At 38.5% G+C, this 57,671-nt stretch carries 47 protein-coding genes, 2 tRNA genes and 1 pseudogene; 17 read left to right on the top strand and 33 right to left on the bottom strand.

The genetic code is table 11. From position 1 onward, the window contains the following. Positions 1-65: 65 nt before the first annotated feature. From HDE68_RS21855 to HDE68_RS21825, 7 genes are all read right to left on the bottom strand, one after another. On the bottom strand, positions 66-287 hold the full coding sequence (locus HDE68_RS21855) for a hypothetical protein (RefSeq protein ID WP_183884363.1): 222 nt from the start codon (positions 285-287) through the stop codon (positions 66-68). Positions 288-399: 112 nt separating this feature from the next. Continuing rightward, complete coding sequence (gene nhaA, locus HDE68_RS21850) at positions 400-1,716, bottom strand: Na+/H+ antiporter NhaA (protein WP_183884362.1); 1,317 nt, start codon at positions 1,714-1,716, stop codon at positions 400-402. Between the two features lie 36 nt (positions 1,717-1,752). After that, positions 1,753-2,226, bottom strand: a complete 474-nt coding sequence (locus HDE68_RS21845; protein WP_183884361.1) for a VOC family protein — start codon at positions 2,224-2,226, stop codon at positions 1,753-1,755. A 296-nt stretch (positions 2,227-2,522) separates the two neighbouring features. After that, positions 2,523-3,029 carry a hypothetical protein gene (locus HDE68_RS21840; protein WP_183884360.1) on the bottom strand — a complete coding sequence of 169 codons (507 nt, stop codon included), beginning with the start codon at positions 3,027-3,029 and terminating at the stop codon, positions 2,523-2,525. 105 nt (positions 3,030-3,134) lie between these two features. Continuing rightward, positions 3,135-4,856 carry a PAS domain-containing sensor histidine kinase gene (locus HDE68_RS21835; RefSeq protein WP_183884359.1) on the bottom strand — a complete coding sequence of 574 codons (1,722 nt, stop codon included), beginning with the start codon at positions 4,854-4,856 and terminating at the stop codon, positions 3,135-3,137. 88 nt (positions 4,857-4,944) lie between these two features. Further along, positions 4,945-5,139: a hypothetical protein gene (locus HDE68_RS21830; protein WP_183884358.1), complete on the bottom strand. Its 195-nt coding sequence runs from the start codon at positions 5,137-5,139 to the stop codon at positions 4,945-4,947. A 212-nt stretch (positions 5,140-5,351) separates the two neighbouring features. Then, the gene (locus HDE68_RS21825) at positions 5,352-5,537 is read right to left on the bottom strand and encodes a hypothetical protein (protein ID WP_183884357.1); all 186 of its coding nucleotides are present in this window, start codon (positions 5,535-5,537) and stop codon (positions 5,352-5,354) included. A 261-nt stretch (positions 5,538-5,798) separates the two neighbouring features. Between HDE68_RS21825 and HDE68_RS21820 the strand changes: the two genes are divergently transcribed. Then, complete coding sequence (locus HDE68_RS21820; protein ID WP_183884356.1) at positions 5,799-6,458, top strand: metal-dependent transcriptional regulator; 660 nt, start codon at positions 5,799-5,801, stop codon at positions 6,456-6,458. Positions 6,459-6,499: 41 nt separating this feature from the next. Here HDE68_RS21820 and HDE68_RS21815 read toward each other — a convergent pair. The 9 genes and pseudogenes from HDE68_RS21815 to serC form a co-directional block, all read right to left on the bottom strand. Next, a pseudogene (locus tag HDE68_RS21815) lies at positions 6,500-7,837 on the bottom strand (M28 family metallopeptidase). A 397-nt stretch (positions 7,838-8,234) separates the two neighbouring features. Beyond that, positions 8,235-8,885 (bottom strand): HD domain-containing protein, encoded by a 651-nt coding sequence (locus tag HDE68_RS21810; protein WP_183884355.1) that lies wholly within the window; start codon positions 8,883-8,885, stop codon positions 8,235-8,237. Positions 8,886-8,953: 68 nt separating this feature from the next. Then, positions 8,954-9,817: a helix-turn-helix domain-containing protein gene (locus tag HDE68_RS21805; RefSeq protein ID WP_183884354.1), complete on the bottom strand. Its 864-nt coding sequence runs from the start codon at positions 9,815-9,817 to the stop codon at positions 8,954-8,956. A gap of 21 nt (positions 9,818-9,838) precedes the next feature. Then, complete coding sequence (locus HDE68_RS21800) at positions 9,839-10,672, bottom strand: amidohydrolase family protein (RefSeq protein WP_183884353.1); 834 nt, start codon at positions 10,670-10,672, stop codon at positions 9,839-9,841. A gap of 11 nt (positions 10,673-10,683) precedes the next feature. Further along, positions 10,684-11,928 (bottom strand): L-fucose:H+ symporter permease, encoded by a 1,245-nt coding sequence (gene fucP / locus HDE68_RS21795; protein WP_183884352.1) that lies wholly within the window; start codon positions 11,926-11,928, stop codon positions 10,684-10,686. A gap of 227 nt (positions 11,929-12,155) precedes the next feature. Beyond that, positions 12,156-13,286, bottom strand: a complete 1,131-nt coding sequence (locus HDE68_RS21790) for a M20 family metallo-hydrolase (RefSeq protein ID WP_183884351.1) — start codon at positions 13,284-13,286, stop codon at positions 12,156-12,158. 15 nt (positions 13,287-13,301) lie between these two features. After that, the gene (locus tag HDE68_RS21785) at positions 13,302-13,907 is read right to left on the bottom strand and encodes a GNAT family N-acetyltransferase (RefSeq protein WP_183884350.1); all 606 of its coding nucleotides are present in this window, start codon (positions 13,905-13,907) and stop codon (positions 13,302-13,304) included. A 172-nt stretch (positions 13,908-14,079) separates the two neighbouring features. Beyond that, positions 14,080-15,249 carry a DUF1015 family protein gene (locus HDE68_RS21780; RefSeq protein ID WP_183884349.1) on the bottom strand — a complete coding sequence of 390 codons (1,170 nt, stop codon included), beginning with the start codon at positions 15,247-15,249 and terminating at the stop codon, positions 14,080-14,082. Continuing rightward, positions 15,236-16,333, bottom strand: coding sequence for a 3-phosphoserine/phosphohydroxythreonine transaminase (gene serC, locus HDE68_RS21775; protein WP_221300896.1), 1,098 nt, complete (start codon positions 16,331-16,333; stop codon positions 15,236-15,238). Before serC ends, HDE68_RS21780 begins: the two co-directional genes overlap by 14 nt. Positions 16,334-16,690: 357 nt before the next feature. Here serC and HDE68_RS21770 point away from each other — a divergent pair, with 357 nt between their 5' ends. The 5 genes from HDE68_RS21770 (at position 16,691) to HDE68_RS21750 (ending at position 24,962) form a co-directional block, all read left to right on the top strand. Then, positions 16,691-17,269: an RNA polymerase sigma-70 factor gene (locus tag HDE68_RS21770; protein ID WP_183884348.1), complete on the top strand. Its 579-nt coding sequence runs from the start codon at positions 16,691-16,693 to the stop codon at positions 17,267-17,269. 78 nt (positions 17,270-17,347) lie between these two features. Beyond that, positions 17,348-18,493, top strand: a complete 1,146-nt coding sequence (locus tag HDE68_RS21765; protein WP_183884347.1) for a FecR family protein — start codon at positions 17,348-17,350, stop codon at positions 18,491-18,493. A gap of 260 nt (positions 18,494-18,753) precedes the next feature. Then, positions 18,754-22,167, top strand: a complete 3,414-nt coding sequence (locus HDE68_RS21760) for a TonB-dependent receptor (RefSeq protein WP_221300889.1) — start codon at positions 18,754-18,756, stop codon at positions 22,165-22,167. A gap of 4 nt (positions 22,168-22,171) precedes the next feature. Next, positions 22,172-23,971: a RagB/SusD family nutrient uptake outer membrane protein gene (locus HDE68_RS21755; protein WP_183884346.1), complete on the top strand. Its 1,800-nt coding sequence runs from the start codon at positions 22,172-22,174 to the stop codon at positions 23,969-23,971. Positions 23,972-24,047: 76 nt separating this feature from the next. After that, positions 24,048-24,962 (top strand): metallophosphoesterase family protein, encoded by a 915-nt coding sequence (locus tag HDE68_RS21750; protein ID WP_183884345.1) that lies wholly within the window; start codon positions 24,048-24,050, stop codon positions 24,960-24,962. 20 nt (positions 24,963-24,982) lie between these two features. On the opposite strand, the gene HDE68_RS21745 is transcribed toward HDE68_RS21750, so the two are convergent. Together HDE68_RS21745 and HDE68_RS21740 are read right to left on the bottom strand one after the other, a co-directional pair. Further along, the gene (locus HDE68_RS21745) at positions 24,983-26,326 is read right to left on the bottom strand and encodes an outer membrane beta-barrel protein (RefSeq protein ID WP_183884344.1); all 1,344 of its coding nucleotides are present in this window, start codon (positions 26,324-26,326) and stop codon (positions 24,983-24,985) included. A 38-nt stretch (positions 26,327-26,364) separates the two neighbouring features. Then, on the bottom strand, positions 26,365-26,958 hold the full coding sequence (locus HDE68_RS21740; protein WP_183884343.1) for an RNA polymerase sigma factor: 594 nt from the start codon (positions 26,956-26,958) through the stop codon (positions 26,365-26,367). 222 nt (positions 26,959-27,180) lie between these two features. Between HDE68_RS21740 and HDE68_RS21735 the strand changes: the two genes are divergently transcribed. The 4 genes from HDE68_RS21735 (at position 27,181) to HDE68_RS21720 (ending at position 30,085) form a co-directional block, all read left to right on the top strand. Continuing rightward, positions 27,181-28,065, top strand: a complete 885-nt coding sequence (locus HDE68_RS21735; RefSeq protein WP_183884342.1) for a hypothetical protein — start codon at positions 27,181-27,183, stop codon at positions 28,063-28,065. Positions 28,066-28,074: 9 nt separating this feature from the next. Beyond that, positions 28,075-28,440: a c-type cytochrome gene (locus tag HDE68_RS21730; RefSeq protein WP_183884341.1), complete on the top strand. Its 366-nt coding sequence runs from the start codon at positions 28,075-28,077 to the stop codon at positions 28,438-28,440. Between the two features lie 66 nt (positions 28,441-28,506). Then, positions 28,507-29,067, top strand: a complete 561-nt coding sequence (locus HDE68_RS21725; protein WP_221300879.1) for a YceI family protein — start codon at positions 28,507-28,509, stop codon at positions 29,065-29,067. Positions 29,068-29,101: 34 nt separating this feature from the next. Continuing rightward, positions 29,102-30,085, top strand: coding sequence for a DUF5777 family beta-barrel protein (locus HDE68_RS21720; RefSeq protein ID WP_183884340.1), 984 nt, complete (start codon positions 29,102-29,104; stop codon positions 30,083-30,085). 7 nt (positions 30,086-30,092) lie between these two features. On the opposite strand, the gene HDE68_RS21715 is transcribed toward HDE68_RS21720, so the two are convergent. Together HDE68_RS21715 and HDE68_RS21710 are read right to left on the bottom strand one after the other, a co-directional pair. Then, positions 30,093-30,698, bottom strand: a complete 606-nt coding sequence (locus HDE68_RS21715) for a GNAT family N-acetyltransferase (RefSeq protein WP_183884339.1) — start codon at positions 30,696-30,698, stop codon at positions 30,093-30,095. A gap of 90 nt (positions 30,699-30,788) precedes the next feature. After that, complete coding sequence (locus tag HDE68_RS21710) at positions 30,789-34,394, bottom strand: metallophosphoesterase (RefSeq protein ID WP_183884338.1); 3,606 nt, start codon at positions 34,392-34,394, stop codon at positions 30,789-30,791. 178 nt (positions 34,395-34,572) lie between these two features. On the opposite strand from HDE68_RS21710, the gene HDE68_RS21705 reads away from it, so the two are divergent. The 3 genes from HDE68_RS21705 (at position 34,573) to HDE68_RS21695 (ending at position 38,390) form a co-directional block, all read left to right on the top strand. Further along, positions 34,573-35,544, top strand: coding sequence for an energy transducer TonB (locus HDE68_RS21705; protein WP_183884337.1), 972 nt, complete (start codon positions 34,573-34,575; stop codon positions 35,542-35,544). Positions 35,545-35,604: 60 nt separating this feature from the next. Next, positions 35,605-36,534 (top strand): alpha/beta hydrolase, encoded by a 930-nt coding sequence (locus tag HDE68_RS21700; RefSeq protein WP_183884336.1) that lies wholly within the window; start codon positions 35,605-35,607, stop codon positions 36,532-36,534. A gap of 71 nt (positions 36,535-36,605) precedes the next feature. Beyond that, positions 36,606-38,390 carry a patatin-like phospholipase family protein gene (locus HDE68_RS21695; RefSeq protein WP_183884335.1) on the top strand — a complete coding sequence of 595 codons (1,785 nt, stop codon included), beginning with the start codon at positions 36,606-36,608 and terminating at the stop codon, positions 38,388-38,390. 56 nt (positions 38,391-38,446) lie between these two features. Here the strand turns inward: HDE68_RS21695 and HDE68_RS21690 are convergent, their stop codons facing one another. The 8 genes from HDE68_RS21690 to HDE68_RS21655 all read right to left on the bottom strand — a co-directional run bounded on the left by HDE68_RS21690 (position 38,447) and on the right by HDE68_RS21655 (position 49,749). Further along, positions 38,447-38,797, bottom strand: a complete 351-nt coding sequence (locus HDE68_RS21690; protein ID WP_183884334.1) for a DoxX family protein — start codon at positions 38,795-38,797, stop codon at positions 38,447-38,449. A 63-nt stretch (positions 38,798-38,860) separates the two neighbouring features. Beyond that, positions 38,861-39,250 carry a helix-turn-helix domain-containing protein gene (locus HDE68_RS21685; protein ID WP_260171835.1) on the bottom strand — a complete coding sequence of 130 codons (390 nt, stop codon included), beginning with the start codon at positions 39,248-39,250 and terminating at the stop codon, positions 38,861-38,863. After that, a complete protein-coding gene (locus tag HDE68_RS21680; protein WP_183884333.1) occupies positions 39,240-39,992 on the bottom strand; it encodes a LytR/AlgR family response regulator transcription factor in 753 nt (250 codons plus the stop codon). The genes HDE68_RS21685 and HDE68_RS21680 overlap by 11 nt, the downstream gene beginning before the upstream one ends. Before the next feature lie 84 nt (positions 39,993-40,076). After that, positions 40,077-41,402 (bottom strand): RagB/SusD family nutrient uptake outer membrane protein, encoded by a 1,326-nt coding sequence (locus tag HDE68_RS21675; RefSeq protein ID WP_183884332.1) that lies wholly within the window; start codon positions 41,400-41,402, stop codon positions 40,077-40,079. 10 nt (positions 41,403-41,412) lie between these two features. Further along, on the bottom strand, positions 41,413-44,772 hold the full coding sequence (locus tag HDE68_RS21670) for a SusC/RagA family TonB-linked outer membrane protein (RefSeq protein WP_183884331.1): 3,360 nt from the start codon (positions 44,770-44,772) through the stop codon (positions 41,413-41,415). 91 nt (positions 44,773-44,863) lie between these two features. Then, a complete protein-coding gene (locus tag HDE68_RS21665) occupies positions 44,864-47,494 on the bottom strand; it encodes a zinc-dependent metalloprotease (protein WP_260171834.1) in 2,631 nt (876 codons plus the stop codon). 100 nt (positions 47,495-47,594) lie between these two features. Beyond that, positions 47,595-49,172 (bottom strand): sensor histidine kinase, encoded by a 1,578-nt coding sequence (locus HDE68_RS21660; protein WP_183884329.1) that lies wholly within the window; start codon positions 49,170-49,172, stop codon positions 47,595-47,597. 139 nt (positions 49,173-49,311) lie between these two features. Then, positions 49,312-49,749, bottom strand: a complete 438-nt coding sequence (locus HDE68_RS21655; RefSeq protein WP_183884328.1) for a hypothetical protein — start codon at positions 49,747-49,749, stop codon at positions 49,312-49,314. Positions 49,750-49,988: 239 nt separating this feature from the next. Here HDE68_RS21655 and HDE68_RS21650 point away from each other — a divergent pair, with 239 nt between their 5' ends. Continuing rightward, the gene (locus HDE68_RS21650; protein WP_183884327.1) at positions 49,989-51,050 is read left to right on the top strand and encodes an alpha/beta fold hydrolase; all 1,062 of its coding nucleotides are present in this window, start codon (positions 49,989-49,991) and stop codon (positions 51,048-51,050) included. A gap of 189 nt (positions 51,051-51,239) precedes the next feature. Here the strand turns inward: HDE68_RS21650 and HDE68_RS21645 are convergent, their stop codons facing one another. From HDE68_RS21645 to HDE68_RS21625, 5 genes are all read right to left on the bottom strand, one after another. Continuing rightward, positions 51,240-52,451, bottom strand: coding sequence for a DUF4105 domain-containing protein (locus HDE68_RS21645; protein ID WP_183884326.1), 1,212 nt, complete (start codon positions 52,449-52,451; stop codon positions 51,240-51,242). Between the two features lie 1,341 nt (positions 52,452-53,792). Further along, positions 53,793-54,164, bottom strand: a complete 372-nt coding sequence (locus HDE68_RS21640; protein WP_183884325.1) for a hypothetical protein — start codon at positions 54,162-54,164, stop codon at positions 53,793-53,795. 21 nt (positions 54,165-54,185) lie between these two features. After that, complete coding sequence (locus tag HDE68_RS21635) at positions 54,186-54,896, bottom strand: hypothetical protein (RefSeq protein WP_183884324.1); 711 nt, start codon at positions 54,894-54,896, stop codon at positions 54,186-54,188. A 93-nt stretch (positions 54,897-54,989) separates the two neighbouring features. After that, the gene (locus tag HDE68_RS21630; protein WP_183884323.1) at positions 54,990-55,628 is read right to left on the bottom strand and encodes a hypothetical protein; all 639 of its coding nucleotides are present in this window, start codon (positions 55,626-55,628) and stop codon (positions 54,990-54,992) included. Between the two features lie 80 nt (positions 55,629-55,708). Beyond that, positions 55,709-56,290 (bottom strand): Crp/Fnr family transcriptional regulator, encoded by a 582-nt coding sequence (locus HDE68_RS21625; RefSeq protein ID WP_183884322.1) that lies wholly within the window; start codon positions 56,288-56,290, stop codon positions 55,709-55,711. Positions 56,291-56,547: 257 nt separating this feature from the next. Here HDE68_RS21625 and HDE68_RS21620 point away from each other — a divergent pair. The 3 genes from HDE68_RS21620 (at position 56,548) to HDE68_RS26730 (ending at position 57,168) form a co-directional block, all read left to right on the top strand. Continuing rightward, positions 56,548-56,621, top strand: a tRNA-Ala gene (locus HDE68_RS21620). Positions 56,622-56,706: 85 nt separating this feature from the next. Beyond that, positions 56,707-56,789, top strand: a tRNA-Tyr gene (locus tag HDE68_RS21615). A 118-nt stretch (positions 56,790-56,907) separates the two neighbouring features. Next, complete coding sequence (locus tag HDE68_RS26730; RefSeq protein ID WP_411267958.1) at positions 56,908-57,168, top strand: Arm DNA-binding domain-containing protein; 261 nt, start codon at positions 56,908-56,910, stop codon at positions 57,166-57,168. The last annotated feature ends 503 nt before the right edge of the window (positions 57,169-57,671 follow it).

Raw genomic sequence — 57,671 nt, 5'->3', positions numbered from 1 at the left:
TCTTTTATGCCTGAAAAATAAAAGGCCGCCCGATCAGAGGCAGCCTGCTTTTGTTTTCTTAAAAATTATTCTTCTTCTTTCTTTGGCGCAAAACCTCTGTCCACATCTAAGGTATAAGAGGCTTCTGAAGATTTATCTGCTTGTTTTAAATTATCTATCTCTGCTGCCAGCGTATCTGCTTCAGAAGGCGGAATAGCATCGATTCCATCCGATTGAACATCTTGCTGACTTAACTGATCATCTTCTTCCTCGTTATTAAACGGTGTATTATTTTCTGTAATAATCATAATCTTCAGGTTTTATAATTGAAAACAAATTCCCGGCCAGCTTGTTTCAGCCTGGCATATTTAATCTTTTTGTCTCTAAAAAATTACGCTGTTATTATGATTTGATATCGATTCAGGCTTTCTTAAAAGATTTCAGCATAGTTATTCCTAATACCCCGGCAATCAATGAAGCAATCAGGATACCATATTTCGCCTGCTCAATAAATTCTGGCTTTTCGAAAGCCAGGTTACTGATAAATAAAGACATTGTAAAACCTACACCAGCCAATAGGGCAACACCAGTAATATGCTTCCAATTAGCCTGATCGGGTAATTGTGCAAGCCCAGTTTTTACCATGAGCCAGGTGAATAAAAGTACCCCCACAAACTTACCAATGATTAAGCCCGATATAACCCCGATGCTCACTGGATTTACAAGTGCAGAGAAAAAATCTGCACCTATCATTATTCCTGCATTAGCCAAAGCAAAAAGCGGCATAATCACAAAAGCAACCCAGGGGTGCAAAGCATATTCGATTTTCTGCAAAGGTGTTTCCGCAGCAAGTGTCAGGCTCTTGACCTGCTCTATAGTCCTGTGTTGTTCTGGAGTGGTTAATAAACCTGAGTTTGGAATTTCCTGTTCAAAGTCAAAAGATAACTTCCTCAGGTTCTCTGAAAAATTATTCTCATTAATTTTAGTCACCGCAGGGATTGTAAATGCGACTAATACCCCTGCAATTGTTGCATGCACGCCCGATAGCAAAAACCCTATCCAGACTGCTATTCCGATCACCAGGTAAAAAGCAGTACTTCTGATCCCTAATTTATTCCCGGCAATTAATAGCAGCAGAAAAACCGCTGCTATGCCCAGCGGAACAAAATTCAGATTACCCGTATAAAAAAATGCAATCACTAAAACAGCTCCAAGATCGTCTGCTACAGCAAGTGCTGATAGAAATACCTTGACAGATCCAGGAATATGTTTCCCGGCCATAGAAAGCAGTGCCAGTGCAAAAGCAATATCTGTTGCCATTGGAATGCCCCAGCCATGCTCAGAATCCAATCCTTTATTGATCACAAAGAAAATCACAGCAGGAACCAGCATACCTCCCAAAGCAGCCATCATGGGTAAAGAAGCTTTCTTTAAGGTTGATAATTCACCCTCCATAAACTCTCTTTTCAGCTCCAGTCCAATTACAAAGAAAAACAGGGCCATCAGACCATCATTAATCCAGATATGAAGTGGTTTATTCAATACATAAGAATCAAAACCTATAGAGAATTTAATATCCCACAAATGATGATACGATTCATGAAATGGTGAATTAGCCCATATAATTGCAACAAGCACACTTAAAAACAGGACTATACCACCCGTATATTCCAGATGTATAAACCGGCTTACCGGGGCAATAATTTTTTCAATGGGTGATTTTGGTGTTAGTTCCATAAATGTCTGATAAACTCAAAAATAAGATTTATAATCCTATTTTGACCTGAAATCGTCATTTACTTCAAGCCAGTGACCGTCCGGATCCTGGAAATAAATCTGTTTTATTCCATCAACTCTTAGCGTCGGTGCTTTAGCTGTCCCCGCCCAATTGGCGTAGTCAATTTTTTCCAGATCCAGCACTTTTATAAAATCAGCTATTGAAGCAACACTAAAACACAGATGCTCATTTTTATCGTGAACAGTAGTTTGTTTTGCGCCCTGGATTAAATGCAGTTGCCCCGCAGCACCCAGGCTAAACCAGACATGTTTACCATCTTTAAAAGGTTCTTCTATCTGATGAAGATGAAGCAGTTTTTCATAAAATGAAGTACTTCTGTTTAAATCTGTTACATAAACAGCAATATGATTAAGTACTGCAGTCTCTTTTCCGTCAGATATCTGCGCAGAAGACTGAGTTATAAAGCCCATCAAAAAACTTAGCGTAAGCAAAAAAGCATAACGTTTCATAGTATAATTAGTAAAATAAAGGTGTATAAAGCGGACAGACGACAATTAAAATATAAAAAGGCCGGGCATTGTTCAGTCTACCCGGCCCCGTGTCATCAATTCATATGAACTGGTGGTGTCATAAGGACAATACAAATATAAAAATATCTTTAGAATTAAACAACAAAAAAAAATCGTTAATTACTTAAATTTCAGCTAACTATATTTAATATAAAAGATATTAAGGTGTTTTATTCCCCTTTGATAAATTGTTTTATTGCTTATAAAAACTTAATATTTAACTCAAAGATCAGGGCTTATCCTTCTTTCTTTATATAAGTTTTATTCCCATTTTTATTGATATAATATTTTCCACCACGCGGACCAGTCAGGATTTGCTCTCCGTTCGGCCCGGACTGACTTCTGTCTACTGTTGGTTTATAGTCTTTTGCCACTGGCGCCTTTGCAGCTTTAGTTACTGTAGTTTTAGTCTCTTTTACAGCAGGGGCTGCAGCTGCAGTAGCAGCCTCAACCGGTTTAGTTGTCGTTGTAACCTTTGTTGTTTTTGCTGCTTTCGCTTTCTCTACTGTTTTTGCCGGTGGGGTTACTGATGTTGTTGTTTTTTCAGTTGTTGTATAACGTTTATCAGGCGTCCCGTCTTTCTTTAATTTTACAGTAGTTTTTGTCTGCTTTGCAGGTGTATAACGTTTATCAGGTGTGCCGTCTTTTTTAAGTTTAGCCCCTGTTGCAGGAGCAGCAGTTTGTGCCATTGTTAAGCTTACCCATAAACTTAATACAGCCACTAAAGAAAGTAATTTTTTCATAAGATTCTTATTTAATAAATTGATTTATAATACAATGTAAGAAATTGCGTATGGATTTTACAAAAAAATGTGAAGAAGAGCAATTTTTAATATAGAGCCCCGGGGCTATTGATCTGCCGTATCCAGCCAGAGTGCTGCGGATGTTTGATCATTAAAAAACTGGACCGTAATATTGCTCAGTACAAGATCTGCACTTTTATCAGCGGCGAGCTGACTAAAGATACTGGGAGAGTAAATCCAGGCAATATATTTTACCCCCGCCTCTGCCAGTGCCGGCAAACATTCTGCCGAAACCCAGTCAGATGCTTCTGACCAGTTTCCCATCACTTTTGAATTATCATTTAATACTTTAACTGCCTGACATTTTTTAACCAGGTCGAGCATGATCAGACAGCCATTCTGAACACTTATAAAATTCTGATAGCCTGTCCAGTTGACATCCATTCTGTTTTTCTGCGCATTGAACTGCAAATTAATTGTTTCATCCTGATAGTAGCTGAATTCATCTGTATTTACTTCTGCATGTATACGCTGATCTGTAAGTGGCAGAATAAAATAGAAAGTAGATCCTTTACCTAATTCACTCTCAATCCAAAAGCTTCCGTTATGTCTTTTGATAATCTCAGAAGAAATGAATAAACCCAGGCCCAGCCCATCAAATTTCATAACCGTATTATCGACTCTATAATACCTGTTAAAAATCTTAGAAAGGTTTTCTTTTTGTATCCCTATTCCAAAATCCTGCACAGAAACGATAATGTTCCTGTTGATGACCTCCGAGGAGATAATAATCTCTTTCCCTTCGGGTGAATATTTGATCGCATTGGACAAAAAATTAAAAATTACTTGTTCTAACCTGAACCTGTCACCGGTAAATTTTACCGCATCCGATCTCTTCACAATAAAATGATGATTTGGCGCAATATTCTGCATACTCAATATAGCTTCTGCCATCATCTCCTGAAAAGCAAATTCTGTATGCTCATAATTTAACTTTCCGGCATTAATTTTTGAGACATCCAGTAAGTCTGAGATCAATGTTTCAAGCCGTAGAATATTATTGTTTGCCCGCTCCAGAAAATGATAAACTTTATGATCAGGAGAGAGGTTTCTCTCAATTAATTGAAAAAGCGCTTTAATGCTTGTTAAAGGGGTTTTAAGTTCATGACTTGCAATACTTAAGAATTCATCTTTACGATCTGAAAGTTCCTGAATAGCGATTGTTGAATTTTCCTGTTCTGTAATATCAATAATGCTGCCTATATAGCCCATAAATACATGATCTATATGATAGGCATTGGCCTGTGCCAGTGCCCAGTGTAATTCTCCCGAAGCACTTCTGATCTGAAATTTAATCTCATAGGGCTGATGACCTTTGATCATTTTCCACCACTCTTGTCTTCTATGATGATTTTCCTGGATTGCCATGGTTTTGATAAAACCAAAACCGAGACTTTCCTGGTAACTTACACCTGTAAATTCTACCCATTTCCTATTCACATAAATACATCTTCCATCTTCATCCGAACGCCATACCATAAATGGGATCTGATCTGCAATAGTTGTAAAGCCAGTTTCATTGTCTTCGGGATAAGATTGCAAATGCGCTTTAACCTCTTTATATCTTAAGGGTTCTGACTTCTTTTTATCATTTGCAGAAGAAATAACAAACAACACCAGAACAGTTATTAAAAGGAGGATATGAAATATCAGAATGAGATGTGCAGAAAAGAAATTAAATACCCCCGAAAGAATAATCAATAAAAGAAGCAGGATAAGGAGATAAAAACACCTCTTAGCGGTAATATAGGCAGTAAATAATTTCATCGGCAGTATATCAAATGATATATTAGATAGCCTGAATATAAGGAAAAAATTAGTTTACCAAAAGAAAGGAGCGAATTGACAGCTAAAATTAGTCTGCAAGTTCTGCAGCAGGAAGGTCCAGCGTAATATCCCATCGTTCCGCGACATTAAATTCTGCCGTCCTTAATAGTCGTCGTCGTCTGACTATATCGTTTACATTCACAAAACCATCAAAGGGAGTTTGTATATAATCATCCTGATTTTGTAATAACTCCTCAGAGTTTTGATTGAATTCAGATTGCATGGGTAATAATAGTTTTTGGCTGGAAAATTTAAATATAAATATAGAACAATTATTAACCAAACATCTATAGATGAATAAAATAACTAAATATTTTTATTAACAAAAAGATATGGCTCCGGGAACCACTCCGAAGCCAAAATCAACCTAAACATACATATAAAAAATTCTTAAGTATTGTTACAGGAACAATGACTACCTCTTATCTGCTTTCTTTACAGACGGATTCTTTCTTTTCGCTGATGATGATCTTTTAATAATTTAACAGCTGTTTTAAGTTTAGAAATATCTTTCATCACTAAAGTGGCTTGTTTGATATCTTTTCTCATCAGGTCTTCTTTTTTCAGCAACATTGATTTTGTTCTGATTTCATTTTCGAGTACGGTAATTGCTACTTCCATAATTTTGTAATAGGATCATTAAATAGGATATATACCACAAAGTTTCTCCCGGCACGAACTCTTCAAGGCGAATTACATATCATTTCGATATTTAACGCAACTCCTTTTAAAATCGCATATACCTTTACCAGTTAATCATTACATGTATCAAATTAGATACACTTAAACCTTAAAAACGGTAAAACAAATATACATAATTAGTTTTACCTAATTTACAACTTAAGTAATTATTATTTACTTTTGTCCTGAAGAAGCTGTAAAATGAAGAAAACCTATTCTGAGGAAAACTATCTGAAAACGATTTACCATTTGGGTAAAAGCGAATCAAAGGTTAGCCTTAAAGCCATAGCCGATGCTCTGGAAAATAATCCAGCCTCAGTAATTGATATGCTGAGAAAACTTAAAGAAAAAGAACTGATCACTTATGATAAAACTCAGGGTGCAATTTTAACCTCACCAGGAGAAATTGCTGCGCTTGATATCATCAGGAAGCATAGATTATGGGAAGTTTTCTTAGTAGAAAAGCTTAATTATGATTGGGATGAGGTTCACCATATCGCCGAACAGCTGGAACATATCCACGATGAACAACTGGCAAAAAAACTCGATGACTTTCTGGGCAATCCTGAATTTGACCCGCATGGGGACCCTATCCCTGCGTCAAATGGAAAAATGCCTGTTTATGCCAATAAAAGATTAAGCGAATTTGAGATTAATCAAACTGGTACAGTAGGTAGTGTAAGAGACACCTCTACACCATTCTTAAAATATCTGAAACAGCTAAACCTGGGTTTAGGATCTAAAATTAAAGTACTGGATAAACTTGATTTTGATCAGTCAATGGTCATTACCATTGATGACAGCGAACCAAAAACAGTATCCAGCAAAATGACTGATAATATTCTTTTAATCACTGCATAGGTTATATCCTGCAGAATCAAATATTCTGCAGGATATAATTGTTATTTCTTTTCTCTTATAGCCTTAAATTCAGAGCCTTCTTTCCATTTCGGAAAAGATGTTTCCATGCTTAAACGATAGCCCATATCAAATAATAACCTGACATCTTCAACCATTCCGCTCCGGTCAGTAATCGCATCAAAGTTATCCTGAGGTGAATGGTAGCGCGATTTAGTATAATCAGCCACCTGTTTTAATCCCCAGGCTCTGCCATGCTGTATATTGTCAACGCCAGAACCTGTAAACAACGCGGGTATTCCTACCTTAGCGAAGTTAAAATGATCCGAACGGTAATACAGGCCGGATGAAGGTACAGGGTCTCTCACAATGACCCTCCCCTATTTTTTTGCAGAGACTTCTGCGTAATCTTCTAAATCAGACTGCCCGTATCCATAAACCACGATATCTCTGGTTCTCCCTGCAATACCCATCATATCCATATTGATATCTGCTACGGTCTGACCCACCGGATAAACCGGATGTTTGGCATAATACTCAGAGCCGATCAGTCCTTGTTCTTCGCCGGTAAAGGATACAAAAACAACAGAGCGCTCAGGCCGGTGGGCTGACTTTTGAAAAGCAGCAGCAAGTTCAAGTAAAGCGGCCACTCCTGTTGCATTGTCTACTGCCCCATTATAAATTGAATCGCCGTTTACTTTTTCACCGATCCCTAAATGGTCCCAGTGTGCAGAGTAAATGATATTTTCCTGAGGTCTTTTAGTTCCCGGAATGATAGCCACGACATTATTTGATATTGATTTCTTAATCGTATTTGTAATTTTCAATGAAGTATGCAGTTTCAGGTCCACCGCTTTGAAACCCGGTTTACGTGCCGCTGCAAAAATAGCTTCAGACTGACCACCAAGTTTGAGTAAAGACCTCGCAATATCCATACTGATCCATCCTTCAACAATAGCTCTGGACATATTATTATCCTTTTCTTCTGCCTGCAACTTCGATTTTGACCAGCCGCTGCGCACTACAGACCAGGGATAAGCCGCTGGTTCTGTATCGTGAATAATCAATATCCCGGCTGCACCCTGACGGGCAGCTTCTTCAAATTTATAGGTCCAGCGCCCATAATAAGTCATATTTTTTCCTCTGAACAGCGTTGAATCGGCAAATCCCGGATCATTGATCATCACCACTACCGTTTTTCCTTTCACATCTAACCCTGCATAGTCATTCCATTTAAATTCTGGCGCAACAATACCATAACCAGCAAATACCAGGTCAGAATTATTCAGGATCACAGCAGGCTGCACTCTTCTTGTACCTGCTACAAAATCAGTCAGATAATTCGCTGTAACTTCGCCGCCAGCTGCCCCTTTAAATATCATTTTACTTTCGGGTACAGATTTAAGCTCTACCATAGGTACTTCCTGAAAATAACTATCGCCATTTCCTGGTTTAAGACCAAGCCGGCTAAACTGTGCTCTCAGGTAATTGATAGACTTAGTTTCTCCGGCAGTAAATGGTTTACGCCCCTGAAACTCATCAGAAGCCAAAACCCTGATATGCTCAGCAAAGCTGGACTCATTAATCATTTTAATGGCTGCGGAATCCGGCGGGGCTATTGTTTTTGTTTCCCCGCCCTGTTTACAGGCCATCAAACAAAAACCAGCAGCGGCTAAATAAAGGATAGTTTTCTTCATGCTGATAAATTTTACTCAATGTATTATAAATTATTCAAAATCCTGAGCAGAAAGCTATCCATTATCAGCCTGCAGTTATTCATTATTCAGACCATGGCGAGCATAAAATACAATCACAGAAGTTTTTCCGCTGAAAGTTTGGAATCATATAAGCACAGACATCTGCCTTGATATTTCCAAAGGTAGTTTCTGTTTTATGTTCAAAACCAGAAAAGAAAGTCGGGATAATTTTCTTTTTGAATTCTGCTCTTGGAAAAACAGAAATAATCTCCTCCCTGTTTGCAGCTGTCAATTGCTCATATCCTTCTCCCATCACATCTAAACCCACACCAGAATACATCAAAGCTACTTCCGGCTCTTTATATTCAGCAATACCAATAGTCGTGTGAAAAGCTATAGTATCCCATACCAGCTGTAAAGATTCTTTAGGTAATCCATGACCCTGCAGAAAATCCCTTGCCGCATTGGCACCATCTACTTCAAAACGTTTATCCGGACTCGAATACTTTTTAGTCAGGCCCAGATCATGGAAAACTGAACTGACATATAACAATTCAGGATCATAGATAAACCTTTCGCGATTACCTTTCAATGCAGAAAAAATGAAAACCCTTAAAGAGTGGTTATAGATAAATTCCGTTCCATACTCACGAAGTAATTCTGTAGCCTGAGTGGCAATTTTACTGTCTGGAATAACAATTCCTGCAACAGATTTTGGTTGAATAACTGACATATTTTCTTTTTTTTATACCCTCAAAATTAGGGCTTGCACAAGGCATAGAAAATGTCAGAACCCGCGGTTTAAATGCCAAAACCGGTAACCTGTTTCCTATATTTTTCGGGTGGGAAAGAAGTGTTTTTCTTAAAAAAATGACTAAACTGATAAGGATTAGAGAAGTTCAGCATAGCGGCTATTTCTTTAATTGAACTGGAACTGAACTGCAAGAATCTTTTAGCCTCAGCAACCAGCTGAAGCTGAATAATATCTTTCGCACCTTTGCCAGCATGTTTTCTGCAAAGCTCTGTTAGCTTCCTGCTGGAGATATTCAGTTTCTCCGCAAAAAAAGTAACGTCATGTGAGACCTGATAATGCTCAGCCAGTAAATCAATAAACCGCTGGTAAATTTTGTGATCATTCTGATCGGTTATCTTAGCCAGTAAAGCGTGAAGATTAGCCACTTTAATGATCAGGATCTTAAGAAAGGCAGCCAGTACATCTCCTTTATTAGAATAATCTGCCGACTCAAACTCAGTCAGTATTTCCTGAAATAACCTATTGATTTCTGGTACATCTTCCTTTTGCAGCTTCAAATACTGATTCGCAGTGGCATCATTGAATAAAGCCGCTTTACAATTATTTGCACTTGCCGGTGTTTTTTCCCAGAAGCAATCCCCAAAACAAAGACTATAAGCTTCCAGTCCTTGGTTAGTTTTAAACGTGTAAACCTGGTTTTTAGCCAGTAAGATCAAAGTACCCGGAGAGACCGTATACACTGCTCCGTCAACCCCTATCCTGCCCTTACCTTTTTTAAAGAAAAGAAACTGGTTAAAGCTGATTCTATAACTCTGGTTTAGTTCAAAAGGCAATACAGACAAATAACCTGTCGAAAAAGAATCTGATAATGAAGTCTCTAAATCAATTGTAATTACGGCCAAATCTGTCATTTCTGAATCTCCCTGTTAATCTTAACCCTTTAAGCTGTAGAATGCTGTCGCATTTCCTCCAAAAAAAAGTTCCTGCTCAAAGGTAGAAAAAGAACTAAAATAAGATTCCACCAATTGTAAAACCCGGGTATAATTTCCCGCAGCCAGACATACGGGCCAGTCAGATCCATACATAATCCTATCCGTACCAAAAGCATGAACTACCACATCAAGATAAGGAATAAAATCACGATTTGTCCATGTATTTAAATCAGCCTCAGTGACAAGGCCTGATATTTTACAGGATACATTTTCATGCAAAGCGACTTTTTCTATGCCCCTTTTCCAATCTCCGATCTCCTTTTCTCTGATACCTGGTTTGGCTATATGGTCTATCACAAAACGCTGATCTGGAAAACGGGCAGCAAATTCCGGAATAAAGGGAAGCTGATCCTGATGAATCAGGATATCGTAAGTAAATCCATAGGGTGCTAATAAAGCAATTCCCCGCTGAAAAGAACTGTCAAGGCATAAATCCCGCTGCTTTTCGCCCTGCAGGATATGTCTGAAACCTTTCAGCAAATTATGCTGGCTGTAATTTTCCAGCTGTGCTTCGAGATCTGCTGCCCGAAGATCTACCCAGCCCACTACCCCTTTAATAAAATCATTTGACAGCGCTAAATTTAGCAGAAACTCAGTTTCTGTTACCGACTGATCTGCCTGAACAGCAACACATCCATCTACCTTATTTTCAATAAGTACCTCAGCAAGATGTTCAGGCAGAAAATCACGTCTGATCACAGCCATCTCATCTCCAATCCAGTGATGTCTTAACAAATCATATTTCCAAAAATGCTGGTGCGCATCTATCTTCATTTTATCAGGGTTTAATGTGCTGTGGTCAACTTGATTTTCTTTACTTTCAGGTTGGTCAGGGCAAAATAGAGAACAACTGCAAAACATAAAGCAGGTACAATATAAGCCGTATGTATATTAGTCATATCAGAAACTTTTCCCATCAGCACAGGAAATACGGCGCCGCCAACAATAGCCATAATCACCAGAGAAGATCCTTCTTTCATTCTTGAACCTAATCCACGGATACTCAGCGAAAATATAGTAGGGAACATAATAGACATAAAAAAAACAACCCCCATTAAAGCATAAACCGCAGCTATACCATTCATCATTACCGCAGCAAAAATCAGGGCAATATTAATCAGGCTATATATAGCCAGAAGTTTTGGTGGTGCAATATACTGCATTAAGAAAGTACCTATAAACCTGCCCGCCATAAAACCAAGTAAAGCACCAGACAGGTATAGTGCAGCCGATTTCTCAGCTATTCCAGCCACCTGAGCCGAAAAACGAATAAAAAAACTACCCACACAAACCTGGGCCCCGACATAAAAAAACTGGGCAATTACACCGAGCATCAGATTCTTCTCTCCAAATAAAGACCCTGTACCATCCGAATCCCCTTCATGGTCTTCAATTTCGGGTAATGGGGTCCTGATCAGAAAAACAGCCACCAGCAATACAACAGCGCCTATAATCAGAAAAGGGATTTTAACAGATGAAGCTTCGTGGTTCAGATAAACATTCAACTGTTCAGGACTCATTGCCGCTTCTGCACTGGCATCCAGCTTTTGCCCGGAAAGAATAAACATGCCACCCAGAAGCGGTGCCAGCGTTGCCGCAAGCCCATTAAATGACTGTGCAAAATTTAACCGCTGAGTAGCTCCCTTTTCATCTCCCAATACCGTAATATAAGGATTAGCAGCTGTTTCCAGAAAAGCCAGTCCACTGGCAATAATGAATAATGCCACCAGAAAGAATACATAAGACCTGGTCACTGCTGCCGGATAAAAAAGAAATGCACCTGTAGCAAACAACAATAAACCCAATACAATCCCTCCCTTATAACCAAATCTCTTCATAAACCTACCTGCAGGTATGGCCAGTAAAAAATAAGCGATATAAGAAGCCGAGTCAATAAATGCAGATTGTGTATCTGAAAGCTGACAGGCTTTTTTTAAGTGAGGGATCAGGATAGGATTTAGGTTGAGTGCAAAACCCCAAAGAAAAAACAGGGATATGATCAGCACTACAGCAAAATGATTCTTTCTCATTTTAATATCGTTTATACGTTTTTAGTTTATATTGGTTAGGATAAAGAAAGGATGTTTTAAGTAAAAAAAGCAATCCCTGTTTATCCAGTTATTAAGCTATTTTAACATCTCCGTCCACCGGGCTTAAATAAATATAAAAAGAAAGCCCCGGCATTCAGCGCCTGTTTAAAATATCAGATTAAACAGGTACTGAATACCGGGGCAAAAAAAAAGCAACAGGAAAGGTTTTATCCGGCCTTAGCCTCCGGATTATTAATCAGGTAAGGGAACAGGGATTCCAGTAACTGGACATAAATATCCATGCCGTCTTTAATTTCTTCCAGGTAAATAAACTCGTCGGCCGTATGCGAGCGGGCAGATTCTCCGGGGCCCATTTTTATAGAGGGCATATCCAGCCAGCCCTGATCAGAACTGGTAGGAGAAATATAAGCCGACCTCCCGATAGCAAGACCTGTTTTAACAATAGGATGCAATTCGTTGATACAGGAAGGTTTTAATACGCCGGGCCTTACCGTAAACTCACAGAAAGTATGATTTTGAATGATATGCAAAAGCTCTTTTTCTGTATAGGCATCTGTCAGCCGGACATCTACAGTGAAATTACACTCGGCCGGGATAATATTATGCTGTATCCCTGCATTCACCTCTGTAACAGTCATTTTAACAGGGCCCATTACCCTGGATTCAATAGGGAACACAAAAGAAGAGAACCATTGAATATCTTTTAATGCTCTGTAAATAGCGTTATCACCTTCTTCGCGTGCTGCATGTCCCGAACGGCCAAATGATTTACAATCCAGCACCATAGAACCTCTTTCGGCAATAGCCATCTGCATATTTGTTGGTTCACCAACAATGGCAAAAGCAATCGGAAGCAGGTCTCCCAGTATAGATTTAAGTCCTTTTTCACCAGATGTTTCCTCTTCGGCAGTTAATGCCAGGCAGATGTTAAAAGGCAGGTCCCTCCTTTTAAAGAAATGAAGAAAGGTTGCAATCAGCGATACCAGCGCCCCGCCAGCATCATTACTCCCCAAACCATATAATTTGCCGTCACAAACAACCGGCTCAAAAGGGTTTTTAGTATAGGCAGCTGTAGGGCGCACAGTATCATGGTGCGAATTCAGTAAAATGGTAGGCTTATTATGTTCGAAATGGAGATTATAACACCATATATTATTATGCTTTCTTAAAGTAAATACATAATTATCCTGCAGAAATGATTCAATTAAATTTGCGGTCTTTTCTTCCTGGCCGCTAAATGAAGGTGTCGAGATTAATTGTTTTAATAATTCAAAGGATTCTACCTGGTATGGGAAAAAAGAATCCTGATCAGTTTGATATTCAAAATCTGTTTTCATAAATAAAAAGATTAATTAGCTTCTGAAAAAATACATAGGAAAATGTCTTAAAACCTCCGAAGGGATAGTCTCTGCCTGATGTTTTTCCGGGTCAAATAACATAGCTGTACACAAACAGTTACATTTTTTCTTCCCTTCCAGAATATCGTAGTTTACACAATTTTTGCAGCCCTCCCAGAAGGATTCATCCTGGGTAATCTCCGAGAAAGTAACAGGTTCAAAACCCAGTGCAGTATTCATCTTCATAATGGCAGCACCCGAGGTAATACTTATGATTTTTGCTTCAGGATACAGCTTGCGTGCCATTTTGAAAACTCTGTCTTTAATTGCTTTTGCGACACCAGAGTTTCTGAATTCGGGAGACACGATCAGACCTGAATTAGAAACGAATTTATTGTTTTCATAGGGTTGAAAATAAGCGAAACCCACCCATTTTCCACTGCTGGTCACCGCAACAACAGCTTTACCGTCACGCATCTTTTGCGCGATAGATTCAGGAGTACGTTTGGCAATTCCTGATCCTCTGGCAATCGCCGAAGCTTCAGTTTCTTTAACTATTTCATCGGCATATCTGATATCATTTAATGTGGCAACACGCACAAATATCATTTGATTCTCCATTTTAGTCTAAATTTTTTAAAAACCTAAACCCAAATGATATGCCCGATGCCAGAAATCTTAATAAATAGCTTTTAGATAAGTATAGAGGCAGATTATATTTTAATTGGCCCGCACAAGACTAAGCTGACCCTTCCAAAACGGAAAGGTCTGTTTTCATTTCAACAGGATGATCCTATAATTTTCTTAACAGTAAACCAAAGGGGATCTTCGGTTCTACCCAGGTTGATTTTGGAGGGAGTTTAATTCCCTGATGAGCAATATCCATCAGCTGATCGGCATTAATAACTGCCAGTGTAAAAGCAATTGCAGCAGGGTTATCCGCTAAAATTTGCTGAATCTCATTTAAAGCACTGCCACCTCCTACAGAAATCACCTGTTCATCTGTTTCAGGATTCTCTATTTTAAATAAGGGTTCAAATACGGTTTGCTGTAAAAGACAGGCATCAGGCAGCCCTGCTTTATCTTTCATCTTATAAACCATTCTATACCATTTACCATCCATAAATAAGCCAAATTCACGCTCCTGAACAGGTATTACAGGCTCATTGCGCTGCGACTTAGTCACAGAAAAAATTCGCTTCATGGTTCTAAAAACCTGATCCAGGAAAATTTCTCCTGCCGGAATAATAACCCTGTAAGATTCCTTTATTCTCAACTGGTCGCTGGACAAATAGAAAGAAGAAATAAAATTCCCCGATTCCAATATCGTTTTTGAGTCCATATTTCTGTACTTCGCCGCTGCCAGCAGGCGGTGATGTCCGTCTGCAAGATAAACATGCTGCAATTCAGAAAAATACAAACTGAGTTCACGGATCGTTTTAAGATCATAAACTGTCCATATTCTGTGAAAAATCTTATCTGCATAATACACAGAATTAGCCTCTGCCTTTTTGATCTGGTTTAAAATGGAGCTGATTGCCCGGTTTGGCCGGTAAGTAATCAATAAGGGGCCTCCTTCCAGCCCCACCTCATCCCGGTAGTCAATTAAGCCAGAAGAATTACAATCAGCTGTAGATTCATGCGTTTTGATATGTCCCCTGTCAAAATCGTCCAGGTCAGTCACAGCCCATACCCCTGTTTGCACATGATTGCCCTGAGTGATTTCATAAATAAAGATACAGGGATGCTCTTCCTGATAAAAATCACCAGACCTGATCATCCTTTTGAGGTTCGCCAGAATATTTGCATTGGTCAGCCCCTGATCACCAGAATGTCCTTTATCCAGCATCCTGGCAATAAAACCATTCCCCCTTCCATTACAGGAGGGGGCTTTGAGTGATAACATTTTGTCTAAATAAACTTCCTGAGGCCTTAAGGCCACGAAAGGTCTAATTGTTGCCATATGATAATAAACTGTGTTTCTCATATTCCTGCATACAAGCCACCAGAGCTATTACAGAACTGATCTGCAATGCATTGTAAAGCGAAGCTCTGAAACCACCAGCTGTACGATAACCTTTAATCCCAACCATACCCCTTTCTGCAGCAAAGGATAAAAACTCATCTTCTTTAGCCGGATCATGCATTTTAAAACAAACATTTACCCTGGAACGATGTGCTTTATCGGCCATGCCGTAAAACAAAGGATTTCTATCTATCTCCGCATATAATAAGGCTGCTTTGGCGATATTTTCCTTCTCGATCTGTGCAACCCCACCCTGCGCTTTCAACCATTGAAGATTTAGCATGGCTACATAAATAGAATATACCGGCGGTGTATTGAACATACTTTGATTATCCCGGTAAATCCGGTAATCAGACATAGATGGAACAGGATGTTTAACAGTTTCCAGCAATTCATTTTTCACTAAGACCAATGTCATTCCCGCAGGGCCCATATTTTTTTGCGCACCTGCATATACAAGATCAAACTGGCCGATCGGAATTACTCTGCTGAAAATATCCGAAGACATATCACAGATTAGCGGCACGCCTAAATCAGGAAAGCCGAACATTTCTGTCCCTTCAATGGTATTATTGGAAGTGCAATGAAAATAGGCCGTATCTTTAGTCACCGTTCCTATCTCTGGTACGCTGGAATAGCTCGCACCTGCCGAAGAACCAACGATGTCTACCTCACCAAAATACTTTGCTTCTTTAATAGATTTATGGCCAAATAACCCGGCATCCAGGTAAGCTGCTTTTTGATGTTTCTGTAAGAAATTTTGTGGGATCATTGAAAATTGTGTACTCGCACCACCTTGTAAAAAGAGTACTGCATAATCTTCTGGCACTTCCAGAAGTTCTCTTACCAATTGTTCCGTTTTCTGCATTACCTCTTCGAATTTTGGAGAGCGGTGAGAAACCTCAAGGATAGAAAGGCCACTATTATCCCAGTTTTTTACTGCTTCAGCAGCTTGTTCCAATACACTGGCAGGAAGGATACAGGGTCCCGCCCCAAAATTATGTTTAATCTGGATCGTCATCTTTAATTTATATTTGGTTAAGCAAAAAGCTAAAGATGCAATAAAGATCGCTTGATCTTATTCGGGTAACTGATTAAAGATAAATAAACTGATTCCCATATCATTTTCAAAATAAACCATTGTCTATCAGTAAAATTCGGGCTTAAAAACAGAATTATGTTTCCTATGCAACTGTTTCAAAGATTATTAGCCGGCTCAGGCAATCGTTTAGTATTTCTGCAATATGTTCAACAATACTTAACATTAATTAAAAATCAGGAACATAATTACCGGTAACATTTAACAAAATAATAATAAACAAAGAATCGTATATTCAGGAATTAACGGTTGTTTTGTTCCAAATATAAGAATGGGTTAATGGTCACTTATGATTCGCTTTCAGATGATGATTTACTGGTGCTTTTAAAAGAGCATGATCATCACGCCTATGCTGAAATTTATAAAAGGTACTGGAGTATCCTGTATCGCTATTCCCGTAAAATTCTGCAAAATGAAGAAGAATCAAGAGACGTCATTCAGGATGTCTTTGTGATGGTCTGGGCTAAATCAGGCACTTTAGACTTACACACTTCCTTATCATCTTTTCTCTACGCAGCTGTCAGAAACAGCATCCTTAAATTATTTGAACGTGGTAAAGTGAAAGAGAAGTACATGAATTCACTGGAAAAGTTTATCGATGAAGGAACTGACATCACAGATCACCTGGTGCGTAACCGGGAACTTGCTACCCGTATTGAAAGTGAAATTGCCAAACTGCCGGCCAAAATGCGTGAAGTATTTGAGCTGAGCCGTAAGGTCAATTTATCTCATAAAGAGATCGCCTTCAAAATGGAAATCTCTGATAAAACCGTAAAAAAACAAATGAGTAACGCCATTAAAATACTGCGTTTAAGATTAGGGCCATTAGCTGCAATCCTGTTATTCTTCCATAGCTAAATTATTTTTTCATTTCCTCTACTACCTTACTTTGAGCAAACGTTCTTAACCATATAAGCCGTTAAAACCGGTGATACCATGGAAAACGAAAGAGCGAAAAAATTAATAGCGAAATACCTTGAAGGCAATTGTACAGCAGAAGAAAAATCTATTGTAGAAAGCTGGTATCTAAAAGAAACTGCCAATATACCAGATGAAAACCAGGAGCCCGACTACACTGGAGCAGAGCAGGAAATCTGGGCTGGTATCCTGGCAGAAAACAATAAAAAAGTCCCTGCTAAAAAAAGAACATACTGGTATGCCGCGGCGGCAATTTTAATAATCAGTACCGGGCTGTACTTTGGAACGTCCTCCATTCATACAGGCAGACAAAATCAGCCAGCAGATTTCACAAAGACAGATATACGTCCGGGTGGTAATAAAGCACTGCTGACCTTAGCGGACAGCACTAAAATAGCACTCGATGATGCCTCAAATGGCGAAATAGCTCAACAAGCCGGCTGCCTGATTACCAAGACCAGTACCGGTCAGTTAGTTTATACCGTACAACCCGCCTCAGCAGGAGCTGATCTCAAAGCACAGACTGCGCTGAACAGCATTGAAACCCCAAGAGGCGGTCAATACCAGGTCAATCTGCCTGACGGCACTAAAGTATGGCTTAACGCGGCTTCTTCTTTAAGTTTTCCTGCCAGGTTTAGCGGTACCCAGCGCCAGGTTACGCTGAAAGGTGAAGCTTATTTTGAAGTGGCAAAAAATAAAAACATGCCTTTTATTGTGAACAGCAGCAAGCAAAAGATTGAAGTTTTGGGTACCCATTTTAACATCAGTGCTTATGCCGATGAAAGCCATGCAAAAACTACACTGGCAGAAGGTAGTGTTAAAGTATCTCTTACAGCGCACAGCCAGGAACAGCAGATCTTAAAACCCGGACAGCAGGCTATCACCAGTAACCATATTCAGGTAGTTCCGGTAGACATAGAAGAAGCATTGGCCTGGAAGGACGGTCTTTTTATGTTCAACGACGAAGGGCTTGAAAATATCATGAAAAAAGTAGAACGCTGGTATGATGTTAAAGTAGATTTTCAGGAAAACGACCTGCGTGAGAAACATTTTAGTGGTACCGTATCCAGATTTGGTAAAGTATCACAAATCTTAAAAACATTGGAATTAACCGGATCAGTACATTTTAAAATTGAAGGGAGGAAGATTATAGTCGTGAAATAAACCACAGCAATACTGTAATCTCAAAAAAAGCCAGTGATGCTGCAAACATCACTGACCATATCATGGCCTGAGCCATGTGTTTATTGAGGTTAACAGAATAAACCAGGATATAGCATATTTCAAAACCACCAACAAACGATCAAATGTATACAATTTATACTATTTTTTTTCGCAGGTTAAGCGCCTGCGCTACTAAATTTTTGCCAGTTAAACTGCCTGGGATTCCAGGTCTTGATGCCGCGTTTAAAAGACAATTCATAATGAGTGTTAAACTTACTTCAGTTTTAATGATTGTGTTTCTGCTCCAGGCCGCCGCCAGCAGTAAAGCCCAGAACATCTCTTTAACACGAAAAAATGTAGCTATAAAATCTATTTTCAGGGAAATCAGGAAACAAACAGGTTATAACGTGCTCTGGGAGCAGGATAAACTGCAAGCAAACAAAGTAATTGATGCCAGGTTTAACCATAGTTCTATCGATGAGGTCATGAAAACCTGTCTCGCCGGTCAGCAGCTAACTTATACGATTGAGGAAAACACGATTGTAATCAAACCTTTATCAGTTTCACTGCTCAATAAAATCATCAGCCTCTTTAAAGATATTGATGTCAGAGGAAAAGTACTGGATGAAAAAGGCCTGCCATTACCTTCGGTTTCGATCTTGATCAAGGGTACAAAGACCTGGTATAAAACAGATGAAAATGGAAATTTCCAGTTTAAAGTACCCAATACAGATGCCGTTCTGGTTTTCACCTATTTAGGTTACAAATCTCAGGAAGCACCGGTTTCTCAAACAGGAAACATGAATATCACCCTAATGCCGGTACTTTCCGATTTAACAGAGGTTGTCGTGGTGGGTTACGGGACACAGAAAAAAGCAAACCTGACCGGGGCAGTGGATGCAATCACCTCCAAACAACTTGAAAACAGGCCTATTGTCAATTTAGGGCAAGGGCTGCAGGGATTAATCCCCAACCTGAACATCTCCATAGCCAGCGGTAAACCGAACAGCGTACCAGAATTCAACATCCGTGGTTATACTTCAATCAATGGCGGCGCCCCGCTTATCCTTGTTGACAACGTACCTTTTTCTGCTTCAGAACTGCTCATGTTAAACTCTGCCGATGTAGAAAGTGTATCTGTACTTAAAGATGCGGCATCGGCTGCAATCTATGGTTCAAGGGCTGCCTTTGGGGTAGTTTTAATCACCACTAAATCTGCAAAGAGCAATAAACTGAATGTAAGTGTAAACACTTATACCGCTATCCGGACCATTGGTAAATTACCTGATGTAGTTACCGATCCCTATACAGCCCTGCAAATAAAAAATGAAGCTGCCTATCCCTTATATAATCCAGCTTATAGCGCTTCACTGGTCGAGGCAGCACGTTTACGCTCTTTAGATCCTTCGTTACCCAGCGTAATTATTGATCCCGGCGATCCAAACAAATGGTTTTATATCGGCCAGACAGATTGGTTAAGAGAAGCCTATAATAAAACTGCCCCAACTTATAATGCAGGTGTAACTATCTCTAAAAAAGCTGACCAGGTAAGTTATTATTTATCCGCAAATTATTACAGCCAGAATGGGATGGCACGTGATGCCCATGAGAAAAATAACCTGTACAATATGAGGGGAAAAGTAGATCTCAACATTACAAAATGGCTAACCCTTTCTAACAATACCATATTTAGTGCAGGCAATTATCAGTCCCCGAATATCATTGACAATGATTCCTATTTTCAGGCTATTAACCGCAGCAATGTAATTGATGTCCCTAAAAATCCGGACGGTTCATGGACCCCGGCAGGTGCAAGTGTACTGGGGGCAGCAAAAGAAGGCGGCCGCAGAAACACCGACAACCATACTGTTCAAACTACTTTTGCTTTTGATGCCTCTTTAATTAAAGATGTCTGGACTTTAAAAGGCGATGCAACTTTTAGAAGAGTTGATACCCTGAGCAGAGCTTACAGCATCCCTGTCCCTTATAAAACCGGGCCCAATATAGCACCTCCTCTGGCCACCTCATCTGATGCGACCAACAGAAATATCAATGCAAAATATGATGTAGTCAATCTCTACACTGAGGCTCATAAAAGATTAGGCAATCATTTTATTTCAGGTTTAGTAGGTTATAACCAGGAGCATTCAATCAATACAAATTTCCAGGCCTCAAGGAAATTACTGATATCCAATAATATCCCTTCTGTAAACCTGGCCACCGGCGATCAGACGATTAAAGAAACGATTAGAGAATGGGCAGTTCAGGGGATTTTTTACAGACTGAATTATAATTTCAAAGAAAAATATCTCCTTGAATTTAACGGTCGTTATGATGGTTCTTCCCGTTTTGCTGCAGACAGAAGATGGGCCTTTGTACCTTCTGCATCTGCAGGATGGGTTATCTCTGAGGAACAATTCTTCAAACCCGTAAAAGAGGCCATAGGAATGAACCAGTTTAAGATCAGAGGTTCCTACGGTGTATTAGGGAACCAGGCTTCTGTTGGTGAATATGATTATATAGCCTTAATGGAAAGCGGAAAAGGCAATCAGATACTGGACGGTAAACAAAATACTTATGTGAACCCTCCCGGCGCCATATCCAGCAATTTCACCTGGGAAAAGGTTTCAACTATCAATATGGGTGCCGACCTGACCTTTTTCAAGAACAGACTGGAATTGAACCTGGATAAATATACGCGTTATACGAAAAACATGCTTGTTCCCGGAAAGCTATTACCAGGCGTATTTGGTACCGCTTCCCCTACCACAAACTCTGCTGACCTGAAGACCAAAGGATGGGAAGTCAGACTGAACTGGAGAGATGCCGTACAGGTAGGCGGTTCTCCCCTGTCCTATAATTTAACTTTCGCACTCAGTGACAGCAGGGCCTATATTACCCGTTTCGATAATCCGACAAAGTCTTTTTCATTTGATGGAAAAAGCTATTATGAAGGAATGGAGATCGGTGAAATCTGGGGACTTGAATCCGAAGGTTTTTTCCAGAATGCCGATGAGTTAAAAAATCATGCGAATCAGACCGCTGTAGGTACGGACGATCAGAGATATCAGTACTTTGTGGGTGACATTAAATTTAAAGACCGCAATGGAGATGGGAAAGTAGATTTCGGAAATAAAACAGTAGGTAATTCTGGTGACTTATATAAAATCGGAAACAGCCAGATCCGTCTTCCTTACAGTATTGACCTTTCCGCATCCTGGAAAGGGTTTGATGTCAGGGTATTCTTACAGGGCGTTGGCAAAAGAGACTGGTACGCACAAGGCAGTAATATTTATTTCTGGGGGATCTATGCCCAGCCATGGACAAACGTAACTACTCAGAATATGGATCACTGGACTCCAGAAACGCCAAATGCTTATTTTCCAAGGGTCAAAGCCTATGCTGCCGAAGATACCGGAGAAGAACTGGGTATCCCAAACACCCGGTATTTACAGAATGCAGCTTATTTAAGAGTGAAAAATCTAACTATAGGCTATACCCTTCCTAAAAACATACTGAAGAAACTCAAACTGGAAAATGTTCATTTCTATATCAGCGGAGAGAATCTTTTTGAATACTCCAAACTCAAAGTAAAGCTGGACCCTGAAGGGTTACAAGGAAATATATATCCATTTCAGCGTACCTATTCATTTGGCATGAACCTTAATTTCTAATCACATGATCTCAAGATATTATACTCCACTGGTACTTGTTATACTAGCAATCACCTTAATTACAGGTTGTAAGAAAAATTTCCTGGAAAGACCACCACAAACCTCAATTGATCCTAAAGATTTCTTCAAGACCACTGCCGATTTAGAGACCTATACCAATGGTTTTTATGAAATGGATGGAATGACCGCTCTGGGGCCAGGAACAGATGACGTGTTTTCAGATAACATATCCGTTTACCTTGGCGGCAGCGAAGTTGACAATATGATCAGGGGAAAAATCTCTGCAACTACGGTAAATGTCAAATCATGGGAATGGAAAAACCTGCGCAGAATAAATTACATGCTGAACAATCTGCAGGATGTGAAAGGTGATCAGGCAACGATTGACCATTTCAAAGGTATTGCCCGTTTTTACAGAGCCAACTTTTATTTTGCTATGCTTAAAAGATATGGCGACGTACCTTATTACACCACCGTATTGGATGCAAATGATGAGGCTGCCCTTTACAAAGCAAAAGACCCGCGTACATTGGTTGCAGATTCTATCCGTGCTGACCTTGAATATGCAGCAAGTCATGTAAAACCTGGTGGCAGTGCAACCAGAATTACCAAATGGGCTTCGATGTCTATGCTGGCTAGATTCTGCCTGTATGAAGGGACTTTCCGAAAATACCATGATGAATCGGGCCTGCAGGGAACAGCAAATACATTTCTGGAAAGAGCAGCTTCTGCTTCGCAGGAAATTATGGGTGCAGGTTTTTCTATTTACAATACAGGTAAAAAAGGAGAAGATTATCAAAAAGTATTTACCAGTACAGATCTGAGCGGTAATAAAGAAATTATTTTTTACCAGGATTATGACCAGGCACTCAACCGTTCCAACAGCACACATTATGTCTTTGACTGGCAATGGTCATTGAGCAAATCCCTTGCTGACACCTACCTGATGCTGGACGGAACACCTTTTACTTCCAGCCCGGGCTGGGATAAAAAAACATTTGCTGACGTCTTTAAAAACAGGGACCCAAGAATGAGCACAACGATTATGCCTCCAGGTTTTGCAACCAATCTGGGTGGTATCCCGAATAAAATCAGGCCTACCTTTGGCGGTTATGCACAAATCAAGTTTTACGCCATAGATCCATCTACAAAAGTATATACAGAATTTACAGATCTTCCGGTTATCCGTTATGCAGAAATCCTGCTGATCAATGCAGAAGCCAAAGCAGAATTAGGAACTATTACGCAAACTGATGCCGATCTCACCATTAATATTTTGCGTAACCGTGCTGGTGTAGCTCCATTAAATATCGGTATGGCCAATGCAAATCCAGATCAGGTATTAGCCAATATGTACCCTCAGGTTAGCAGCGGTAATAAAGGTGCGCTGCTGGAAATCCGTCGTGAACGTAACGTCGAACTCGCTTGTGAAGGTTTCAGATATGCAGATTTATTAAGATGGAAAGCCGGGAAATTACTGGAAAGACCTACCCAGGGGATATATGTACCAAAATTAGGTGCAATGGATGTGACAGGTGACGGGGTAGAAGACATTGCCATTCTGCAATCACCGGAACAGACCGATCCGATTGCAGGTATTCCTGATGCTATACGTGCTAAACTGGTCCTGTATTACCTGAACAGTAACAGCTTTTATTTAAGCAATACAACCTCAGGGTTTATCATGTTTCCTGAAAATTTAAATACACCGAGATTATTTGATGAAGCTAAATATTATTATTTCCCGATCCCGTTTCAGCAGGTACTATTAAATCCAAAACTGACACAGCCTAAAGGCTGGTAATTATAAAAAGACAAATTGAGCCTGTTTAAAACTCAGGAAGCTGGTTTCAAACAGGCTCTTATCAAAAACATATAAAATGAAAAGAAGAAGCTTATTAAAAACAATCCCGATTGCTGCTTTAGGAATGGCCTTTGGCAAGACTGCTCAGGCAATCACTGTTCCGGATGAAGCCGAAAAGGCACCCAAAAAGAAACTGGTTTTAACTGTAGCCCATATCACAGATGTGCATATCAGGCAATTTGAAGATGCAACAACCAGATTTGAAAAATGTCTGCAGGAAATCAAAAAACTCAAAGTAGACTTCTTTCTTAATGGCGGTGACAGTATCCATGCAGCTGATTATGATAATATCAAACGTGAACAGGTCATAGAACAATGGGCGGTATGGGATAAATGTATCAGCCAGATTTCAGGTTATGAAGTGCACAGTTGTATTGGTAATCACGATACCTGGTGGGCTGCCCCATCCAAAGCAGATGAGATGTATGGTAAAGACTATGTGGTTAAAAGATTAAAAATACCTAACCGCTATTATAGCTTTTCAAAAAACGGCTGGCATTTCATTATACTTGACGGTAACAATAAAAACACGTCACTGGATGAGGAGCAGTTCAAATGGCTGGAAAATGAATTGCAGCAGCTTGCGCCAAATACACCGGTTCTGCTGATGTCCCACTATCCGGTATTGACGGTAACCAATACCTGGGAAGGCGGACAGCATGGTGACCATAAAGAACTTAAAAAACTGTTTTATAAATACAAAGACAAGGTCAAAGTCTGTCTTAGCGGACATCAGCATTTATTAGACAGGGCCTGGTACAATGGAGTTGAATATTATTGCAATGGTGCCATGAGCGGCTTCTGGTGGGGTAAAGGGGACGAGAAATCTGCACAGCCTTACTATTATCAGGAAACCCCTCCCGGATATGCTATTATCAAATTATATGATGATGGTACACTGGAAAATACTTATATCACTACAAAAATATAGTATTGCTGATACGCAGTTGTTTAATACCTGACAGCTGCGTATTTACCTGGTTTTTTAGCCGGGAACAAGCCAATATTCAAAGAAAAAGATACCCCTGCCGATTTCAGACTTGCATCTCCATAACCAATTCCGGTCAAAGGCAGTTTAGCAAATGGCTGTACCCCAACGCTCACCGCAGGGGTAATCTGATGATCAAAACTTACGGATACATTCGCTATTCCAAAAAGATGCTGGTTTTGATTATTCAGCTCCAGATTTGAGACTTTTTGAGCATCTCCCTGACCAGTAGTAAACTGATACTTTTCTTTCAGCATAAAATAACTGGAAAGCCCTGTATTTAAACTCACTGAAAGCTTCTTCTTATTAAAAATCTTATAATTTACATTCAAAGGGATATCCAGCACATTACAATCTGCACTGACCTGCCAGTCTGAACCGGGCAGATAACTGCTGCTTTGCGGTGTTGTACCTCCCGAATTATAAAATTTACGGGAATAAACAGCCCCAGAGGTCATACTTATTTTAGACGTAAAAGCATAAGTAGCTAATACCCCGACATTGGAACTTACTTTAGAGGGCTTGCTATCTTTGGTAAAAGACATATCCGGAGCAGCCATTGCACTTAAGATCAAATCATTTTTTGGCTGTATTGTACTTTCCATTTTATTTTTCACACTGCGTGCGATTTCATTCGCATTAACTCTTTCCAGCGGATCTTTACTATGCGCCAAAGCATTAGCCTTTCTAACCAATATAGCACTGTCTGTTTCTATAGCCACCGGCTGCTTTGATTTAGCGATCATATTTCCCGCTGGAACTGTTGTTACAGGATTAGTCGCCACGGGAACACTTTCAGTGCTTCCGGAATTTATTCCCGTAGTTACCGGAACATTTTCAACGCTTCCAGGATTTATCACCGTGGTTCCGGAATTCAGTACAGCTGTTCCAAAAGGCAAAACAGGAACAACCTGTTTCACTTCACCTGTATAGGCCAATGCCGTCTGTAATCCTTTTTCTGCATAAACACCTGGTTTCAATCTGATTTTGTCTGCCGGCAGTTGTATTTTTGATGAATCCGTACCAATCACCGGGGCAACTTCCTTTCCAGGTTTAACCACATGCTCAGTTACCGGCACTTTGATAGCCTGCTTATCTAAAGTTACCGGAGCAGAATAAAAGTATAGTGAAATCACTAATGCAGCGGCTATCCCGCCTGCAGTATAAACCCACATCGGAATAACCCTTTTTTTCTCCTGTACATCAAGTTTACGCTCCATCTTCTCCCAGTTCATTTCATTGAAAGGGATCTCCGGATCATTTAACCCATCTTTAAATAGCTGATCTATATCATTGTCTTTATTCATCAGTATTTATTGTTTTGTTTGCATTCCATTGTTAATCCTCAGATTTGTTCTCCATTATACCTGCCCACCTTACGCTCAATCTGTAAGTCGGCAGGGATGTCCGGAGGCTTGTTCATATTCAGCACCATGAGTTTTTCTCTTAACTGTTGTCTTGCTTTAAATAGGTTAGATTTAGACGTTCCTGTTGATATTTTTAAAAGGCCGGCTATTTCCTCATGCGAATAGCCGTCAATAGCATATAAATTAAATACGGTGCGGTAAGCCGGGGAAAGCTGCTGAACCAAAATCAATAAATCTTTATAAGCCAGCTGTTCATAAACTGAAGCAGCATAGCCTATATCTTCATGGTCACTGACATCATCATGGTCAGAAAATTTCAGGTTCGTCCGGTAATGGTCAATTGCAGTATTGGTGATGATACGGGCAATCCAGGGTTTAAATGGTTTAACGGGGTCATATTTACCGATATGGGTGAAAACCTTCAGAAACCCATCATTCAAAACTTCGGCAGCATCATCATCATTTAAAGCGTACCGACGGCATATAGCCATGCAATAACTATAAAATTCTTTATAGAGTAAGTACTGACTCGACCTTTCTTTTTTGATGCACCCGTTAATGATACTTTGCACCTATTCTTATATTTTAACCTGCGCCATTTTCTACCTATACGTGACTTATCCCCGAAAGGTTGCCAAACCTAATAATAAAATTTATTTTAATACATAAAAAGCTGTAATACAGGTAATTATTTTTTATTTAGAATATTTTTTCACCATAACGAGCAACCTTTAATCTGCAATTACCGTAACCGCAGTAATTAAAAAGATTATTCAAATTTAGCCTTAACAATTATGGTCCCATCTCTAAAAAAAAGTCTGGCCCTTTGCAGCTTAACCGTTATAGTTTTGTTGTCAGCCTGCTCAAAAAACAACGACGCTACGCCTGCTAATGGTCAGGACCCTTATGGCAACCCGCCTGTTGTCACCCCACCTGCTGCTAACTCCAGCCTTGCACTGACCACCAATGCAACATTTGGCAGCATTCTTACAGATGCTAATGGAAAATCACTTTATGCTTTTACGCTTGATGCTAACGGTACCTCAGCCTGTACAGGTGGCTGCGCAGTAACCTGGATGCCATACTATGCCGGAAATGAAACTGCTCCAACTGGTATTACAGCAACAGACATCAGCACAATTACCCGTGCAGATGGTAAAAAACAAACCGTTTACAAAGGATGGCCTTTATATTATTTTTCTGGCGATATCAATAAAACAGATGTCAATGGTGATGGTTCAGGCGGGACATGGTTTGTTGCAAAACCTGATTACTCTGTGATGTTAGCCAATAATCAATTGGTAGGTATCGATGGACAGAACTATACCGGTGATGAAAAACCAGGAACAGGTGTAACCCAATATTTAACTGATGCAGCTGGCAGGACGTTATATGCTTTTGCACCGGATAAATTTAACCTGAATACCTATACCAAAGCAGATTTAAGTAATAACAGTACCTGGCCAATTTATGAATCGGATATATTGAATGTCCCTTCAGTATTAAAAAAGGATATGATGGTACAGATTACTTCGGCTGGTAAAAAACAATTGACCTACAAAGGCCACCCGCTTTATTATTTCGGCCCGGATGCTAAACGCGGCGATACCAAAGGAGTTAGTGTTGGTGCAGGTTTATGGCCAATTCTTACAGTAAATACAATTGCTTTAACCCCTTAAACTACAATTATGTCAAAATATACATCTCCTTTGATAGTCATTGTCATTAGTTTCTTCTTCCTGTTCAGCTGTACAAAAAAACAGGCCGAAGAACCTAAGCCAATCACACCAGAAGTACCGGGAACTCCCGGTGCTTCTGGTACCTATGCAACTGTAGTTGATCCTTTATTTCAGACCAGATGTGCCGGTTGTCATGCACCGGGCAAAAGAGCAGCTGGTGCCTGGACTTTCAATGGATACAGCTCAGTTAATGCAAATGCAGACAAAATTAAACAAGTCGTTCTGGTCAGTAAAACAATGCCTATCGGAGGCACACTCACTGCTGCAGAACTTCAATCCCTGAAAGACTGGTTTGACAAAGGTATGCCGCAATAAACAAAATGGTCATGCCAGATCTCAAACAAAGATTGCAGCCCTTTTAAAACAATAAATCATCGCCATATGAAAACATTAAAAAACAAATTATTACTTCTTCTGGGCATCTGTTTATTAACAATGCATGTCCATGCCCAGGATATTTTCATCAGTAAAAATGCCGCCGTTTCCTTCTTTTCCAGTACTGTAATGGAAGATATAGAGGGCAAAAGCACTACGGCCAGTTCTGTAATCAATGCGAAAACAAGAGAGATTATTTTTAAAGTCAGTAATACCTCTTTTCAGTTCAAGAAAAAACTAATGCAGGAACACTTTAATGAAAATTATATGGAAAGTGACCGTTTCCCATTTTCTAAGTTCAGCGGAAGAATCACAGATGATACAGATCTGACTAAGGATGGAAATTATACGGTTAACGTAGAAGGAAACCTGGATATCCATGGCGTAACAAAACCTTACCAATGCAAAGTAACACTCCTCATTGCCCAGGGTATAATTACTGCAAAAACTGCCTTTAAAGTAAAAATAGAAGATCATCAGATCAAAGTACCCTCTCTCGTATTTAAGAACATCGCCGAGTTTGTAGAGGTACGCTTATCAGCCGTATACCAGGCTAAAAAAACATAAACCATCAACCGCCCATTTCTCAAAAAACTATCAAATGAGACAAAAAATACGAACAACCCTGCAGCAAACGCACCTTCAAAAAATATTGCTGCTGTTTACTCTTTTAATCAGTTCTCTGTATAGCTTTGGACAACAGGATCTGGAGAAAGAGTTAACGAATACCAATCCGGTTCACGAAAAGGTATTTGCCACCTTTAAAGATACCAAACTGATCAACAGCCATACCAATGAAACCATCCATAAAAACGAACTGGAATTTAAAGTAGATCACCGCTTCGGAGATATTGGAGGCAGTAATGGCGGTATCAAACAGTTTTTCGGGTTAGACAATTCTACCGATGTCAGGATTGGTTTTGACTATGGTATCTCAGACCGCCTCAGTGTAGGTCTGGCCAGGGCAAAGGGTGCAACCGCTGTTCAGCAATTATATGAAACCAGTATTAAATTCCGCTTACTGGAACAAACAACCGATGACTATATTCCATTTGCAGTCACTTTATTTGGCAGTAACACCATTGCTGCAGTCCATGCCAGTGATGATCCGGCAGCAGCTACAGCATACCGTAAATTCACTGACCGGATGAACTATGTTACCCAGATCATATTTGCCAGAAAGTTTAACTCTAATTTTTCATTTAGCCTGACGCCGGGTTATCTGCACAGCAATTTCACCGCGTTCAGAGATCAGAATGATCTTTTTGCTATTGGTGCAGGCGCAAGAGCAAAAATCAGCAAAAGAATGGCTATTGTAGTGGACTATTCCATTCCGTTCCGCAACAGGGCAGATAAAGAATATCTGGAACAAACCAGCGGTGTAAAATTCTATAATCCACTGGGTGTAGGCTTGGAAATTGAGACTGGAGGACACGTTTTCCACCTTAATTTCACCAATGCCGCAGCAATTGAAGAAATGCAGTATATTTCTCAAACCACCAGCTCATGGCTAAAAGGCCAGTATCGCTGGGGCTTTAGTATTGCCAGAAGATTCTCCTTCAATAAAAAAGAAACCAGGCAATAACAATAATTTAAACCGCTCGTAATTTAGCTTCCAAATTAGATTTGACAGTATCCAGCCATTCTTTCTTTAAAATACTCAGAATGATACTGTCTCTTCTTCCCCCATGACCATTAGGCATGTGGCCACGAAGTACCCCCTCAATTTTACAGCCTATACTTTTCATAGCAGCCACACTCGTGTGGTTGCTATGATCTGCTCTGAACTCAACCCTTTCCATACGCAGGTTCTCAAAAGCATACTTTAACAAAAGGTATTTACAATTTTTATTCAGTCCGGTTCCCTGAAAATCGCTGCCATACCAGGTATAACCCAGTTGCAGGGTTTGATAAGTTTGCTGTATATCATAATATCGGGTAGAACCTGCATAACTATCAGCAAGCTTATCATAAACAATAAATGGATAGGATATTCCTTTTTCTCTATCCTGAATTGCCATATCTATATATTTTCTCAGGTTTTCAGCACCTGCAGCCCCTTGCAGAGAAAAATGCCAGAGATCAGGTTCATTCATTGAAAAAGTCAGTAAATGCTCGTAGTCGGAAGCAACAAGCGGACGGATTAAAGCACGCTCATTCTCTAATATAATTGAAGTTTCTTTTAGTAATTCGCTCATGCATTTAAGGTAATAATTTTTCTCAAAGAAGCTATCAGCTATTATAGCTTCTTTGAGTTTTTGTTGAGCTCAGTTTAAGCGTTCAAATTTCTAATAGCGGAAACTCAAAGAAATGTACGGGTACCAGCCTTCATCAGAATGTCCGGCAACAACACGTACCACAGTCATTGAAGCTGGTGCAAAATACAATCCACCGCCAACACCGTTATGCCATTTACTGGAATCTTCTCCTCTTTTCCATACTCTTCCTATATCATGGAAACCCAGTAAACCCAATTGCCCTGGTAATACATAACTTACAAAATCTGCCAGTTTAACACGCATCTCCAGGTTATTATAGAAACTATAATCACCAGCAAACCTGAACTGACGGAAGCCCAGTAAAGTACCTTCCCCACCTAAAAATGCAGAAGCATAAAAAGGTTGTTTCCCAACAGTCACTGCACCACCAAAACGCTCTGCGATCACAAAATTGGCCCGGTTATCAAGATTCTTATAAAGTGCGACACTTCCGGTAAACTGACCATAAGTATTGGAATAACTGTTTAAACCGGTATAACCCTGCAGTTTCAGATTAATATAACTTCCTAAGGATGGCAAAATTTCATTATTACGTGTATTGTTAATGAAATTCACCACTACACCGGCATATAATTTATCATTTGCAATCGTCAGGCTATCCGAAGAATGCAATGCGGCGCTATTGTTAATAAACCGTCCTGTATTATCATCCTTATTGAAGGTATAATATTGAAACGAAGGGCCGGCACTAAAAGAAGATTTAGGTCTTTTCCAGCGCAATGCCGGGTCAAACTGGTATAAGCTGAACCTTGAGCGGTAATAGCTGATCCCATCAATAGATTTATCGAATGTAGTTTCATTACCTGCGCCAAAGAAATTCTGTGTATTATGAGGTGCATAAGCACTCGCCTGTAAAACCAGGTCAGCTTTTCCAAAAGTATGCATCCATTCGCCCCTGTAATCAAACCTGAAAGCCTTAGTGCTGAAAGAGTGCAGAAAAGAGAATTGCTGTGTATTCCCATAAGGGAAATTTCTGAAACCAGGGTTCATATATTTCACAGAAAAACCTAATGATAAACCGTCATCATTGTTATAGCCACCATTCAACAAATACATGCTTCTGTGATATAAATCTGTTTGTCTATAGGCAATATTTCCGGTATCACTGGAAATTGTTTTGCGGAACCTGTTCATCAGACCAGTAAAACCTGAACTGTCCGGTTTATCATAAAGCCTCACTTTATGATAAGAATTCTCCACATGATAAGCTTTAACCCCGTGCCCACCGATAATACGTAATTTGATATCAGTCCCTTTATTATTTAAAACAAGGCTATCATTTCCACCTCTGGTATATAACCTGATTTCTCTGGTGATTTTTGGATCAAAGGTCTTCACAAACATTTCCTCTTTTACCTTTTTATTTTTTGATAACTGGTGTATGTTCACTGTTAACCCACCACCTTTAGCATCAGAAATTTCTATCAGTTCTCCCTTATCACTGGCCTGTATATCTACAATCTTATTCAGAAAACGATAATACTGGTTCATCATTTCAGGTAATTTTTCTCTTCTTTCTTTCAATTGTGCCAGTAACTGATCATGGCGTAAAGAATAACCTGGTTCAGGTATCTTTTTTAATGCCCTTTCAAAAACTTCATCAGTTAAATCAGCACAAAAAATGCGAATAATATCCATCCATTGTTTTTCTGATAACTGGCTTAACAGACGGGTAGCCATAGCCCTGCTTTCCCATACAAACCAGTTCACATTATTCACGTTTCTTTCATACCCCTGAATCATAGGCAATAGATAAGAAGATTGCGCATAACGCGGAATTACACCCTGACTCAGATAAAACACCTGGTCACGATCACGTGGAACAGGCTGATAAACATCTCTTTTTCCAGATTTGTCCAGCGTCCATCTCCACTGATCAAAATGTCTGTCCCAGTCACCGATCAGTATATCCAGAGCTTTCGCTTTTAGATAAGCCGGCCCGTCATAAGTATAATCATTATCCTTTGCCAGTCTCTTATACATTTTATACGTATTGTCAGACTTACCCGTTGGCTCTCTTTCTTCCAGCAGGCAAAGTGTATTTTCAAAGACCCTTCCATATTTACCCAGGTTAGCATCCGGAGAAATCCAGCCGATAACAGGATTTGCATGCGCTACGCCAACAGCCTGAGCAATATCAGGCACTACGAGCGCAGAAAACGGATGCTGGGCAGACATATTATCTTTCAGGATATCTTTAGCAAAAGTTTGTCTGAGGTTTTCTGGTAAAAGTGCCTCAGGATATTTCTCGACACTTCTCAATACCCATTCTTTACCCTGTTTATCTACCATACGCAGTGAATGTGACTGAAAACCACCACCCCGCTGAACAGGCATTAAACCGCCTTTAATTTCAGAAAGCCTGATCACCGGAACCTTTGTTTCCAACGCATATTCTTTACGGTAATTCTCTCCGAAAAAGAAACGGTGAACTTTACTTACGCTATCATATTTAGGATATATTTTAATAGAAATACTATCTTTTGTAATCACTTTCACCGTATTTTCAGGCTCTGAACTCACCGGAACAAAAGCTTTAGTATAACTATATACTTTTTTAACCCCAGTCTCTGTATACACGTAAAAATCATAACGCATATCATTGTTCAGCAGCAGATCGGCAGTTACATAACCTTGTTCCGACTCTTGAAAAATAGAGTTTTTACCTTTTTTATTCGCAGAATGTTTTGCTCCGCCCCCGCTGACCACCTGCAGATTAAGCTGGTCACTTTTGATCAGCTGTAAACCATGATCATGACCCGAAAAATAAGTAAGGTTCGGATAAGCTCCGAAAACACCATTTATCTTTTTAATCATATCCTTATAAAAAGGATGGTTTAAATCTTCCGGACTCAAAAATGTGGAGCGCAGCAGCGGATATAATGAGCCGAACACAGGAAGGGGCAGATATAAATTTTTATTCAGTGAGGTTAATGGGAAAATATGATTTTTAAGCGTAAAATATCCGCCATGCGAGCCATAACTCTGTAAAGGGTGATGGTCAGCGAACAGAATAATCTTACCTCTGTTAGCTTCCAGTAATTCTTGCATCCGGGCAATCACATCATCTTTGGTTTTACAGTCACATTCAGCTTCCGGATTCTTTTTATTGTAAGGGAATAGCCACCATTCACTGTCAAAGGCTATAATCGTTAAGTTATCAGTCAGTTTTATGGCTATAGGATCAGGACATCCGTTTGGCGGAATCATCTTTAATAAAGAGTCATTCTGTTCTGCCAGATATTCTCCCTGACGGAGTATTTTAGCTAAACCTTCCGGGCCCATTTTATCCCAGTCATGGTTACCAGGGATAAAATAAACTGCTGCCCCCATCTGACGCATGGGCTGAAACTGGGATTGCAGAATCTGTTTCGTGGTTTCTTCCTCTTTACTTCCGGGTAAACCCATTCCCCTGGGATAAATATTATCGCCCAGGTACATCACCGTTGTTTTTCCGGCAATTACATGTTTGGATGCATTTTTTAATGATTCTCTTTGAGCAACATTCAGCTCTCCGGCATCGCCAATAAAGATGACCCGGTACTTCACCGAATCCTGTGCTTTAGCAAAAGCAACGGTCAATAAGAAGAAAAATAAGAGCGTAGCTGATTTCATTCGTAGATAGCATTAAATATGAATAGTTAAAATTACACCATTTCTTACAAAATAGAAGATTAAAATATCACCGTTTTAATAAGCTGTTTAAACATACGTTCGTTCTTTTAAATTAAAAATCAGATTAGTTTTTAATTTAAAAGAACTGTAGATAACTTGCAACTATATTTACATCAGCATGTTTAAGTTTCATTTCTTTCTTTGCGCTCTGCTCTGCCTATTTTTCACCGCATCCGCCCAACGTCAAAACACTTATTTACTTAAAAATAATGGTGATTATGTTACTGAGAAGGATAGTGCAGACTATATCCGTTACGTTACAGAACCTATCCAGGGAAATCCACTCTATATGGTCAAAGAGTATTATATGGATGGAACAGAAAAAAGTGAGGGATTTTCGCGTAGCATAGATCGTATTGTCTATGATGGCCGCCGGACTACATTTTTTCCAAATGGAAATATAAAAGAGAAAGCGATATTCAATAAAGGGTTTATGATAGATACAGTAATGAACTACTACCCTAACGGAAAACTATTTACCATTAAAGTATATACCCGCTTGCTTGAAAACGCTCCATTATCGGACGAGCTTAATCCTCCTTTTGAAGTAATAACTGTCAAAGACTCCACTGGTAAAGACCTCACTATTCATGGCAATGGTGAATACATTGCTTATAATGATGATTTCAATGAAATTCTTGAAAGAGGCCAGTTAATAAATGGACAGCACGAAGGAATCTGGACAGGTAAAACAAAAGAGACCCTGTCCACTTATACAGAGATTTATAAAGGTGGTAAATTAATCTCCGGAGAGACTATTGATGCGCAAAATAATTCTTATAAATATACACAAACATACGTTAACCCAGGCTACAGAGGTGGTATAGACAAATTTTACCGTTACCTTAGCCATATGAAATATCCCCGCAGCTGTTATAAAGCACGCATACAGGGAGTCGCCTTAATCAGATTCACAGTACAGACAAATGGTACTTTGGGAGATGTCAAGGTGCTTAATCAGATTCATCCGGATATGGCAGCGGCAGCCATCAGGGTACTGGAAGAATCCCCTCCATGGGAAGCTGGATTACTTCGTGGTAAAAAAGTTAAAGTCTCCTACAATTTACCCTTAACATTTTCTTTCCGTTAATAATCTTCATATATGATGTATCCTTCCAAATTTTCAACTGCGCTGCTCAAAACCTACCCAATGATTCCAGCTTTTTTATTTTTCATCCTGCTGAGTTTTGAAAACGCAGCCGCACAAGAAATAAAATTAGCACCAGAAGTTCATAAAACAACTTTCACTTATAGTGTGAAAGAAAATCAGGAGCTAAAAATGGATGTTTACAGTAATCAGGGGCTCAGCGTGATCAAGCCTACTGTAATATTTGTTTTTGGCGGTGGTTTTATCCAGGGTGAAAGAGATAGTAAAACCTATACTGAATATTTTAATAAACTGGCTACAAACAACTACAAAGTAGTATCCATCGATTACAGGCTCGGTTTAAAAGGAGTTAAAAAGCTTTCTGCTTTACATACCAGACCGCTTAAAAATGCCATTGACACTGCTGTTAAGGACTTGTATAGTGCAACCGCTTATTTGATTAACAATTCTGTAAAACTAGGCATTGATACCTCCAGAATTATTATTTCAGGCTCCAGTGCTGGCGCAATCGCTGTACTTCAGGCAGACTGGGAAAAAAGAAATCATACCAGCTTAACCTCACAGCTTCCTGAGCAATTTCAGTATGCCGGGGTTATTTCTTTTTCGGGTGCCATATTCAGTTATCAGGGTGCTCCTTCTTATCAGATTGCCCCTGCACCAACGATGCTTTTTCATGGTACAGAAGATAAGCTGGTCGTGTATAATAAAAAGCGCTTTTTCAATAAAGGTTTCTTTGGTTCCAATTACCTTGCCCAAAGATTCAACAAACAAAAATACCCTTATTATTATATGAGGGTACATGGGATGGGACATGAAATTGCAGGCATACCTATGCATAGGAATCTGAATGAGATTCTTTGGTTTATAGACAATTACATTTTCAAAAAGAAACAATACCTGATCACCACAGACTTTAATGACCTGCAAAGTAAACGGACAATGAAGCTTACTCCTGCTGACGTTTACAAATAAAAACGTCGAAAAGACTATGAATTTTTCATACCTTATATCCTGAATAAATTCATCTGAACAAAATCTTTACTATGGAATATTCAGTGCTTCAGCCCCGGAAACCTGAACATATAGCGTTAAGCTTTTCAGGTGGTGGTTTTCGGGCAGCATCTTACTCGCTGGGCTGTTTGTCCTATATGGAAACGGTTTATATTGATGGCAAAAAGCTAACCTCTCTTGTTCATTTTATTTCTTCTGCGTCTGGCGGTACAATCACTAATCTTGCTTATACTGCAAGTCAGCGCAAAGGACAATCCTTCCAGGAGTTTTATGACAGCATGAATAAACATATATTACATGGCACTAAACTTATAGACCGTGTTTTTAAGATTTTAAATGCAGAAAGCCACTGGAAAAAGAGGCCTGATAAATCCCGGAATATTATCAATGCATTTTCGATCGCTTATGATGAACTGCTTTTTAAGGAAGAAGTATTTGGCATTTACTGGAAACCTGTAAAAAATGCAGTCAGAGAAATATGTGCCAATGCTACTGAATTTGATAACGGGATGCTTTTCCGTTTTCAGAATGCAGGCCTGCCTGGTAATAAATTTCTCCGGTTTAAAAATGAGAAAATTGCACTGGAAACCCTAAAGAAAATCAAACTGGCCGATATACTTGCCTGTTCTTCTTGTTTTCCGGTAGGATTTGAGCCTTTTGTTTTCCCTAATGACTTTACACATGGTGAATTAAGCAAACAAGCTCTAGAAGCAGCCATTAAAGAAGATCCGCGGTTTTCTCCTGACAAAGGCGAACAACAGACACAGACCCCGCCTCCGCGCTTTGTATTGATGGATGGAGGGATTGACGACAACCAGGGTATTGATTCCTTTACAAAGGCCGAGGAGCGGCTTCAAAACAGAAATATCTTTGGCTATGATTTATACATCACCTGTGATGTCAGCAGTAATTACACTACAGGATATAACTTCCCGGAAGAAAATAAAAAAAGCTGGCTGCAGAAACTTAACCTGATCCAGTATCTGCTTATTTTAATAGTCTTCAGTGGAATATTTATCACGGGTATACTGACAAACACGCTGGCAGAATTATCTTATGCTTTTCTGGGGATCAACACAGCGCTACTCCTGGTTGCTTTCTATTTTTTCACCAAAGGCTTTTTTGCCTATCAGAAAGTTCAGGAAAAAAAACAGACTTATGGGATCATCCTGCTTGGACATATCTCTTATTTCTTACGGCTCCGGCTGAGTGTGCTTTTGCAATTAATAGATTCAAGGGCAACCTCTGTAGCTTATCTTTCTGCAATTGTATTTCTGAAAAAAATCAGGAGGGTATCTTATGACCGCTTATTTGAAAAGATTTCGGAAAGGAAATTAAAAGCTGACGGGACATTATTGAAAAAGAGCGAAAAAGAATCCTTAGTTCAGCAAATAGAATTGAAACACTGGCGGCAGTTCACTTTGATGAATGCAATTTATTTGCTAAGTCCTAAAAATGATTGCCAGAGAACTGCTGACCTCAAGGCAGAGCCCTGGTATAAAAAAAATCCGGCAGTTGTAGTGAACGGAAAAAAAATCAGTCTTGCAGAATTAATGAAACCATCTGAAGCTTTACAGCAGGCAGCAGAGTTAGCAACTGAAATGGATACTTCTCTCTGGTTTGATAAAAATCATCAGCAAGAAAACAGGCCGGCCGCTTTAATTGCCACCGGACAGTTTACAACCTGTTATAGTTTGCTCCGTTATGCTTTCAGATTTGACAGCAACGATCCTTACTGGGCAGCATTGCAAAATCAGCTGGCACAAGACTGGTGGGAGTTTAACCAGTCTCCTTACCGGCTGCACAATAATTCCTGATATTTCTATTATTTCTTCGTATTTAAATCACAAAAGCCAATATGCCTTTTAGGTGTTCAGACTTTGCTTAAAGGATGCTGTAAATAAATGATCACCAGCGAAAGTGCTAAGAAAGGAAGTTCAATCGCAAAGCCCCTGAGATCTTTATCACCTAAATGAAAAGCTGCAATAAATAAAATACCTGCAGCAGTAATGAAATTTCCGGCAATAAAAGTCCGGGGAAATAAAACCAGCAGGGCACCGATTATTGTAATTGCCCCTAAGATCATTACACTGTTTTTTTCCATTCCCCATTTACTGAACATTTCCAGCATGGGCGCTTTACCTGAAAACATAGCCCATCCTTGTTTGATGCCCATATATAAAGCAAAGAGGATAAGTACCGAATTGATAATTTTTAGTAGCATAAAGCAAATATCAGGATTAAAATCAGCGTTAACGTGGTGAACTTTTCGGATTTTTAAACCCGCTTATATTTTATGATGACTTCTGAACTGTCCTGGTGTTAAACCAGAATACTTCTTGAAGAATTTCGAGAAATTAGAGGGATTGTAAGTTAGCTTGCGTGCAATTTCGGCAATGGACAAAGTGGTTTCCAACATTAGTTTTCTCGCTTCGTCCAATATTTTCTGATCATAAAAATAACAGGGATGATGTCCCCGGGCAAGCTTTATAGTATTGCTCAAATGTTTTGGAGAGATAAAAAGCCGGTCTGCAATCTGGTTAATTTCCAGCATCTCGATATCCTTTTCAGCCAGAAGATCTGCCAGGTGCTGATCTAGAAAAGCAAAATATGCGGTGGTAATCTCTTCGTTTCTGGTTATTTTTCCGGGTACCCTCATCCTGATATTATTGATCAAGCCATTGTTTAAAAGCCTCAGCTCTTTCTTCACTTACAATGACTTCTATATTTTCTGGTTTTGGGGAGAGCGTAATCCGTACACGATTGCGGGAAAGTTTATACATTTCCCTGATCGCATTGATATGAATTATAAACTTACGATTAATTCTAAAGAAGTTTTCAGGATTCAATTTAGGCTCCAGACTGCCTATAGTTTCTTCAATAATATAATTCTGCTGGTCGCTGGTGATCAGGAAAAGATACTTATCATCAGCCATAAAATAAGCTACCTGATCGGCAGGAACCGTTTTAAGAAGTTTACCCAGTTTAACCATAAACCGGTTACGGGTTCTGCCTAATACCTCTTCCACTTTCTGTACCAGTTGCGGTGTACTGACAGCTCCGGTACTGCGGATATTACTCAGTTTATTTAACGCACCTCTTACATCTTCTTCATCAAAAGGTTTAAGCAGGTAATCGATCCCCTGATTTTTAAATGCCTTAAGTGTGTACTGATCATAAGCAGTTGTAAAAATCACCGGGCTGTTAACTTCTACCTGCTGAAAGATCTGGAAACTTTCTCCGTCACCTAAATGGATATCCATAAAAATGATATCTGTCTGATGCTCCTGCAACCAGTTTACGGCAGCCTCTACCGTACCTACAACAGCATGTACCTGGATATCGGGATTAATGTGCACGAGCATATTATGCAGTGTTGTTGCTGCCAGTTCTTCGTCCTCAATAATCAGTACAGTCATGCGTGAATTGCTTAACTGTAAATGTAAAAAAAAACTCCGGCCTGTAGAAACAGACCGGAGTTAAATCCTTGTTTTTAAATTGTTTTATTGCAAATTAGGATTATTTGTAATGGCTGATTTTGGAAATGGCAGTGTATATCTCGGATCATTTAAGTTCAGGGTATAATTAACGCCGCTTACAGTATGCGTAATTGCTGGTTGTCCATATCTTCTTAAATCATACCAGCGGTGACCTTCTAATGCCAGTTCTCTTTCTCTCTCTTTATAAATTTCCTGCAGCAGGTCAGCTTTAACCAGGCTCTGAACTCTTACTTTTTCTGTTTCGAAATAAGCAGGTTTTAAACGTTTAGCTTTTAAAGCAAGTAAGCTTTGAACTGCCAGGTCAGTATTCCCGGTTTGTAAAGCTGCTTCGGCCTGAATCAAATATAATTCACCATTACGGAAAGAAACTTTAAATTCATTGGATGCTCCTTTTGCAGAACGGTAATTACTACCAGATTTGCTGAAGTATTTGGCAAAACGCAGATCGTTGTCTTTGTCATAAATACCTAACAAATGATCTGAAATAGCAACGGCATTGGTTACCGATACGTTCATTGCTTTCTCCATGGCCATAATGCTTTCCTTAGCCAGGTAATTATTTGGTGATTTACTTCCTGCTGCATTCAGATCTTCAAGATCGCCATTTAGCTGTAAAGCTTTCTGAGCTGCATCCTGTGCTTTACTCCATTCTCCTCTGAATTCATAAACTCTCGCCTTTAAAGCCCAGGCTGCGCGGGTTGTAAAACGATAATTTTTCCCCGCATCAAATGTAGTTACATTTAGCAATTTCTGTCCTTCATTGATATCATTCAGTATCTGGCTATAAACTTCTTCTGTAGTTGCAGGCTTATAGTTTGCTTCCAGATCCATTTTCAGAACCAGCACTATACCACGATCTGTAGCTGCACTTGATGCCTGATAAGGTTTAGCATATAAGTTCAGTAATTCGAAATGGTTATATGCACGAAGTAAATAAGCTTCACCTTTGATCTGAGCTGTTTCTGCACTTTTTCCCGCCTTATTTTCTACTTCTGCAATAATCTCATTCGCAAAGAAAATAGTATTGTAAAAAGCCACATACTGGAAAGGAAGAGTTGATGGATCAGGACTGGCATCATTCCACTTATAAATATCACGGTACAATACGATATCATCCTGATTTTCATCAAGATTCAATTCATCTGTACGTGTTGCAAGTAATGATTTATGCTCCGCAAACGTACTGTAAGCTGTAGTTAACAAAGCTCTGAAATCATCTGTAGTGGTAGGAATTACTTTTCCTACCGGTTCAATATCTAAATATTTTTTACAGCTGCCAAGGGTGAGAGACACCAGCATTACAGCACATAATTGTATAATCTTCTTCATTTTGATAGTGTTAAAATGTTGCGTTTAGACCAAAAGAGATACTTCTTGAAATAGGCTGTGTATAAATACTGCCATAAGTTTCAGGATCAGAATAACCTTTGTAATCAGTACTTAGTACAAAAAGGTTTCTGCCTTCTACACTAATTCTCAGTGAATTTGCTTTCACTTTAGCTGAGATTTTTGCGGGTAAGGTATATCCTAAGCGAATGCTGTTTAAACGCATATAGCTCATCTTTTTTGCAAATACATCCAGATATTGATAAGAGTTAATCGGGTCACCTGTATTTAACCAGTTATTAACCATCCAGCGACTGCCATCACCGGTATCGGCACTGATAATCTGAGGTTGATTTGTATTGGTATTTGCAGGCGTCCATGCATTTAAAATATCTCTTGAATAATTCTGTCCGCGGTCAACTGTTGCAGGTAAATATGAGGGCTTACGTAATACCATCTGATTCAGGTTAAAAATAGTGGTAATCGCCAGATCTATGTTACCATAACGGAAACGGTTAATAATACCTCCGGTAAACTGAGGGTCCCTGTCTCCTGCATAAGTAAATAACTTCTGAAAATCTTTGTTAGTTAAAGAAGTTCCTGTAGCAAGTCCTGGTGCAAAATCAGGATAAAGATCATATAATTTGTAAAATTCCTCTAAAGAAACAACCTTACCATCCTTTTGAAATTGCGGGATTCCATTAGCATCCAGACCGGCAGTTTTCAGGACAAATAAACCGTTTACAGGGTACCCTTCTCTTGAAGGAAGAAACTGACTTGTTTTAGGCTCATCTCTGATTACCTTGCTTTTGTTATGTGCGATGTTAAAATCGGTCCACCACTGGAAACGATTGGTACTGATATTTCTTGTTGAAATAGTCAGTTCTAACCCTTTATTCTTTATACGTGAAAAATTAGCATTTGTAAATTCAAAACCATTCTCCAGAGATAAAGATTGTAAGCCAATCAGATCTTTACTGTAACGGTTGTAATAATCAAATGTCACCTGTACAGCATTGTTGAATAATCCAAGGTCCATTCCTGCGTTGAATGTAGTCGTCTTTTCCCAGCGCAATTTATCATTTGGCGGGCTTGTCACATTGATAGAAGTTTCAGGATTTCCTGGCAGAATGGTCACATTACTATAATTACCAACAATTTTTGGTGAGGTATTTTTATCAATATTACCTTGTATACCATAAGAGGTACGGAAACGTAAGTTTGAAATCCATTTTACATTTTTCACAAAATCTTCATCACTTGCATTCCATGCACCTGAAACAGAATAAATAGGTAAGTATCTGTATTTAGGGTCTACACCAAAAAGATCTGATCCATCATAACGCACACTACCATAAACTGTATATTTTCTGTTATATGTATAAGACAGCGTACCATAGAAAGAAGCATAAGCATTGCTCAGCATAGATTTCTGATAAGTACTGAAACTTGATTTATTGGCCTGGTCAGCATTTGGGAACAGAATGTTTTGATTGGTTAGTGTACGTGGGTTAAAACCGAATCCTCTCGTAAACAAATCTTCATTGTTGTTTTTTCTGAATTCTGTACCAGCAAGTGCCTCAATTTCATGCTTCTCATTAATTACTTTTTTGTATTCCAGCAGAGTTTTCCAGTTGTACTGGAAGAAAGTAGTAGCCTGATTTTGTATAATTCCGCCTACTGGCATGAAGTAGTCATACTTTTTAGTAGCAGAATTATAGTATCTGCTGCTTTCTCTGTATTTACGGCCAAAATAAGAATCAGCAGAAGCATATTTTTCACTGCGTGTATCCTCAAATTGTAATCCCAGTTCAGAATGTAATTTCAAATCTTTAATGATCTGATAATCCATATCAATAATACTCTTTACACTTTTATTTCCTAAAGCATATTTTGTATTTTCTCTTTCTTCAATGGCATTGAAAGGCAGATAAACATCACCGGACAAATTACTTGTCCCAAAAATATCCCGATCATAAACATATCCTCCCGAAGCATCTCTTACCAATTGATAAGGGTTCACATTTCTTGAATATGCTGAAGGGTTGGTATAAGCATCCTGTTCGGTCAGGTAACTTGTACGGTCTGTTTTAGAACCGAAAACAGCTACCCCTAATTTTAATTTCTGAGAGATGTTAAAATCAGTCTTTAAGGTTAAGTTGTATCTTTTTAATCCTGTACCGATTGTTGTACCTTTTTCATCATAATAACCACCAGAAAAATAATAGTTAGCCTGATCATTTCCTCCTGAGATACCTAAAGTGTATTGTTGATTGACAGATGACTGATAAAGTTCTTTCCCCCAGTCTGTGTTATTCTGACGTAATGCATTAATTTCATTCTGAGTAGCAGAACTTAAACCGGCAAAACCATTGGTTCTATAGTTTTGCAATTCGTTATTCTTATTCAGTATCCTGGCTACCCCACCCTGATCAGGACGATAAGTAAGATCTGTTCTTGCAGCAAGGCCCAATTCAAAATCAACTTTTTCTGTTGAGTTCATCAGGTTTAACTTACCCAGATCCGGACGCTCTGCGATAAAAGTGTTCGCACTAAAACTAATCGCCATTGGCCCTTTCTTACCTTTTTTAGTGGTAATCACGATAACTCCGTTCGCTGCTCTGGCCCCATAAATAGAAGTTGCTGCTGCATCTTTCAAAATCGTAATATCAGCAATATCATCAGGGTTTAAACCTGCAATAGGCAAGTTACGCAACTGGTCAATGTTGTCTTTGTCCGTCAGGTTATTTGGCAGGTTAGTTCCTTCCAGAGGAATTCCATCCAATACCCATAATGGATCTGCACTGCCGTTTAAGGAAACGGTACCGCGGATACGGATTTTTGGTGCTGATGAAGGCCCTCCGCTTAGTGTTGAAACTGCTACTCCGGCAATTTGTCCTTCCAGCATCTGATCAATCCCGGCAACACCAGACTGACGGACTTTGCTATATTCCAGCACAGTTGTCGCTGTTGTATTTTTACGTTTTGCAATTGACGTATAACCGTTTACTACTACTTCGCCCAGGCTATTTTCATTACTGGACATAGAGATAGTCAGTTTTGACTTATTGATAATATTTACCAATATAGAGTTATACCCCATATAACTTACCCGAATAGCCGGAGTGCCTTCAGGAACGTTTAAAGTAAATTTACCTTCTGTATTGGTTACCGTACCGATTGCAATATTCTGGATTACGCCAGTCACATTAGTCTGCTCACCTATCGTGGATTTGTCCACGTAAACAGAAGCTCCCGGTATTGGCAATCCATCAGGATCCAAAACCTGCCCGGTTATGGTGGTTTGTTTCTGACTGTATCCGGAAAGACTGAGGCCGATCAGGAAAAGTATTAACAGTAGATTTCTAATCATAGTTTGTTGTTTAGGTGTGTTTGATAATGTTAATTGTGTGTGTGTGTGTGTTGTTTGGTGTGTTTGATTTATATGTGTGTGTTCTTGTATTTTATTTCACTTGCAGACTTTGACGGATACGAAGGATCAGGTCCATATAGTGACCTTTAGTCGATTCATCACCTCTGTTTTTATTGTCTTCAAGAATGGTCAGGATCTGTAACAGCTCTGCTCTTTTTGCAGATGCAGCTTCTGAAGTGCGGGTCATTGCAGTTACATAAATCAGTCTCAATCCTGCTGCAGGATTCATCCTGTTTTCCATTTCTCTGCTCAGGCCTAAATCACATGTTTGTGGTAAATTATCCAGATTGGTTTGTTTCAATGATTTTTTAGTCACCTTCTCAAGCATCTTATCTGTGCTCACCAACAATGCGTCAACATAGTTCTGCTGTAACATTCTGTCTGTAATAGAAAGCGATTTACCTTTGATTGTCTTTGCAAAAATAGCGGGACGGATATCGTTAAATAAATCAGCAACCGTGAAAACTTTATCTTTACCAAACAGGACTTCCATTTCAAGCATTCTCAGCAAACGGTTTTCGCTTAGCAGGCTATAAAGCAAGCCATACTGATATTCGCGTCTCAGGTTTAATGGTGCATACTCAAGCGGTCCTACCGGTGTATCTTTTACCGGGAAAGTTTTCTTAAGCAATTCTTTATTGAATAACCACTCTGGCATAGTGAAAACTTGTTCTTTGAAATATTCCAAAGCATTTTTCTGGATCTTAACAGGTACTGGTGTATAAGCATCTTTGCCATCTCCGCTAACCGGATTCTCTAAATAATATCCGCCAATGTTTGCAGTGACATGTTCATTATAAGTTTGCCATTGCCATATTGCAGATAAGTACAACTTACCTGCCTGATAGTAATTATCGCCTTCAGGTGCAGACCACGCTAAAATTTGCGGGATCAGACGTTTTAAGTTTGCCAGTCCGTAACGGCTTGCTTTAACTGCATCATCACCAAGATCTTCGGACTGTGCCCTTGGATCAACAATATTTTTCATTTCCTGCTGTTCGCCATAGCGGTATAAAGGATCGTTCGCATGTACTTTAATCCATTCTTTAAGCACTGGCAATTCCTGACGCGGATCTTCTCCCGGCAACCAGCGGTATCCCCATGCAATTGCATAAGTATCATAAACCCCTATCTGAGGGGTGATATTGGTAACTTTATCTTCTGGCTGTGCTACATAATTGAAACGTGCGTAATCCATAATTGACGAAGCTGTTCCTCCCATACGGTTCGTAAAAGAAGGGGAACGTAAAGAGTCAACCGGGAAAGATGCCGAAGCAGCCATATTGTGTTTCAAGCCTAACGTATGTCCAATTTCATGGGATGATACAAAACGGATTGCATGTCCCATTCTTTCATCTGATACTTTATTGTGTCTTACTGCCGTATCAATTATTCCTGTTTGCACACGCATCCAGTCCTGCACAGAAGTCATTACATTATGCCACCAGATCACATCAGATTCCAGGATTTCACCGGATCTTGGATCTACAACTGCAGGGCCCATTGCATTTGATTTAGGTGAAGCTGCATAAGTGATTTCATTATAGCGAACATCATCACCATCATAATCAGTAGTATCTGTAACCTCACGGGCCTGAATTGCATTTTTAAAACCAGCTTGTTCAAAAGCTTTCTGCCAGTCATATACACCTGCAATAATTTCTTTTCTCCATAGTGGCGGAGTAGCCGGATCGATATAGAATATAATAGGTTTAACCGGTTCTACCAGTTCACCTTTAAGATATCTTGCCTGATCTTCTGGTTTTGGCTCCATTCTCCAGCGGGTTACCAGTTCTCTGGTTTCCAGTTTATGCTGTTTATCGGAGAAATACCATCTTGGTGTACTAAAAAAACCAACTCTATTATCTGCAAAACGAGGTTTCATTGGTTTTTCAGGTAATAAAAGAATGTTAGTGGTCACCGCAATACTGATAGGTACGCTGATTCCTGCATCCATTACTCTTGAACTCAATAAAGCACGGACGACAACATTCTGAGGGAAACTTTTAATCTTTTCAATAGTTGACAAAGACGTTTTAGGTGTTGCACCCAATCCTATATCATTAAATATATCATTGAAACTTTTCTCTGTTCCATCAAAAACTTTGTTCATTTTGATAACAACAGCCGATGAATCAGGTGAATAAGCTTCAATCTTGAAAGATTCTATAACAGAACCGGTGAAGTTATCTTTTACAGAGCGGCTAATAGCGTCTGCAGCAGGAGATTCTACCTGTGGAACTATAGTTTCAACCCATACGGTTTTAGCTAATTTATTTCTCGAAAAGCGGATCACTTTATTATCAAAGTTCACCCCTTTGTTCACTCCCGATTCGTTTAATGCCAAAGGGACTGATGATATTTTGTTGACTACTAAAAAGTCTTTTCCCATTAATTTCAACGGGATTTCAAAGTAATAATCGCTTTCGGACTGGTGAACTTTAAATAATCCGTTCAGCGTAGTCGCTTTCTTTAATAATTCAGCATAACTTTTCAGCTCCTTTTTACTGGTGCTATCTTTAACCACTTTCTTTTTAAGCGTATCCGTAACTGCTTTTTTATTGGTAATCTTACCAGTAGGTTTCGGTAGTTTCTTAGGTATCTGAGTGTAACCGTTTACATTGCACAAGAATAAAAATAGTGCTGTAAAAGACAATTTCAAAAGGTTTTTAGTCAAAATCATGCTACAAAATCCCCCTTAGTTGGGAGATTATGAAATTATTAAAAGTGAAAGGGTTGATATTCGAAGTGAAAGCGCAGTTTTAAGGAGTGGGCGGTTTTTTAATCAGCGGCAAAAAGCATTTATAAGACCCATCTTCAATTCCATAGGTCAGATGAAGGTCCCCAAAATGGGCATAAATGCTTTGCAAATATTTCAATCCCTGCTTACCGGAATCTTTAACATCAGTACGTAATTGTAAGTTGTTAGTCACCAGCAGTCCGTCCCCTTCACTTCTGATACTGATATGCAAAGGTTTTAATTTAGAAACGACATTATGTTTAATGGCATTTTCGACTAAAGTCTGCACGCTCATAAAAGGGATATAAGCAGAGGAATGTTTTTCATTTAAATCGATTTCTAAGGAAGCGAGTGCATCACCAAAACGGATTTTTAACAGGAAGAAATACTCACTTGCAAAACGTACTTCCCTGGATACTTCTTCTAATCCGTTTGGGGTAGGATCTAAAACATAGCGGTAAACCCTCGAAAGTTTAACAACAAATGCTTTTGCCAATTCCGGCTGCTCCTGAATTAGCCCATTGAGTGAACTCAAAGAATTAAACAGAAAATGTGGATCAAGCTTCTCCTTAAGCTTATCGAGCTGCAGAACCGCATTCTCCTTCTCCTGGCGTGCAACCGATACTTCGGCCAATTGTCTCAGCATAAATTGCTTCTGCCATTTAGCATGTGACCATTCCAGCAAAATCAGAATAATTAAAGTAGTGACAATAAACATGATCATCACATACTTTTCAATCGCCTTCACTTCTTCGTCGGTTACAAAAACAGGTGTTTCGACTACCATTGTCCATTTCATCAGGCCAATGTTCAAAGGGGTATAAAAACGGTACACAGGAATTTCCAGGTAAGCCGATTTTGTCGTTTCATAACTACTGATACTATCTGATAGCTTACGCAAACCTGTTCCTTCAGCTTCCCTGAAGATTCGTTTGCCAATCAGTTTCTCTTCCGGACTTATAATATAATAGCCATGCTCATCAACGATATGCATCGATGCACGACTGGTACTGTCTACGCTCCATAAATAGCGCTGTAAGTCTTTGAAATTGATATCAAGCCCTAAAATAACAGTAGAAGAATCTGCAAGGCGATGTCTGGAAGCAAATAAACCATGCATGGAATCTTTTACATTAATTACAGTTCCAATTCTTGTGATACTATCTTTTGTAATAAGCTGGCTATGAATCCATTTTTTCTGATAATCAGCTATAGAACCGTGCTGATAAGCAGTTCCTATTTTAGTGATCTTTTTGTAAACAGTATCCTTTCCCTTAGCAATTGCATACCAGCCATGATTAATTTTAGGATGGCTCAATAAAAGTGTATTGATCAGCTTTTCTGTCTGAAGAAATTCATTACTGGAGTTAAATTGAGGAATAATCGCTTCAGAATTGTTCAGCCCTCTGATAAAACTTCTGAATTCACTATTGATTACATTAGCTTTCAGCTGATATATGCTAATAGCCATATCGCTACTGATCCTTTCTGTGCGCTTATTGAATTTATTGGTCATAAAAAAACCAATTCCACTGGAACACAGCAAAATAAGAACTCCTATTCCAATAAAATATTTGGAGTTATATAGCGCAGTTTTCATCAGTGTAAAATTGTTTTTAATTGAGATGAAGCTATCATATGCTACTCAATTTTGTACATTTTGATTGCTGTTCTGCTGCACATGACGGTTTCATTCCGGCAAATATAGTCAAAATGCTTAAAAGCAGACCTGACTGTATTTACAGGTCAAGGTTCCACCTTGGTATCCTTTGAAAAAGCCCAAAATGTATCTCGAAAAGCGTATTTTCAATTTTTTCAGGATTGTCGCTGTGCTTTTCATTGTAAGTGACATACCAGTAAATATCCAGGGCTTCAATATGCTCTTTTTCCATTTGGGCCGGCCATGATATTTTCCTTGGAGTGTCCGTAAACTCCAATCCGTTCAACAGTTCGTCTTTCAATCCGCCAATGCCTGTATTTTGAATAGCAAGAAGCCTTCTTTTATCAATTTCCCCTGTACCTCCGATAAATACAAGTTCAATCCTGCCATTTTTTAATGCATAAGCAAGAAAAACTCCGGGTTGTTTTTCCGGTGCATTACAAACTTTGCTTAATTCATCTCCGGGTGTCAAAAAGAAATGGCCGTTCTGTTTATATTTATTTAGTACATCAAACATGTTGGTATAATTTCATATAATGGTTAAACATTCTATAAATCACTCCTAAATAGGCACCTGTAAATATATGGAAATCAGCAATTAAGTTCAAGAGTCTTTAATATCAATCGTATAATAAAAAAAAGATTATTTATCGATTTCGGTGCTTAAATCAAAGGGAGGTAATATTTGATGATCTCCCTCATTTATTTAAAACGATTTCATTTATCTCTTTAGCTTTGGTATCGGAGAATTTCAATATGAGGTCAGTTTTACTATTCAGCTTTTTATTTTTAAGTGTAGTAATCAGCAATCCGCTGATGGCTCAGCATGGGATTACGGCTGATCAGGCTAATTTATATACAAGAGCGAAGTCTGACTATCTTGAATTTGAGCAAATACATGGTGGATATGTCCAAACTGATCATGTAAAAATGCATTACCTGTTATGGGGGAACCCTAAAGATACTCCGCTGATCTGGTCTCATGGAAGTTTAAGTCATAGTTATGAGCTGGCAAATATTGCGAAGCTACTGACTGATGGCGGTTATTATTTAATTGCTGTTGATTATTACGGCCATGGTAAAACCCCTATTCCCGAAAAGGAAGTCTCACTTTATAATTCTGCAGATGATATTGCAGTATTAATGGATTCTCTTCAGCTTGACCGGGCTGTAATTGGCGGGTTTTCCAGAGGAGGTTATATTGCTGCAGCCTTTTATCAGAGTTATCCCGAAAGAGTAAGGGGCTTAATATTGGAGGATGGCGGCTCAGTAGCATTTAACAGTTATAACCATCGGATGAGTGAGGAAAGCCTCCATCTTAAAATCGAATCCATGACTCCTGAAAAAGGGGTAGTTAATAACTATGAAGCATCTTTTGCTGATGAAAAGGCTGCTTATCAAAGCTTATATGATCAAAGTATGGGCGGGACTCAATTTGAGCTCCTGAATATCGTCAGACAGCAGGGAGACCATTGGGTTACTTATGCAGGGTTAAGTGATTTTTTCTATATGAAGGATGAAAAACAATTCCGGGATCTTGTATTAAAACCTAACCATGCTCCTTTATATGGAGCATCCATAACGATGGTCCAACCGAAAATTATATTCAGAAATTTGCATGTTCCTATGCTAATTCTCGATCCGGTGTCAGACCATGACCCTATGCCTTTTGAAAAAGAGAATATTGCTTTAGCCATGAAATTCCCAAAATTGATTAAAAGAGTTGAATACCCTGGAATTGAACACAATATACACTATGAACAGCCAGAGCAGTTTAGCAAAGAGTTAATAAAATTCTTAGAGATGGTTAAAAAATAATTGAAACCGGATGTATGCACCTATCTTTATCTTTTTTTAACTGAACCATATATTAGAACAGGCACCATGATCAGATTGAACAATGACACCCCGGCATCGGTATTACAGGAGGTAAAGAAAGGTAATTTAGTAACAGATACATTTAGTAAAACTGGTTTGGTAGAGACTATTGAGATCAGTGATGATGGATTATACAAGATTTATACTTTTAATCTGGTTACCGGCAGAAGTATTGTTATTAAAAGATAAGACTAACAATACCATAATTAATAGCAGGCCCGGAAAGGTAAACGGGAAACTTATGGTTTGAAAATAGCAGAGTATAAACACGAGTATGCCTGTCAATAAAGCCATTATCGTATATTTCCTGAATGCTTTAAAGTATAACAGTAAATAAAACGGATTACACCACAGTATATTCAGGTTATACCTGACTAATTCCATACTGGAAAACACGGACAGGTAAATCAGTAAACAACCAGCCAGACTGACCACTGTAAAAATCATTATCGTGATAAACAGGATCAGCTTGTTTAAATATAAAGGCTTCTTTTGAACGAACAGGTTTATGGCCAATAGCAATGTTAATACATAAAGACCTTTATTTATTAATTCTGGATTAGGGGAAGGTAACTGGCTACGATCAGATTTAAACAGATATACAGGTGAAGCTGAAAGTTTAGTATTTCGCAGGTGAAGCTGATCAAGTCTTTTTGCTAAAGTATCAGGCAGAAACAAGCTGACTGCTTTACTGGAAACCACATCGGCTTTTTCCCCCAATAACAGATTCATTCCGAGCATATAGAGCTCATCTTTGGTCAGATAATTACTTATCATTTTGCGCACAGAACTGCCTTCTCCTTTATTCATAAGAAGTAAGGTTCTATCAAATTCAGGCCCTATAGTTTTAGCCAGCAAATCTCTTATTCTGGTAGCGCAGTTATTACGTACAAAATCATAATTGTAGAACTTATTTGCTGGTTTTATTTCTTCATTAATTAGTGCAAACAACTTGTTTTTCTGTTTGAATGTCAGATTTAGTTTTTGAGCGGAAACGGATTGTTCGTTAATGACATACTCCTGCAAAAAAGCAGTATAGTCTGAAACAGATAAAGAATACTTCATCCTGCCGTTGATAAAGTTGATATAGAAATCAGGATCATCATTATCAAATGTCCCATAATTATAGATCAGGTCTATTTGTCTTTCCGGATCGCTTATTCTGATTGCGCTATGTCCAAATAAGGAGTATAAGTACTTACTGGTCTTCTCACAGGTCAGCACACTGACAGAAGAGTTTTCAGATAGGAACAGAGAATTCTGAGCAGGGACAGAAAGACTGGCATTTGCAGTCTGTTGATATAGAATGAAAAGCAATAAAATGATAAATTGTTTGCGCATCAGGTTTTTCAGAGATAATTGCAACCGTGGGCTTATGGTGTTTTCATCCCGTTGACAATTTACGCTTGCACTATTAACTTAATGCGAAATATTGATTGTGTTTTGAGTTAGAAAGTATTTGCCGGTTTTTAAAAAATAATTGATACTTACAAACAAACTGATTTATAAAGGCTAAACCAACCTGAGCCGAATGTTTAGATATTTTCAACTTATATGCTCTTTCTTACCTATTATTAATCCGCTTATAATAGTCAAAAGCATGATCATTGAGAAAAGTACAAAAACACCTACTGTCACTATTGAGACAAAGATAAAACAAAGATTAACGGAATATAGAATATCCATTTTTTAATATTTATTTTATTATAAATAATTGGAAAAAGTAATAAAGTAACTTGCGAAAAAAAGGCAACTGACCAATATATAAGAAATCGCAATTCTAGTTGGTCATGATTAACAATATCTTTGTACATTATATCTGAAGAACGGAAGAAAAAAAACGTGTATTGATATACGAAACTCCATTGACCATTTAATGAAATACATGTAAATAAACTTACTATGGCCAAAATTGATAACCAGATTCTAATTTCTATATTCCGTACAAAATAGTAGCCCTGATTCAGTCTATTCATAAATTATTGAAATAATATAACCTCTTGTAAAAGAATACACAATTACATACTATGTATGCTATCTAAAAAAACTATAAAGCCTGATCGATAAATAGCATACAGGCAAAAAATAAGTTAACAATGTCAATGCTGCTGTAGACTCTTATAAGTCAAAATTGTGTTGGAGTTTGAAAAAGATACTACGGAAATATAGTCTTTCTAATAACCATCTCCCACTTTTCTATTTTTATTAATCCAAAGACATATTAACCAAATAATTAATGCCGGGATCAACAAGATACCATAGAAAGGATTTACGATACCCATAAACACAAAGTAAGTTAATGGAGCAAAGAATAAGGCCTTGTTGAAATACGACTTTTTAATTAAAAATGGTAAAATAAACATGATGAAATGACATAAAACAACGAACGCCCACAATACTAAACGAAAATACACTCTCTGATTTGAGTTAAACTCTACTCTAGGGAAAGAAATAAATTCATAATAGTAAATATGCCCCATTACACCATTTATGGATATCCCCATAAATAAGCTGCTTAAACTCATTAAGATTAAAAAAAAGATTAGTTTTTTCAATAGAATATTTTGCTAAAAAACTATTTAATCGCACGATATTCTGATGAAATCCTTTATCAAAGCATACAGTTATAATTCAAAATGGATTAACTTTAATCATACTTTAAGAAACCAAACTTCAAAGAAGTTATTCATCTCTATATCGCTTTATTTTATTTCTATAGATAACAGCAATAATCCACGTAATTATTAAAGGAAATAAGAAAACAATCGCTAATATTGATACTGAAGCAATAAAACCCAATATAAATAATAATGGAGCTGATAATAAGACCACTTTGAAGTAGATATTTTTTGTTAAAAATGGCAAAGAAATGATTCCAATATGTCCAATTAATATGGCAATCCAAGCTACTACTTCAGATGAAGATTGATTTCCCATTTTTATCATATTAAGCATATCTATGAATTCAAATTGAAAAAGAAAACTCCAAACACCATTTATAGAGAAGCCACCTATAAATGAAAATACAATCATTAAAACTAAGAGAAATTTCATATTTTTATATTAGATAATTATTTAATTACACTCTCCATGACTTTGTGGCGCTTTTCCAGGACTTTTATTTGCCCCATTCACATTACTTAATACCTGACCGTAGTCGCCTGGAGTATTTGTAAATAATCCCCTTGCAACACCTGCCGGTAAACGAATTCCCGCATTCCCCATCCATGCCGAAGCAGCATCAGTACAGTTATATTCCACTCCTCCAAAAATATAATTCCCAAGATTATATACCGTATTTTTGCTATCATTTATTACAGTATTTAAAGAAAGATTGAATTGATCAACAGTTACACTTGATGTATAACTAACATTATATGCATGACCTCCGTCATCTTTAACTATACCTGGAGATTTTAACCCTAAACCACCGGGATAAAATCCCATTACTTGAGTTACAGAACTTCCATCAGTATTGACCTTAATAAAACTAACGAAGGTATGTCCAACATTAAAAATTTGCCCACCTGGAGTTATAAAACCTTGTCCTATATTAGAATTTATATCACTAGTCCATTGATCATTCGATCCTGGATTAGGTTGATTGATATAAATCGTCATTTTATATTCTTTCGCAGGTTTACCGTCATTAAAACATCTAATATATTTTTCCGGATCTATTTTCGGTTTATTGTCATTGACAATTGTTGCATTTTCCAAATAACTACTACTTAAAGTGGCCATATTACCCCCACCTCCGCCCCCACCTGGAGTACCAACTGGCATTTGTGTACCTGGTCCTGTAGCTGGCGTATTTGCCGGATTTGTTGGAGGAAAAACCCACGTAAAATCAGGTAATGGTGGTTTTTGACCAATTATTTATACCTCGTTAAGTGTTCCACCAGGTGTACAAGATGTATTTTCATCTCCAAAATAAGAATCAGCACAATCAAGATTCTGGTCATCCTTTTGTTGTCCCATCGTCGTAAGGTCAGTTCTACGAATACGTGGAATCAAATTACTTATAATTTTTCCGTTTAAGAGTCGTGTACCTTTGATCGCTTTATTTTTAAGTGTATAAAGCATCACTTTTCCTGTAAAATCAGCATTGTCAATAAATTCTCTTTTATTAGCCCCGGGTAGTTCTGCGCCCTTTTTTGTAAAAAAATAAGAGTTGGCAACCTGTACTTCATAACCAACAGCTTCAATATCGCCTGTATTGTTTCTTTGAATAAGAATATCTCTTAATGTCCAGATACTATCCTTTAATGATTCGTTCACTTTTACTTTGATAACTTTATGGCCATCTTCTTCATTGATAAATGCCGTACTATTCCATCTATCGCCTAACATTATTTTAGGATCGTTACTTTCCAGCCATGATCTGGCTTCTTGAATCGTCAAAGCTGGAGCTGGTTGCTGTTTGACTGATATTTGCTGATCTTTCTTACAAGCATTTAATAATATGCCAAGCAGCACAATCATTAAAACGCGAGGTATAGATATTTTTAATTTCATAAGGGTATATGTTTTAATTTCATTGTAAAACTAAAACACCTTTTCTGGTACATTTTTGACATTTATCAAAAAAACCAACCCTACTTTCTAATTCTGCTTAATGTTTCTTGTGAAATACCTAAAAAAGAAGCTATATACCCAAGCGGCACTCTATTTAGTAAGTTAGGACTTTGTAACACTACTTGTTCGTAACGCTGCTTTGCACTCAACATTCTAAGGTTATTAGCCTGTATCTCATTACGGATATAATAATGTTCTGTGAGTTTTCGCCCTATAAAATTGAACTCCATAAATTCATTATACAACCGGTCAACCTTTTCTCTTTGCAATTCAATAAGAATACAGTCTTCTAAAGTTTCAATATATTCAAAACTTGGATTTCCTGTAAAAAAACTAAATACAGAAATAAGAAGGTCATTCTCAACTAAAATCCAGGTAGTAGTTTCTTTTCCGTCCTTATCCAAATAATAAACTCTCGACATTCCCTTTACAATAAAATAGATCTTATTACTACGGTTACCAGCTTCAAGAAGTTTTGTTTTCTTTTTTACATGAATGAGTTCACTATTGTTAACAATAGCTATTTTGAATTCTTCACTAATTACACGGATTGAATTGAACAATTGAAATAAACTGGAATAATATGTATTTGAATCCTCCATTTCTTATTAATTTATTTCGAAAATAGTTATTTTATTATGATTAGATAGTATTTGTTATTCAGACAAAATCTCTGCGTTTATTTACATAATTAGCCTTTTACTTCTTTATTTTTTATCAGAGATAAAAAAACCAAGATATATAAATATCGATTTCACGGCCTTTAATCACCATTTAAAACGCTTTAAACCATTTTATTTCAATATTTTCATTATTTAATTTGCATACCATACAAATTTAATTACTTTTGCCACCCCAAGGGGGATTAGCTCAGCTGGCTAGAGCGCTTGCCTGGCAGGCAAGAGGTCAGCGGTTCGACTCCGCTATTCTCCACAAAGAGGCTTCAGAGCAATCTGAAGCTTTATATTTTAGCCTGGTGCTAAAGACAATAATGCCAATGGATATTGGTGAAATAAACGGGGGGATACCAGAGTGGCCAAATGGGACAGACTGTAACTCTGTTGTCGCAAGACTTCGAAGGTTCGAATCCTTCTCCCCCCACTCTTTTTAAAAAACCTTTCAGTTAATTCTGAAAGGCTTTTTTGTTTATCGGAGTTAGCCATTCGATCTCTATAAAGCACTCTATTGCTAGTACAACATGTGACCATAATGACCAATTATGGTTTATTATAAACTTATCCTAAATGACAAACGATCTAAATCAGATCAGATTTACCCAATCGTAGTAAGAGTTACAAGTAACAGAATCAGTACTACAGTTTCTACCGGATTAAGAGTTCACATTAAAGAATGGGATGCAATTAAAGCCGTTATTAAAAATAGTCATCTACAACCGTACAGAGTTCGACATACACCTATCCTTTACTTTTTGAAGTATCAACCGCTACCTTTGATAGTAATGATAAGCCAGTTGGGTTAAGAGGTGCAATTTCTAATACTACAGCTTATGGAGATGGTATTACTACATTTCCGGCAGAGAAGAGGGTAATCCGCTTTGTTAAAGACAACTAAATTTATTACCACACACCAAGGATTAGAGCCACTCACGTGGCTCTTTTTCATTTACTAGTAATTATGCTAAATGTGGTTTATAGTGGAATATTTGACCTTTTAAACAATGAACTGGGCAGTTGTTTCAATTACAGTTACTACACAAATAGATGTAATATCTCTGTATCCTAATCAAACATATAAGATTTAACTAATGGGTAAAATTCATTCAAATAAAACTGATTATGTTGATTCGTTGTTTATATTTGATAGATAGACATTTACCTGCCTTCCTCATGCTAACGAACAAGAAATACAAATCTGATAAGATAGGTCATGTAACCCTCCCTTTTTTCGAACCGGTTTAGGAGGCGAGAATTCAAATTTATATATTATTTTTCATCTCTCAGCATGGAGTCAGCTCCGTAGGGG

The organism is Pedobacter cryoconitis, from assembly GCF_014200605.1.
Classification (GTDB): Bacteria; Bacteroidota; Bacteroidia; order Sphingobacteriales; family Sphingobacteriaceae; genus Pedobacter; species Pedobacter cryoconitis_B.
Note: the sequence above shows the minus strand (reverse complement) of the source record. Positions and strands in the feature narration are given on the sequence as shown.

What these genes read in the sequence shown, in the direction of transcription:
- HDE68_RS21790 (WP_183884351.1), bottom strand. Translation starts at nt 13,286, where the DNA reads ATGAAAACAGATTTTGAATATCAAACTGATCAGGATTCTTTTTTCCCA.
- HDE68_RS21735 (WP_183884342.1), top strand. Translation starts at nt 27,181, where the DNA reads ATGGTCCCATCTCTAAAAAAAAGTCTGGCCCTTTGCAGCTTAACCGTT.
- HDE68_RS21705 (WP_183884337.1), top strand. Translation starts at nt 34,573, where the DNA reads ATGTTTAAGTTTCATTTCTTTCTTTGCGCTCTGCTCTGCCTATTTTTC.
- serC (WP_221300896.1), bottom strand. Translation starts at nt 16,333, where the DNA reads ATGACGATCCAGATTAAACATAATTTTGGGGCGGGACCCTGTATCCTT.
- HDE68_RS21690 (WP_183884334.1), bottom strand. Translation starts at nt 38,797, where the DNA reads ATGCTACTAAAAATTATCAATTCGGTACTTATCCTCTTTGCTTTATAT.
- HDE68_RS21745 (WP_183884344.1), bottom strand. Translation starts at nt 26,326, where the DNA reads ATGAATAAAGACAATGATATAGATCAGCTATTTAAAGATGGGTTAAAT.
- HDE68_RS21680 (WP_183884333.1), bottom strand. Translation starts at nt 39,992, where the DNA reads ATGACTGTACTGATTATTGAGGACGAAGAACTGGCAGCAACAACACTG.
- HDE68_RS21700 (WP_183884336.1), top strand. Translation starts at nt 35,605, where the DNA reads ATGATTCCAGCTTTTTTATTTTTCATCCTGCTGAGTTTTGAAAACGCA.
- HDE68_RS21650 (WP_183884327.1), top strand. Translation starts at nt 49,989, where the DNA reads ATGAGGTCAGTTTTACTATTCAGCTTTTTATTTTTAAGTGTAGTAATC.
- HDE68_RS21720 (WP_183884340.1), top strand. Translation starts at nt 29,102, where the DNA reads ATGAGACAAAAAATACGAACAACCCTGCAGCAAACGCACCTTCAAAAA.
- HDE68_RS21830 (WP_183884358.1), bottom strand. Translation starts at nt 5,139, where the DNA reads ATGCAATCTGAATTCAATCAAAACTCTGAGGAGTTATTACAAAATCAG.
- HDE68_RS21645 (WP_183884326.1), bottom strand. Translation starts at nt 52,451, where the DNA reads ATGCGCAAACAATTTATCATTTTATTGCTTTTCATTCTATATCAACAG.
- HDE68_RS21715 (WP_183884339.1), bottom strand. Translation starts at nt 30,698, where the DNA reads ATGAGCGAATTACTAAAAGAAACTTCAATTATATTAGAGAATGAGCGT.
- HDE68_RS21765 (WP_183884347.1), top strand. Translation starts at nt 17,348, where the DNA reads ATGGAAAACGAAAGAGCGAAAAAATTAATAGCGAAATACCTTGAAGGC.
- HDE68_RS21695 (WP_183884335.1), top strand. Translation starts at nt 36,606, where the DNA reads ATGGAATATTCAGTGCTTCAGCCCCGGAAACCTGAACATATAGCGTTA.
- HDE68_RS21640 (WP_183884325.1), bottom strand. Translation starts at nt 54,164, where the DNA reads ATGAAATTTCTCTTAGTTTTAATGATTGTATTTTCATTTATAGGTGGC.
- fucP (WP_183884352.1), bottom strand. Translation starts at nt 11,928, where the DNA reads ATGAGAAAGAATCATTTTGCTGTAGTGCTGATCATATCCCTGTTTTTT.
- HDE68_RS21770 (WP_183884348.1), top strand. Translation starts at nt 16,691, where the DNA reads ATGGTCACTTATGATTCGCTTTCAGATGATGATTTACTGGTGCTTTTA.
- HDE68_RS21780 (WP_183884349.1), bottom strand. Translation starts at nt 15,249, where the DNA reads ATGGCAACAATTAGACCTTTCGTGGCCTTAAGGCCTCAGGAAGTTTAT.
- HDE68_RS21820 (WP_183884356.1), top strand. Translation starts at nt 5,799, where the DNA reads ATGAAGAAAACCTATTCTGAGGAAAACTATCTGAAAACGATTTACCAT.
- HDE68_RS21825 (WP_183884357.1), bottom strand. Translation starts at nt 5,537, where the DNA reads ATGGAAGTAGCAATTACCGTACTCGAAAATGAAATCAGAACAAAATCA.
- HDE68_RS21730 (WP_183884341.1), top strand. Translation starts at nt 28,075, where the DNA reads ATGTCAAAATATACATCTCCTTTGATAGTCATTGTCATTAGTTTCTTC.
- HDE68_RS21635 (WP_183884324.1), bottom strand. Translation starts at nt 54,896, where the DNA reads ATGCCAGTTGGTACTCCAGGTGGGGGCGGAGGTGGGGGTAATATGGCC.
- HDE68_RS21810 (WP_183884355.1), bottom strand. Translation starts at nt 8,885, where the DNA reads ATGTCAGTTATTCAACCAAAATCTGTTGCAGGAATTGTTATTCCAGAC.
- HDE68_RS21725 (WP_221300879.1), top strand. Translation starts at nt 28,507, where the DNA reads ATGAAAACATTAAAAAACAAATTATTACTTCTTCTGGGCATCTGTTTA.
- HDE68_RS21855 (WP_183884363.1), bottom strand. Translation starts at nt 287, where the DNA reads ATGATTATTACAGAAAATAATACACCGTTTAATAACGAGGAAGAAGAT.
- HDE68_RS21805 (WP_183884354.1), bottom strand. Translation starts at nt 9,817, where the DNA reads ATGACAGATTTGGCCGTAATTACAATTGATTTAGAGACTTCATTATCA.
- HDE68_RS21840 (WP_183884360.1), bottom strand. Translation starts at nt 3,029, where the DNA reads ATGAAAAAATTACTTTCTTTAGTGGCTGTATTAAGTTTATGGGTAAGC.
- HDE68_RS21835 (WP_183884359.1), bottom strand. Translation starts at nt 4,856, where the DNA reads ATGAAATTATTTACTGCCTATATTACCGCTAAGAGGTGTTTTTATCTC.
- HDE68_RS21670 (WP_183884331.1), bottom strand. Translation starts at nt 44,772, where the DNA reads ATGATTAGAAATCTACTGTTAATACTTTTCCTGATCGGCCTCAGTCTT.
- HDE68_RS21785 (WP_183884350.1), bottom strand. Translation starts at nt 13,907, where the DNA reads ATGGAGAATCAAATGATATTTGTGCGTGTTGCCACATTAAATGATATC.
- HDE68_RS21675 (WP_183884332.1), bottom strand. Translation starts at nt 41,402, where the DNA reads ATGAAGAAGATTATACAATTATGTGCTGTAATGCTGGTGTCTCTCACC.
- HDE68_RS21845 (WP_183884361.1), bottom strand. Translation starts at nt 2,226, where the DNA reads ATGAAACGTTATGCTTTTTTGCTTACGCTAAGTTTTTTGATGGGCTTT.
- HDE68_RS21655 (WP_183884328.1), bottom strand. Translation starts at nt 49,749, where the DNA reads ATGTTTGATGTACTAAATAAATATAAACAGAACGGCCATTTCTTTTTG.
- HDE68_RS21630 (WP_183884323.1), bottom strand. Translation starts at nt 55,628, where the DNA reads ATGAAATTAAAAATATCTATACCTCGCGTTTTAATGATTGTGCTGCTT.
- HDE68_RS21625 (WP_183884322.1), bottom strand. Translation starts at nt 56,290, where the DNA reads ATGGAGGATTCAAATACATATTATTCCAGTTTATTTCAATTGTTCAAT.
- HDE68_RS21710 (WP_183884338.1), bottom strand. Translation starts at nt 34,394, where the DNA reads ATGAAATCAGCTACGCTCTTATTTTTCTTCTTATTGACCGTTGCTTTT.
- HDE68_RS21660 (WP_183884329.1), bottom strand. Translation starts at nt 49,172, where the DNA reads ATGAAAACTGCGCTATATAACTCCAAATATTTTATTGGAATAGGAGTT.
- nhaA (WP_183884362.1), bottom strand. Translation starts at nt 1,716, where the DNA reads ATGGAACTAACACCAAAATCACCCATTGAAAAAATTATTGCCCCGGTA.
- HDE68_RS21755 (WP_183884346.1), top strand. Translation starts at nt 22,172, where the DNA reads ATGATCTCAAGATATTATACTCCACTGGTACTTGTTATACTAGCAATC.
- HDE68_RS21750 (WP_183884345.1), top strand. Translation starts at nt 24,048, where the DNA reads ATGAAAAGAAGAAGCTTATTAAAAACAATCCCGATTGCTGCTTTAGGA.
- HDE68_RS26730 (WP_411267958.1), top strand. Translation starts at nt 56,908, where the DNA reads ATGGTTTATTATAAACTTATCCTAAATGACAAACGATCTAAATCAGAT.
- HDE68_RS21800 (WP_183884353.1), bottom strand. Translation starts at nt 10,672, where the DNA reads ATGAAGATAGATGCGCACCAGCATTTTTGGAAATATGATTTGTTAAGA.
- HDE68_RS21760 (WP_221300889.1), top strand. Translation starts at nt 18,754, where the DNA reads ATGAGTGTTAAACTTACTTCAGTTTTAATGATTGTGTTTCTGCTCCAG.